This is a genomic window from Pseudomonas sp. CFBP 5748, from assembly GCF_053850495.1.
Map to the genome: position 1 here is coordinate 172019 of NZ_JBSPTN010000009.1, position 55925 is coordinate 227943.

Genomic DNA, 55925 nt, shown 5'->3' on the forward strand with positions numbered 1-55925 from the left:
CGAGGTCGAATTGGCGCTGCTGGTGATCGATGACAAGGACCGCCCGCAGCAACTGCTCGCCAGTTCCAGCCTGATCGGCACCAACCAGGTCCTGCCCTTCCGCCTGCGTTTCAACCCCGATGCCTTCCCGGTCGGCGCCCGGGTAGAGCTGCGCGGTCGTGCCAGCCAGTCCGGCCAGTTGATCCTGCACCTGCCGGAACAACGTATCAGCCAACCGACCACCCAGGCGTTGGGCGCCCTGCAATTCGTCAAAGCGCCATGAATGCACCGCAAGACCTGCAACACGCGTTGGCCGAGTTGCTGGGCGACGCGCGCCTGGCGGCCTGTCCGCTGCCCGACACTGAGCTGAAACTGTGGTTGATCGACGGCGACAACATGGACCGCGCCTTCAGCCCGGAAGAAACCCGGCGCATCCTCCACGAACCGCCTTACTGGAGCTTTTGCTGGGCCAGCGGCCTGGCGATGGCTCGCTATCTGGCCGAACGGCCGCAGTGGGTCGAGGGTAAGCGGGTGCTGGATTTCGGTGCCGGCTCTGGTGTCGCTGGCATCGCGGCGGTCAAGGCCGGCGCGCTGGAAGTGGTGGCTTGCGACCTCGATCCGCTGGCGATTGCCGCATGCCGGGCCAATGCCTTGCTCAATGACGTGGCGTTGAGCTATTCGACGGATTTTTTCGCCGAGGCCGATCGCTTCGACCTGATCCTGGTCGCCGATGTGCTCTACGACCGCGCCAACCTGCCGCTGCTCGACCACTTCCTCAGCCGCGGCCGCGAAGCCCTGGTGGCCGATTCCCGAGTGCGGGATTTCCAGCATCCGCTGTACCGGCGCATCGAAATGCTGGAAGCCATGACGTTGCCGGACTTGGCTGAGCCTGAAGAGTTTCGGCATGTGAGTCTGTACCACGCGCGGCGCGACTAGATAAAAGCTTCGCGAGCAAGCCCGCTCCCACAGTCGATCTCCAGTGGATACAAAATGCATGTTCACCGCAGACCCCATGTGGGAGCGGGCTTGCTCGCGAAGGCGTCCCATCAGACACCACAAGACGAAAGCCCCCCCGCTTTCAGCCACCCCCACCAAGCCGTATAGTTGCCCCATTCAAGCGCTCTACGAGATCCCCCATGACCCAGGACACGCCCTACATTTTCGACGCCACCACCGCCGATTTCGACCAATCGGTGATCGCCAACTCTTTCCACAAACCGGTGCTGGTGGATTTCTGGGCCGAGTGGTGCGCGCCATGCAAGGCGCTGATGCCGATGCTGCAAACCATTGCCGAGAGTTATCAGGGCGAACTGCTGCTGGCCAAGGTCAACTGCGACATTGAGCAGGACATCGTCGCCCGCTTCGGCATCCGCAGCCTGCCCACCGTGGTGCTGTTCAAGGACGGCCAGCCGGTTGACGGTTTCGCCGGGGCCCAGCCGGAATCGGCGGTGCGCACGATGCTCGAGCCCCATGTGCAAATGCCGCCACCGGCCGCGGCCGACCCGTTCGAACAGGCCCAGGCGCTGTTCGATGACGGTCGTTTCGCCGACGCCGAAGCCGTGCTCACGGTGTTGCTGGGCGAAGACAATACCAACGCCAAGGCCCTGATCCTGTACGCCCGCTGCCTGACCGAACGCGGCGAACTGGGCGAAGCGCAAACCGTGCTCGACGCGGTGAAAAGCGACGAGCACAAGGCCGCGCTCGCTGGAGCCAAGGCGCAGATCCAGTTCCTCGGTCTGGCCAAAAACCTGCCGGATGCCGCCGATCTCAAGGCCCGCCTGGCGAAAGACCCGCAGGACGATGAAGCGGTGTATCAACTGGCGATCCAGCAACTGGCCCGCCAGCAGTACGAAGCGGCCCTCGACGCACTGCTCAAGCTGTTCGTGCGTAACCGCAGCTACAGCGAAGGCCTGCCCCACAAGACCTTGCTGCAGGTGTTCGAACTGCTGGGCAACGATCATCCGCTGGTGACGACCTATCGCCGCAAGCTGTTCGCGGCGCTGTATTAAGCCTCGGGCCCGACCCAGCTATAGAGCGGCGTATCGCCGCCGCTCAACACCTTGACCTCGGCGCTATGGCGCAAGCGCACCAACAACCGCTTGCCCGCCGAGGCGCTGCCGGTGAGGCCTTCGAGCTGCTCCAGCAAATCCGGGCCGCTCAACTGCCCGGCCTTGCGCAGCAGTTCCTTGGCGATCTGCCACGGGGCATCGTCCTGATTCGCCGGTTTGGCCACCGGTGCCGCCACGCCCTCGGACTTGGCCACTTGTAACTGCGCGCCGAGCTGCGCCCAGTCGCCTTCATCCATTTCGATCGACAAGTCCACCGGCCAATCGCCGACGGTTCCGCGTATCCGCAACATTACTGTGCTCCTGAAGATTTCATGTCCCCATGCTCCCATGGGCCTTGCGCGACGCCAAGCAGACGGTCAAACTCTGCGCACTTTCGTTATAAGATTACATAACACAACTCGTACTTTCTGGAGACTCGTCATGCGTCGTCTGCTTCTTGCCCTGCCGTTCGCCCTGCTGCCATTGGCTGTCGCTCATGCGGCGGTCGAACACGATCATGACCACGAGCACGGCAGCCTCGGCGCCCACGAACACGGGGTTGGCCGATTGAACGCTGCGTTGGACGGCCAGACCCTGGAGCTGGAACTGGAAAGCCCGGCGATGAACCTGGTGGGCTTCGAACACGCCGCCACCAGCGATGCCGACAAAGCCAAGGTCGCCGCCGTACGGGCACAGTTGGACAAGCCGCTGGCACTGTTCAACTTGCCGGCCGCGGCCCAATGCACCGTGGCCCAGCAGGAACTGGAAAGCCCGTTGTTCGGCGACGAACCGGACCACGAAGACCATGATGAAGATGCCGACGGTGACGAACACCACGAGCACAGTGAGATCCACGCCCACTACCAGTTCACTTGCGCCGCCCCAGGTGCGCTGAAGAACCTGGACCTGGCAACACTGTTCAAAACCTTCCCGGCCACCCAGAAAATTCAGGTACAACTGATCAGCCCGAGCGGCCAGCAGGGCGTGGAAGTGACGGCCAAGGTGCCTACCCTGAAGTTCTGACTCACCGCAAAACCCATGTAGAGGCGAGCCTGGTGGGAGCAAAGCTTGCTCGCGATAGCGGTCCGACTGTCGACATCCAAGCTGAATGTTACGGCCTCATCGCCAGCAAGCTGTGCTCCCACAGATATCCCACAGGTGCTCCATTACCTTGAAGCGGCAAACATGACCCAAGCACTCATCGAACTCTCCGACCTGGGCTTCAGCTGGCCCGGGCATCCGCCGTTGCTGGATATCCCGGCGTTTCGCCTGGAAGCCGGCGAGACGTTGTTCCTCAAAGGTCCGAGCGGCAGTGGCAAAACCACGCTGCTGGGGCTGCTGGGCGGTGTGCAGACGCCGGACCGGGGCAGCATTCGCCTGCTCGGCCAGGAACTCACCGAACTGGGCGCCGGCAGCCGCGACCGCTTTCGCGTGGACCACACTGGCTACATCTTCCAGCAATTCAACCTGCTGCCGTTTCTCTCGGTGCGCGAAAACGTCGAACTGCCCTGCCACTTTTCCAAGCTGCGTGCGCAACGGGCCATCCAGCGCCACGGCAGCGTCGACCAAGCTGCCGCCACGCTGCTGGCTCATCTGGGGCTGACCGATCCAAACCTGCTGGAACGCCGCGCCGACTCGTTGTCCATCGGCCAGCAGCAACGGGTCGCCGCCGCCCGGGCGTTGATCGGTCAACCGGAACTGGTGATCGCCGACGAACCAACCTCGGCCCTGGACTACGACGCGCGGGAAAACTTCCTGCGGCTGTTGTTCGCTGAATGCCGCGAGGCCGGGTCGAGCCTGTTGTTTGTCAGCCATGACCAGAGCCTGGCGCCGCTGTTTGACCGTAACCTCTCGCTGGCCGATCTCAATCGCGCCGCCACGCCACTCGAGGTCTGAGATGTATTTGTTCCGTCTAGCCATGGCCAGCCTGGCGAACCGCCGCTTCACCGCGATCCTCACCGCTTTCGCCATCGCCCTTTCGGTGTGCCTGCTACTGGCGGTGGAGCGGGTGCGCACCGAGGCCCGGGCGAGTTTCGCCAGCACCATCAGCGGCACCGATTTGATCGTCGGCGCCCGCTCCGGTTCGGTAAACCTGCTGCTGTATTCAGTGTTTCGCATCGGCAATGCCACCAACAACATCCGTTGGGACAGCTTCGAACACTTCGCCAGCAACCCGAAAGTGAAGTGGGCGATCCCGATGTCCCTCGGCGACTCCCATCGCGGCTACCGGGTGATGGGCACCACCGAAGCCTACTTCGAGCATTACCAGTACGGCCGCCAACAACACCTGGAGCTGGCCGATGGCCGGGCCTTCGCCACCGACCCTTTCGAAGTGGTGCTCGGTGCCGAAGTGGCCGAGGCGTTGCACTACAAGCTCGGCGACAAACTGGTGCTGGCCCACGGCGTGGCAGTGGTCAGCCTGGTCAAGCATGACGACAAGCCCTTTACCGTGGTCGGTATTCTCAAGCGCACCGGCACGCCGGTAGATCGCACGCTGCACATCAGCCTCGGTGGCATGGAAGCGATCCACATCGACTGGAAAAACGGCGTGCCGGCCCAGGGCAATGGTCGCATCAGTGCCGACCAGGCGCGCAACATGGACCTCACGCCCCAGGCGATCACCGCGTTCATGCTCGGCCTCAACAGCAAGATTTCTACGTTTGCCTTGCAGCGCGAGATCAATGAGTTCCGCGGCGAACCGTTGCTGGCGATCCTGCCCGGCGTGGCGCTGCAGGAGTTGTGGAGCCTGATGGGCACGGCGGAAAAAGCCTTGTTCGTGATTTCATTGTTCGTGGTACTCACGGGGTTGATCGGCATGCTCACGGCGATCCTCACCAGCCTCAACGAACGCCGCCGGGAAATGGCGATCCTGCGTTCGGTGGGCGCGCGGCCGTGGCACATCGCGACGCTGCTGGTGCTCGAAGCCTTCGCCCTGGCGCTGGCCGGGGTCGTCTCCGGGCTGGCCTTGCTGTACATCGGCATCGCCGCCGCCCAGGGTTACGTGCAGTCGGCCTATGGCTTGTACCTGCCGCTGGGCTGGCCAAGCGAATATGAATGGACGCTGATGGCTGGCATCCTGGTCGCCGCCCTGTTGATGGGCAGCGTGCCGGCCTGGCGCGCCTATCGCCAATCGTTGGCCGATGGCCTGTCGATCCGTTTATGAGGACCTTGAAGATGCCCCGCGCCCTGCTTGCGCTGTTGATGTTGGTCGCCCTGCCGCTGTGGGCGGCCGAACCAAGGGACCTGGCCTGGTCGGAGATGATCCCGCCGGACGCGCCGCCGGAAGTGCCAAACATGACCCCACTGCACGACCTGTCGAAGATGAGCGATGCCCTGGCCGCCGAATCCGCCCCGGCGGCCAAGCAGGATTTGCCCAACGCCCCGGTGGTCAAGGCCCTCGACGGCCAGCAGATCCGGCTGCCGGGCTACATCGTGCCGCTGGAAGTCAGCGAGGAAGGCCGTACCACGGACTTTCTACTGGTGCCGTACTTCGGCGCCTGCATCCACGTGCCGCCACCGCCGTCGAATCAGATCGTGCATGTGAAAAGCGAGGTTGGGGTCAAGCTCGACGAGTTGTACCAGCCGTACTGGGTCGAAGGCCCGATGCAGGTCAAGCCGTCCACCAGTGAACTGGCCGATGCCGGGTATCAGATGGAGGCGCAGAAGATTTATGTGTATGAGCTGCCGGAGTGAATCCCGGGGTTATGTATCGCCTTTGAAATAGCTTTCGCGAGCAAGCCCGCTCCCACAGTTGACCAAGTTCAGTCAGAAGGAATGCGGTCGAATGTGGGAGCGGGCTTGCTCGCGAAGGGGGCCTCAAGGTTGCTCATCGCATTTTCATTGAGCTGAGTCAAAAGCCGCCTACATACGCCTTCGTACCATAGGACATCAATTTTGAAATGTCCTCTGGAGCCCCCATGCACAAGTCCTTGCTCAGCGCTTCCCTCGTTGCCCTCGCGCTCGCTACTCCGCTCGCCCAGGCCCATACGGCCGGCGACATCATCGTTCGCGCCGGCGCCATCACCGTCAATCCAGAAGCCGACAGTTCCAGCGTCAAGGTCGACCGTGGTCCGCTGGCCGGCACTGATCTGGGCGGCAAGGCGACCATGAGCAGCGACACGCAATTGGGCCTGAACTTCGCCTACATGATCACCAATAACCTGGGTATCGAATTGTTGGCGGCCTCGCCGTTCGAGCATGACGTGAAAATCAAAGGCACCGCCCTGGGCGCGGCCAATAACAAGCTCGGCACCCTCAAGCACCTGCCGCCGACCTTGAGCCTGGTCTACTACCCGCTCGATGCCAAATCCACCTTCCAGCCTTATGTCGGCGCCGGCATCAACTACACCTGGATCTACGACGAGCACGTCGGCAGCGAAGCCAGTGCCAACGGTTTCAGCAACTTCCGGGCGAGCAACAGCTGGGGCATGGCGTGGCAAGTGGGCGCCGACTACATGCTGACCGACAACGTCATGATCAACGGCCAGGTTCGCTACATCGACATCGACACCACCGCTTATGTGGACAACAACGCCGTGGCCGGCGGGACTCGCGCCAAAGTGAATGTCGATGTGGATCCGTGGATCTACATGGTGGGGTTGGGTTACAAGTTTTAAGTGAAGACGCTGTAGGACTCACGAAAAAGGCGCCCCGAAAGGCGCCTTTTTTGTGGCTGGTGGAAACTCAGCGCCCCAACAACCGCGCCAGCCCCACACTCATCGGCGTTTGCGCTGGAAAGCTGAAACGCTCCAACAGCCGACTGTTATTGGCCCGCGAATGGCGGATGTCGCCGGAACGCGCCGGGCCGTAGCTGATCGGCGGCAGGTCACCCACCACCGCAGCCAAGGCCTGGAGCATCTGCTTGAGGGTCGTGGCCTGGTTCCAACCGATGTTCACCGCGCCTACTTCCACCTCGGGCTTCTCGATGGCCTGCACCAGCAGGTCAACCAGGTCTTCGACGTAGACAAAATCCCGAGTCTGCTCGCCGTCGCCGAACACAGTGATCGGCAGGCCTTTCTGCACCCGTTCGCTGAAGATGCTGATGACCCCGGAATACGGCGAGGACGGATCCTGACGTGGGCCGTAGATGTTGAAGAAGCGGAACACCACCGGCTCCAACGCGTGCTGGCGGCGATAGAAGTCCAGGTAGAACTCGCTGGCCAGTTTGTCCGAGGCATACGGCGTGAGCGGGGCCTTGGGCGTTTCTTCGTCGATGGACTCGCCTTCGCCGTTGTTGCCGTAGACCGCTGCGCTGGAAGCGAACAACACCCGTTTTACCCCGGACTGTCGCATGGCTTCGCAGACATTCAGGGTGCCGATGAAATTGCTCTGGTGCGTGCGCACCGGGTCGTCCACCGACGCTTGCACCGAGGCCACCGCCGCCAAGTGCGCCACGGCGCTGCAACCGGCCATGGCCCGGGCCACCAGCGCGGCATCGGCGACATTGCCTTCGATCAGTTCGACAGCGGGGTTGTCCAGCGGCAGGTTGCTGCGCTTGCCGGTGGACAGGTCATCGAGGATGCGCACCGTGTGTCCCTTGGCGAGCAAAGCGTCGGTCAGGTGCGAGCCAATGAAACCGGCGCCGCCGGTGATTAAAACAGGGCCTTCAGCCATGACGATAAAACCTATCCAGTAAGCCCGGGAGTGCCGCGCGCCAGGCGCGGGGCTTGATCCCGAAAGTGTGCAGAATTTTCTTGCAGGCCAGTACCGCGTGTTGCGGTTCTTCGGCGGCGTCCGGCCGTGCGGCGTGAGCCTGGGCCGTGGGCGCTTCAATCGCCAGCGGATGCAGGGCGCGGGCTTCGGTAAGGATCGCCTGGCCCAGCGCCAGTGGCGTGGTCGCCTCATGCCCGGCGTAATGATAGGTGCCCCACAGCGGCGCCGCGCAATCGAGTTGCTTGAGCACCGAGATGATCACCCGTGCGGCGTCGTCCACCGGCGTCGGATTACCGCGTCGGTCGTCGGCCAGCAGCAACTCTTCAGGCTGCTCGGCCCGGGCCAGGAAACGGCCGAGGATACCGTCGGCGCTGTCGTCCAGCAGCCAGCCGAAACGCAGCAACACATGCTGCGGACAGGTGGCACGCACGCTTTGCTCGATCCGCCACAACGCCTGGCCACGCAGGCCCAGGGGCACGGGTTCGTCCTTTTCGCTGTAGGCGGTGGCGCGGGAGCCGTCGAACACCCGATAGCTGGACGGTTGCAGCAAGACGATGTTGTGGTGCTGGCACAACTCGGCCAGACGCTCGACAGCGCGCTCCTGGTTGGCCAGGCGCTGCTCGCTGACGGCCTCGGCCTGGAACCAGTCGAAGTAGTACGCCAGGTTGATCAAGGCGTCCGGCCGGGTGTCGTCGAGCAACTGAGTCAGGCTCGCGGCATCCCAACCGTCTTCGGGGGGGCGGGGGGCAAGAAAACCGATGTCTTCTTCTGCACCGAGGCGAATCAGCGCCTGCCCGAGGGCATTCCCGCCGCCCAGTAACATAAGGCGCATTCGCATAAAGTCAGCAGGCCCAGTCTGTTGGCACAAGAATTTGGTCGACAACGCCCGCAGGCGTTGTCGGAATCGTTGCATTTTGCGGGTTTAGTGCGCAACCGTCATCCGTAAAGTGCAGATCCGGCATTTGTACTGTTCTTTAGGGCCCTTTCGCGAGCAAGCCCGCTCCCACATGAGAATGCCTTCCAAATGTGGGAGCGGGCTTGCTCGCGAAGGGGCCCTGCCAGGCGATGCATAGCTCAGAGGTACTTGCATCTTCCCCCTCCCACCCGCATAACTGCCCCCATGAATCTGCCCCTTGCAGCCGACCACGCCATGGCAGGCTTTCACCCCGCCGTTCGCGCCTGGTTCAGCCAGACATTCCCGGCGGTCACGGCCGCCCAGGCCCAGGCGTGGCCGTTGATCGGCCAACGCCGCTCGACCCTGGTAGCGGCACCCACCGGTTCGGGCAAGACCCTGACTGCGTTTCTCGCCGTGCTCGATGACCTGGTGCATCGCGGCCTGGAACAGGGCGGCCTGCCGGACCAGACCCTGGTGGTCTACGTCTCGCCGCTCAAGGCCTTGAGCAACGACATCCAGATCAACCTGCAAAACCCGCTGGCCGGCATCACCGAACAGCTGCGACAAATGGACCTGCCGCCCCTGCACATCACCACCGCCGTGCGCACCGGCGACACGCCACAGAAAGAACGCACGGCGATGCGCAAGAGCGCGCCGCACATCCTGGTGACCACGCCTGAGTCGCTCTACGTGCTGCTCGGTTCCGATTCCGGGCGGCAGATGCTCGCCAGCACCCGCACGGTGATCGTCGACGAAATCCACGCCATCGCCGCCAGCAAGCGCGGCAGTCACTTGGCCTTGAGCCTGGAACGCCTGCAAGCCCTGTGCGCCGAACCGCTGATGCGCATCGGCCTGTCCGCCACGCAAAAACCCATCGAAGCCGTGTCGCGCTTCCTCGTGGGCCAGGGACGCACCTGTGCAATCGTCGACATCGGCCACGCTCGCCCGCGCGACCTGGACATCGAGGTGCCGCCGGTGCCGCTTTCGGCGGTGATGGCCAACGACGTGTGGGAATTGGTCTACAACCGCCTCGCCGAGCTGGCCCGGGAACACCGCACCACGCTGGTGTTCGTCAACACCCGGCGCCTGGCCGAGCGCCTGAGCCGGCACCTGAGCGAGCGTTTGGGCAAGGACGCGGTGGCGGCCCATCATGGCAGCCTGGCGAAAGAGTTTCGCCTCGACGCCGAACAACGCCTCAAGCGCGGCGAATTGCAGGTATTGATCGCCACCGCGTCCCTGGAGCTGGGCATCGACATTGGCGACGTCGACCTGGTGTGCCAGATCGCCTCGCCCCGTTCGATCTCGGCGTTCCTGCAAAGAGTGGGTCGCTCCGGGCACCAGGTCGGCGGCACGCCCAAGGGCCGTTTGTTCGCCACTACCCGCGATGATTTGCTCGAGTGCGCCGCCCTGCTCGATTGCGTGCGTCGTGGCGAACTCGACACCTTGCACATCCCCATCGCCCCACTGGATGTGCTGGCCCAGCAGATCGTCGCCGAGGTCAGTTGCCAGGAATGGCAGGAACAGGCGCTGCTGGACACCTTCCGCCGAGCCTCCCCCTACGCCGAACTGGACGACGGCCACTATCAGGCGTTACTGCGAATGCTCGCTGAAGGCTTCAATGGCCGCCAAGGCGTGCGCAGTGCCTACCTGCACCGGGACGCCGTCACCCGTACCCTGCGCGGGCGCCGGGGCAGCAAGCTGACCGCCGTGACCAGCGGCGGCACCATCCCGGACAACGCCGACTACAGCGTGCTGCTCGAACCCCAAGGGCTGAACATCGGCAGCGTCAACGAAGACTTCGCGGTGGAGAGCATTGCCGGCGACGTGTTCCAACTGGGCAATACCTCCTACCGCATCATTCGCGTCGAGACCGGCCGCGTGCGGGTCGAGGACGCCCAGGGCCAGCCGCCGACCATCCCGTTCTGGCTCGGCGAAGCCCCCGGGCGCAGCGCCGAATTGTCCCTGGCCGTGGCCCGCCTGCAAGCCCAGCTGGACGATTTGCTCGGCGCCACGCCGGGCAATCTGCAACCAGCCCTCGACTGGCTCACCGGCACCTTGCAACTGAACCTGGCCAGCGCCGAACAGCTGGTGGATTACCTGGCCCCGGCCCGCCTGACCTTCGGCGCCCTGCCGTCCCAGGACACCTTGCTGATGGAGCGGTTTTTCGACGAGTCCGGCGGCATGCAACTGATCATCCACACGCCGTTTGGCAGCCGTATCAACCGCGCCTGGGGCCTGGCCTTGCGCAAGCGCTTCTGCCGCACGTTCAATTTCGAATTGCAGGCCGCCGCCAGCGAAGACGCCATCGTGCTGTCGCTGTCCACCAGCCACAGCTTCGAGTTGGACGAGGTCTGGCGTTACCTCAACAGCCACAGCGCCGAGCAGATCCTCGTCCAGGCAGTGCTGGATGCGCCGTTGTTCGGCGTGCGCTGGCGCTGGAATGCCGGCGTGGCCCTGGCCTTGCCGCGTTACAGCGGCGGGCGCAAAGTCGCCCCGCAAATCCAGCGGATGAAAAGCGAAGACCTGATCGCCAGTGTGTTCCCGGACCAGATCGCCTGCCTGGAGAACCTCGCCGGCGAGCGCGAGATCCCCGATCACCCGCTGGTGGAACAGACCCTCGACGATTGCCTGCACGAAGCCATGGACAGCGAAGGCTGGCTGACGCTGTTGCGGCGCATGGAAGCCGGCGAGGTTCGCCTGATCAGCCGCGACCTGCCGGCGCCCTCGCCCCTGGCTGCGGAAATTCTCAGCGCCCGCCCCTACACCTTTCTCGACGATGCACCGCTGGAAGAACGGCGGACCCAGGCGGTGATCAACCGGCGCTGGAGCGACCCACAAGCCACCAACGACCTGGGCGCGCTGGACGCCGAGGCCATCCAGTCGGTGCGAGACGAAGCCTGGCCGACGCCCGCCAACCTCGATGAAATGCACGAAGCACTGATGAGCCTGGCCTGCATCGCCGACAGCGAAGCCGACACCCATCCGTCATGGCGGGGCTGGTTGCAGAGCTTGGCCGATGGCGGTCGCGCCAGTCATGTGCAGATCAGCAGCGAACGTGGCCTGTGGGTGGCGCTGGAGCGATTGACCTGCCTGCAAGCGATTTATCCACAGGCCCGATGGCAGCCGCCACTGACGCCCTTGGCCGGTTTTGATGAGGCCTGGGCCAGCGACGAGGCCGTGGTGGAAGTGCTTCGCGCCCGGCTCAGCGCCTTCGGCCCGCTGCCGTTGCCGGCCATCGCCTACCCGCTGGGGTTGTCGACCCCGCAAGTCACCCAGGCCCTGGCGCACCTGGAGCAGCAAGGCTACGTGTTGCGCGGCCGATTCACGCCGGGCACCGCGCAAGAGGAATGGTGCGAGCGGCATTTACTGGCGCGCATCCATCGCTACACGGTCAAGCGCCTGCGCCGGGAAATCGAGCCGGTGATGCTGCAGGACTTCATGCGATTTCTGTTCGACTGGCAGCATCTGTCGCCGTCCACCCAAGGCCGCGGTAGCGCCGTACTGCCATCGATCATCAACCAGTTCGAGGGCTACCCGGCTGCTGCCTCGGCTTGGGACAGTGACCTGCTGCCGGCGCGGATAAAAGACTACACGCCGAGCTGGCTTGATGAGTTGTGCCGCAGCGGCAAGCTGGTGTGGACGCGCCTGAGCGCCCGCCAGAAAGCCTCTGCAAGTGCACTGCGCAGCACGCCGATTGTGTTGCTGCCGCGCAGCCAGGTGGCGCTGTGGAGCAGCCTGGCCGAGCAAACGCCCCCCGGCGAGCTGTCGCTCAAGACGCAAAAAGTCCATCAGGCCCTCAGCGAACACGGCGCGCTGTTTTTTGACGAGTTGCTGCACGAAGCCCACCTGTTGCGCAGCGAACTGGAAATCGCCTTGCAGGAACTGGTGGGCGCCGGGTTGGTGAACGCCGACAGTTTTGCCGGCCTGCGCGCGCTGATCACCCCGGCCAGCAAACGCCAGGCCCGCAGCAGTCGGCGCGGACGCGGTGCGTTTGTCGGAGGCATGGACGACGCCGGGCGCTGGGCCTTGTTGCGCCGCAGTTCTCCCGCGCCCGTGGAGAGCAACCGCCCCACGCCCACAGCACCCGAGACCCTGGAACACATCGCCATGACCCTGCTGCGTCGTTACGGCGTGGTGTTCTGGCGCTTGCTGGAGCGGGAGGCCGATTGGTTGCCGAGTTGGCGCGAGTTGCTGCGCACCTTTCATCGGTTGGAGGCGCGGGGCGACATTCGCGGTGGGCGTTTCGTCAGCGGCCTGGCGGGCGAACAGTTCGCCCTGCCCGAAGCCATCCCGCTGTTGCGCGAAGTGCGCCGCCGCCCCAGCGACGGCAGCCTGGTCGCGGTCTGCGGCGTCGACCCGCTGAACCTGGCCGGTACTTTGCTGCCAGGGGCGAAAGTGCCGGCGCTGGCGAGTAATCGGCTGGTGTATCGCGATGGATTGCCGGTTGCGGCGCAGATTGCCGGCAAGCAGCATTTGTGGGTGGAGTTGGATGGACAGGGGATGGCAGAGGTGAGGAACAAGCTCATCCAGAAAGGTTGAAGGTGTCTGGGCTTGCTCGCGAAGGGGCCATAAGCCTCTCGACTAAACTCAGCAGCTACTGAGATTGACCAGGCGCCTCCTCCCCCTCTTCTTTCGCCTCCTCCACCAACCGCCGCGGCATCACCACCTGCTGTGGATAAGTCTGCGCAAAATGCACCGTCGGGTCGTTATCCACAAGCTTCTTCAGGTGCTGGTTGAACGCCCGGCTCACCGCATATTGCCCACCGGACACCGTACGAAACTGCGCCGTGAGCACCACGCCGTTGAGGTCCATCTTGTCCACGCCGAACACATCCAGCGGCCCTTGCAGGTTGAACTTGAGGAACGGGTCTTCGGCGATCGCGCGCCCGGCCTCGCGAATCAACTCGATGGCCTGGTCGACATCGGTGTCGTAAGTGAATTGCACAGAGAAAAACGCAAAGGCGAATTGCCGGGATTGGTTGGTCACGGCCTTGATCTGGCCGAACGGCACCGAATGCACGAAACCCTTGCCATCGCGCAGGCGCAGGGTACGGATGGTCAGGCCTTCGACGGTGCCGGCGTGGCCGGAACTGAGCACCACCCAGTCGCCGATCGACAGCGTGTCCTCGATGATGATGAACAGCCCGGTGATCACGTCCTGCACCAGTTGCTGCGAACCAAAACCGATCGCCAGCCCCACCACCCCGGCACCGGCCAGCAACGGTGCGACGTTGATGCCCAGGTTGGCCATGGTGGTGATTGCGCAAATCACCACCAGAATGATTTTCGCCGCGTTGCGCAGCAGCGGCAGGATGGTCTTGATCCGGGTGCTCGGCTGGCGAGCCCCGCGCTTGTTCAAAGGGGGTTTCAAGGCTTCCTGGATCGCCGTGTCGAGCACCACCCACATCAGCCAGGTCACCAGGAAAATCAGGCCGATGCGGCTCAAGGAATCGCTGATCGCCCGGCCCACGGCATTGCGCGAGGCGAATTCGAACAGCGAAATCCCCCAGATGCGCCCGAGGATCTCAATGAACGCCACCGCCATGACGATCCGCAACAACGCATGCAATAGGCTCAGCAAACGGCCCTTGTACGCGCTGTTGCGCTGGATAACCTCGACCTTGGGCGACTTGAAGACGTGCTGGAACACCGTGCTGAGAAACACCATCGCGATCAACAGGATGGTCGTAAATATCGCGCAACGCAGGGCCTTCTGGTTGTCCTCGCCAACGCCGATCAGGCTCACCGCCGAGACCAACACCATCAACAGGATCGGCCAATACCAGAGCCCGGAAAAAATCCGCAGGGACTCTTGCAGGGCCGGTTGTTTCAAACGTTGGGCCAACGGTCGGTTGCGGATCAGGTGCGCCACCGGCCGGCGCATGCGAATCACCAGCCAGGCAAAGATCATCGAGGCGAACAAACCGGTGAACACCGCGATGCTGCTGGTGATGTTGCCGCCCAGTTGCCGAGCGATCTGCGGGCTGGTCAGGGCATCGCTGAGGGCCGCGAGAAAGCCGATCATGAACAGCGGCCGGGGGCTGAACCGCCGGATCATCGCCACCGCCCGGCGTTTGTGGCCGGCGTTGAACATCACGATGACGCACAGCAACACCGAGGTGGAGAAAATACCGCTGCTGGTGGCGTAGGCGAAACACAGCGCCAGGGCACGCCCGACCGAGACTTGCAGAAAGTGGCTGACGTACAGGGTCAGCGGCAGACAGACCAGCGCCGGCACGGTGTAGGGCAGCAGATAGCCGAGCAAGCCCCGCAGGCGCTGGCGGGTGCGCAGCCAGCGGCCCTTGCCCAGGCGTCGCACCAGCATGCGCGCGCCTGCCCAGATCAACGCAAAAGTCCCCAGCCAGACGCCGGAAAGCAACAGGAAATCTCCCGCCACCCGCCAGGACGAGCGGGACGTCTGGTCCACCAGCCGGTCCACCTCATCCGCAGCCCGATCCGCCCGCAGGCGCCAGGCGTCCACCAGGCTCTGGTTGAGGTCGAGTTTTTCCTGGACGTCATCGATGCTCGAACTGATCGCCCCCAGCAAGCCGCCCTGGACCAGCGGTGCGGGTTCGGCGGGCGGTTCGTCGGGCTTGGAGGTGCCGGGGACAGCGGCGGTCCCATAGGCGCTGGTGCCGGTCATCGCCAGCAAAAACAGCAGCAATACAGTGCTCAATCGAGACAAAACGCGAGGCTCCTTCACACGTGATCGGTAAAGAACTGATCAATTACGGGCGGGCAAGTTCGCTCCAAAGGTCAATACAACACCTGTGGCGAGGGGATTTATCCCCTCGCCACAGTCACCTCACACATTTCCACCGCTGGTAAGCCCATCGAAACTTTCCGGGCCGCGCAACAGTCATCACAAGACACAGGCGGTACGAGGTCATTGGCACGGGAGGGACACATGACGGCGATCCACATTGGCATTTCCGGTTGGCGTTACACGCCTTGGCGGGGGGATTTCTACCCCAAGGGGCTGACCCAGAAGCGGGAATTGCAATTCGCCTCGCGCGCGGTCAACAGCATCGAAATCAATGGATCGTTCTACGCCCTGCAACGCCCCGAACGGTATGCCCAGTGGTACGCCGAGACGCCGCCTGGCTTTGTATTCAGCGTCAAGGCCCCGCGCTTCATCACCCACATCAAGCGCCTGCGGGATGTCCACAAGCCGTTGGCCAACTTCTTCGCCTCCGGGGTGCTGGAACTCAAGGAGAAACTCGGCGCGATCCTCTGGCAGTTTCCCCCCAGTTTCAAATTCGACCCCGAGCTGTTCGAAGACTTCCTCAAGCAACTGCCCCACGACACCGAAGGCGCCGCCGCCCTGGCCCGGGAGCACGAACCGCGCCTGGACGGCCACGCCAGCACCAGGACCGATAAAAAGCGCCCGCTGCGTCACGCCGTGGAGATTCGTCACGAGAGCTTCATCGACCCGCGGTTCATCACCTTGCTCAAGCGCTACGATGTCGCCCTGGTGATCGCCGACACCGCCGGCAAATGGCCCTATCGCGAAGACGTCACCAGCGATTTCGTCTACTTGCGCCTGCACGGCGCCGAGGAGTTGTACGCCAGCGGTTACACCGACGCGGCGCTGCAACGCTGGGGCGAGCGGATCGAGGCCTGGAGCCACGGCAAGCAGCCCGGCGACGCCCACCTGATCGCCCCGAAAAAGAAGCCTCAGGCGCGCAAGAGCCGGGAAGTGTTCTGCTATTTCGACAACGACATCAAAGTCCGCGCGCCCTATGACGCACGGCACTTGCTGGAGCACTTCGACCTGGACAAAGACCTCGCTACCGCACCCGGTGTGCGCCCGGCCGAGGGAGTATTGCCATGAGCACTCCACAATCCCCCGACGCGACCCGCGACCCGACCCAGCACCTGGCCCAAGACCTTGACCGGGTCAGCCGCTTCACCGTCCTGACGGTCAACACCCACAAAGGGTTCACGGCGCTGAACCGCCGCTTCATCCTGCCGGAACTGCGCGAAGCGGTGCGTAGCGTGTCCGCCGATGTGGTGTTTTTGCAGGAAGTGCATGGCACTCACGAACACCACCCTCAGCGCTACAGCAACTGGCCAAGCATGCCGCAATACGAATTCCTCGCCGACAGCCTCTGGCCGCAGTTCGCCTACGGGCGTAACGCGGTCTATCCGGCGGGCGACCATGGCAATGCGCTGTTGTCGAAACTCCAGATCATCCGCCACGACAACATCGACATGTCCATCAGCGGCCACGAAAGCCGCGGCATGCTCCACAGCGTGCTGCGCTTGCCGGGCGCCGACAGCCCGCAAATCCACGCCATTTGCGTCCACCTGGGGCTACGCGAGGGACATCGGATCGAGCAATTGCAGCTGCTTTGCCAGCGCTTGAAGGAACTGCCGCCCGAGGCGCCAGTGATCGTCGCCGGGGACTTCAACGACTGGCGCGGCAAGGCCAGTGAGCTGCTCGAGCCCTGCGGCTTGCGGGAAGTGTTCGCCGAGCGGTTGGGCAAACCGGCCCGCAGTTTTCCGGCGCGCCTGCCCATCCTGCGCCTGGACCGCATCTACGTACGCAACCTCAAGGCCCATCACCCCAAGGTGTTGAGCGTACGTCCCTGGTCGCACCTTTCCGACCATGCACCACTGTCGGTGGAGATCGAATTATGAGCACGACGGTGAACAAGGAGACGGTGCAGCAAATTGAAGTTCCACCCACCGAGCGCAACCCGGCACCGGCCGATATCGAATACAGCTGGCACGGCAACAACCGCGTCACGCTCCTGGAAAACGGCGAGGAGTATTTCCCCCGGGTGTTCGAGGCCATTCGCCGGGCCGAGAGCGAAATCCTCCTGGAGACCTTCATTCTGTTCGAGGACAAGGTCGGTATCGAACTGCGGGACCTGCTGGTGGACGCCGCCCACCGTGGCGTGCGCATCAGCGTCAGCCTCGACGGCTTCGGCTGCGGTGAGCTGACCACTGAATTCCTCGCATCGTTGAGTGATGCCGGGGTGCGGCTGCAGATGTTCGATCCCGCCCCCCGGCTCCTGGGGATCCGCACCAACTGGTTCCGCCGCCTGCACCGCAAGATCGTGGTGGTGGACGGGGTCATCGCGTTTATCGGCGGGATCAACTTTTCCGCTGACCACCTGGGGGATTTCGGCCCCGAGGCCAAGCAGGATTACTCGGTGGAGGTCAAAGGCCCGGCGGTGGTGGATATCCATCACTTCGCGCTGGTGCAGAGCGGCCGCCCTTCGCGGGCCAAATACTGGTGGCAACGGCGGCGCAGTCGGCGCAATGAGCTGGCCTTCAACGACCATGACGGCCAGGTGCGCCTGGTCTATCGCGATAACCACGAACATCAGACCGACATCGAAGAGGTCTACCTGCAAGTGCTGCGCAGCGCCCAGCGCCGTGTAGTGATCGCCAACGCCTATTTCTTCCCCGGCTACCGGTTGCTGCGCGAAATTCGTAATGCGGCGCGCCGTGGCGTGGAGGTGCGACTGATCCTGCAGGGTCAGCCGGACATGATGATCGCCAAGCTCGCCGCGCGAATGCTCTACAACTACCTGCTCAAGGACGGCGTGGTGATCTACGAATATTGCGAACGGCCGCTGCACGGCAAAGTCGCGCTGGTGGATGAGGACTGGAGCACCGTCGGTTCGAGCAATCTCGACCCGCTGAGCCTGTCCCTGAACCTGGAAGCCAACGTGCTGATCCGCGATCGGGCGTTCAACCGCGAACTGTTCCAGCGCCTCGATCATTTGAGCCGCAATCATTGCACGGTCATGCCCGAAAACCACGCCCCTCGGGGCCGGCTGTGGCGCATGACCGTCGGTTTCATGGTGTTCCACTTCCTGCGCCACTTCCCGGCCTGGGCCGGCTGGCTGCCGGCCCATAAACCGCGCCTGAAACCTTTTTCGCCGCCGACGGCGGTTCGGAGCGAACCCCATGAACCACTCTGACGCGCAGACCGCACCCCATGACGCCCACGCCCACGCCCACGAGCAGGGTAAACCCAAGTCACGCTGGAGCCGCTGGAAAAGACCGCTGACCCTGGCTTTCTTCCTGCTGCTGATCGTGCTGTTCACGACCCTGGCCCGGCGCATCGATTGGTCGGAAGTATTCGCGACCCTGGCGGACTTCAAGGTACGCACGTTGATCATCGCAGTCGCATTGACCATCACCAGTTTCATCACTTACGCCTGCTTCGACCTGATTGGCCGCACCTACATCCGTCAGAAACTCGGCTGGCGGCAAATCCTGCCGGTGGGGGTGATCAGTTACGCCTTCAACCTCAACCTCAGTGCCTGGGTCGGCGGCATCGCCATGCGCTACCGGCTGTATTCGCGGCTGGGGGTCAGCACCGGCAACATCGCCAAGATCCTCGGCTTGAGCCTGGCCACCAACTGGTTCGGCTACATGACCCTGGCCGGCGTGGTGTTCAGCAGCGGTCTGGTGACGATGCCGCCGGGCTGGAAACTCAGCAGTAATGCGCTGCAAGGCGTGGGTGTGCTGTTGCTGTTCGTCAGTGCGGGTTATCTGCTGGCCTGTCAGTTTTCCAAGCGCCGGGCCTGGACCATTCGGGGTATGGAAATCAACCTGCCGTCGCTGCGCATGGCCGTGTTGCAACTGGCGCTGGGGGCATTGAACTGGTCGCTGATGGCGGCGGTGATTTTCACTTTGCTGCCCAGCAAACTGGATTACCCGATGGTGCTCGGGGTGTTGCTGATCAGCAGCATTGCCGGGGTCATCACCCACATTCCGGCGGGCCTTGGGGTGTTGGAGGCGGTGTTCATTGCGCTGCTGCAGCACGAGGTGTCGCGGGGCAGCCTGCTGGCGGGGTTGATCGCCTACCGGGCGATCTACTTCATTTTGCCGTTGCTGATCACGGTGATGATGTACCTGGTGATCGAGGCGAAGGCCAAGGCGTTGCGGGTCAAACCTGGGCTTAAATAACGGGGAGGTAGTGGCCCATCGCGAGCTTGCTCGCGATGAGGCCCTCACCCACACCACACAATCACCGCTCCTGAATAATGCTCAACCGCTCACCCACCACCATCTCCGTGATCCAGCCCACCAGGATCGAGGTGTAGGCCTGTTGTGACACGGGGTCGCTCAGGGCATGGTCCGCGCCGTCGATGATCCGGTGGGTCAGCGAGTGGGTCTGCTGGCACGCCGCTCGGTAGCTCATGATGGTGGCATGGGGCACGTGGTCGTCGGTCTCCGATTCCACCAGCAACACATCACCGGTGAACTGAGAGCAGGCATGCAAGGCGCGATTGGTGTCGGCATGCACCAGGGTGCTGCGGTAATCGAGCAAGTCGCTTTTGTCCAGGTCGCGCTTGGGCGTGTGCCATTGCTCATCGCGGTACAGCGCCGGCACCCGCAAGGCCAGCCAACGCACCGGTCGCAGCGATGTCAGGATCGAGGCCAGGTAACCGCCATAGCTGGTGCCCACCACGGCAATCGCCGACGTGTCCAGGGCCGGGTGGGCCAGCAGCCGATCGTAAGCCGTCAGCAGATCCCGCAGATTGTCTTCCCGACTCACCCGCGATAGCGGAATGCCCGTCCCGCCGGTATGCCCGCGCAAGTCGAAGGTCAGGCACACGCAGCCCAGGCCGGCAATGCCTTTGGCCCGCTCCAGGTCACGCTCCTGACTGCCGCCCCAACCGTGCACGAACAATACGCCGGGCACCTTCGACTTGGGGCTCAGGAAGGTCCCGTTCATGTGTTCATCGTCGATCTCGATCTGTATGGTTTCGCTTCTAGCCGTCATAGGAATGAACCGTTACGTATTTAAGAAGGAAGTCCCCATTGTGCGCCGCGCCGCGATAGACCTCTTTGGCGCCGGGGGGCAGCGGTTGGTCGGTGTAGGTTTCCACCGAGGACACGCGCACCGCGCTGGTCGACGGGGCCTCGACGAACACCTGCAACGCCGCAAGCTCGGCACTGCTGGCCCCACCCATGCGCCACGACTGCTCCAGCACACCGCCACGGGGCTGGCCGGCGGCATCCAGGCCCTGGGCAACGTCATAATTGCGCCGCGAGGCGAAGAAGCCGGGGTAAGCCTGGTGGGCGGCGTCATCAAACACTTGGGCCAGGCGTACCGCTTCACGGACATCGTCGGCCAGCTCAAGCCTGAGCAATTCGATATAGCCGCCCTGCACCACCAACAGATCCGAGCCGCCGTAGACCTCCAAGCCCTCGCTGTCCTGGGTCAGGTGTTGCACGCCGCAATAGCTGAGGACTTTGCCGCTGATGAAGCTCTGGCCGACGCTTTGGGTCTGGACCTCACTGAGGTTTTGCTCCAGCACCACCCCATCACGAAAAAGTGTCTGGGCGTCAGGCGCGGCGGCAACTTCATCGAACTGCGCAAGGCTCTTGATCACTCGTTGATCGCGTCCAGCGCAAGCATGGATCGGCTTGAGGCGGATCGGCCCGGTGTAAAGCAAATGCTCCGCGGCCGGGCGCGCGTCCTTGAGCGCAAAGACACTCACGCCATCGAGCACCGCGCCTCGGGTGAGCTTGGCGAACAGCGGCGACCAACCCTCGGGGGCCACGGCATCCTTATTCAGCAGACCGTGGGCGATCGCCTTGGTGCAAATAAAGTCGTGCTCGACGTAACCGCCCCACAGGTCCTCGGGCCCCTTGACGCCCAGGCGCAACGCGGCCTCGGCGCCGATCAGGGTTTGCGTAGGCACCCAATACAGATCAAGCCCGGCATGTTGCTGTTCATCATAACTGCCGCCGTACGCCAGCCCGAGGATCTGCGCCAGCCAGCGGGCCAGCGCACGATTGGTTTCCACTTCATGGAGCGGCGCGTGGGGGTTGACCGAGTGGGCCACTACGGTTTTGTTGCGATTGACTGGCGTCATGCGTTGCCCTTTACCTGTGCTCGATGGCTGTGGGTTAAGGGGTGCAGAGATCAGGCCAACGATGGAAGCCGCCAGGACGGTCAAGCAAACGGGGGAATCGCGAGGAGTTGATAGCACCGGGCCTGTTTCATTCTGCACGACCTGCGGTTGATATCCGGCAAATTGCACGATACTCGCACCGTCTCCTGTGGCGAGGAGGTTTATCCCCTCGCCACAAAAGCACTCACTGCGGCCTTGAAACACCCGGCGGACTCACCCCAAACCTCGCCCGATAATCACTCGGCGCCAGCCCGGTAATCTTCTTGAACGTCGCCCGAAACGCACTCGGATCCTGATAACCCACGGTCCAGGCGATGTGGTCGATGGTGCCATTGGTGAACTCGAGCATTTCCCGGGCCTTGCCGACTCGCAAGTGCTGGCAGTATTCGGTGGGTTTTAGCCCGGTGGCGGCGCGGAAGCGGCGCAGGAAGGTGCGCTCTTCCAACCCGGCCCGTTCGGCCATCGCGCCAAGGGAAACGTCCACCGCACCGCTGCTTTGAAGCCAATGCTGGACCTTGAGAATCGCCGCGTCGCCATGCCCGAGAATCGGCGCGAAGTTACTGCCGCATTGGCTGGCGCTGTCGCTGTGCTCGATCACCAAAAATTGCGCCGTGCGCGTGGCAATGCTCGGCCCGAGAAGGCGGTCCACCAGACGCAGCCCCAGCTCCGACCAGGCCATCAACCCGGCCGTGGTGATCAGGTCGCCGTCGTCGACGATGGGTTTGTCGGCGTTGAGTTTGATCTTCGGGTAACGCGCCGCGAAGGACTTGGCCGAGGTCCAGTGGGTGGTGGCGCTGCGCCCATCGAGCAGGCCACTTTCGGCCAGCAGAATCGAGCCTACGCAAACCCCACCCAACACCGTGCCACCGGCATGCTGCGCACGCAGCCAATCCATCAATCCTTGGGAGGCCTGCTCCTCATCGAAACCGGCGAGGGATGGCGGAATCAGCAACGCAACCAGTTTGCCCGCCGGGCCGGCTTCGCTGTCGAACACCCGCAACGGCGCTTCGTCATTTTCCGTTTGCCAGTGACTGACCCGCAGCCGTGGCAACTGCGCACTGCCATGCTCGGCCGCAATTCGCTGCGCCACGGCAAACAGATCGGTCAACCCATGCACCGCCGCCAATTGCGCGCCGGGATAGATAAGCACCCCGAGCTCGGCGACTGCCCTTTGCTGCGTCATTGTCAGTTTTCCCTCGCCTATTGTCGTTGTGGCCAATCCTCGAACCTGCGGCAAAAGCCAATACTGGCGCCATACCCAACCTGATCAAGGAAGCCCTCATGCCCAAGCAAGCGCTCATCGTAGTCGATATCCAGAACGACTACTTCCCCCAAGGGAAATGGCCACTGGTCGGTGCCGACGCCGCCGCCGACAATGCCGCAAAGTTGATCGAAGCCTTTCGCCAGGCCGGGGATCAAGTGGTGTTCATCCGCCATGAGTTCACCTCCGACGACGCGCCGTTCTTCACCCCAGGTTCCGAAGGCGCGCAACTGCACCCCAAAGTGCTCAACCGCACCGACGAGCCGGTGGTGCTCAAGCACTTCGTCAATTCGTTTCGAGAGACCGAACTGCAAGCCCTCCTCGACCACCACGGCATCGAGCAACTGGTGGTGGTCGGCAGCATGAGCCACATGTGCGTCGATGGCGTCACCCGGGCTGCGGCGGATTTGGGCTATGACGTCACAGTGATCCACGATGCCTGTGCCACCCTCGACCTGGAATTCAACGGCGTCGTGGTCCCGGCCGCCCAAGTACATGCGGCCTTCATGGCGGCGCTGGGGTTTGCTTATGCGAGTGTGGTGAGCACTGAGCAATTCCTGGCTACTGATCACTGAGTTGCACAGAACACTGCGAAACTGCGCTTCAGCCTGAGCAGACCATTGAGCAATGCTCTGCTCAGGCAGTCAGAACCTGCAGCAACCTCGGCATTGTCGCCACAAACCCCATCTGCCGGGCTTCGTGTTGAAGCCCTCGCAATGGCTCCCCACGCCCTTGATCGGCGCCACGCAACCACTGCCCGGCCACATCGATCACCCGCACATGATGACTGACCCAGGCGCACGACGCGGACTCGGGCAATGCCGCCATCTGTTGCCCGTGCCAGATCGCCTGTTCGACATTCCCCGCCAGCAGACAGGTTTCAGCGGCGGCCACTCGAAAGCGCAACGCGTTGTGGGCCAGGCAGGCCTGGGTAAGCTGAGTCTCCCCTTTCAACAAGGCCTGCTGGCTGAGCGCTGGATCGTCGACCATCAACGCCAGGCTGCCATAGACCCAAGGCCCGATGTAACGCTGTAGCTCGAAGCGCTCAACCAGACTTGCCGCGTCCATGATCAACGTCTGCGCCAACTCGCGCTGGCCCTGGCGCAAGGCCACCCGCGCCAGCCCTTCCAGCAGGATCGCCTCGAAACGGCTGGCCCCCAGGTTACGCGCAAGCTCCAGCGCGAGGGCCAGCTCCTGTTCCGCCGACACGTCCTGACCGCTCGCCACCAAGACCCAGGCAGCGGTCAGCCGCGAGAAGACTTCCGCTCGATGATTGCCGATCCTGGCGCTGCATTCGATGGCATCCATCGCGTCGCGCAACGCCTGCTCCGGCTGGCCCAGATAAACCCGCGCCGATCCACGCGCGCTGCGATTACCCGCCTCCACGTGCACCAGCCCGTTGCGCTCGCACAGGCGCACGCATTGATCGAAAACCTCGTAGGCGGTCTGCATACGGCCTTGTGCGTAGTACGAATCACCGATCCCACTCAAGGCCCTGGCCTCGGTTTCCCGATGCCCACCGATACGCGCAAAGGACAAGGCCTCCTCATGCAGTCGGCGACACTCGGCATAGTCGCCGCGCGGGAAATAGATGTTGCCGCGCAGTTGATGCAATCGGGCCAGTGCCGTGTGCGCCTGCATGGCCCGGGCGATGGGCAGCATGTCTTCGATCAGGCGCTCTTCCTCGTCCAGGCAATCGAGTGTATTGAGCACCGCCGCCAGTCCCAGCGCGGACTCGATCCGATCTTGCGGTTGCTCGGCCAATACCAGCGCCCGCTGAAAATGCTCCCGTGCGTCAACGGTCTGGCCCAGGCCTGAACACGCCTGGCCGCACAACAGGGCAAGGGGGAAATGGGTCCGCGCTCGTTCGACAAACACTGCGCATTGACGCGCCAACGCCAGGACACTGTCGTACTGACACGCCAGGCGCTTTTCGCCCATGGCGGCCAGCAGCGCGTCGAACGCCGCCGGATCGTTGGCCCGAAGCAGATGCTGGGCATGGAGCGACCGGTCACGCTCGCGATACAGGTTCGCCACCTCGCGGTGCAACTGTTCACGAACCATCGTGGGTATCGCGTCGTAGAGACAGTGCATGACCAGATCGTGGACAAACAGATAGCTCCCTGGCTCCACTTCCCGCACCAGCCCCTGGCGCATGTCTGCCGTCGGAAGATAGTCGGGTTGCCCCAGCGCCTCGCGCCAGAGCGTGAGTTCGAAGCGATTGCCCAGGACAGCGGCGTAACGCAGGGCGCGACGCTGATCGGGGGCCAACTTGTCAAAACGGGTCTGGACCAGATGCCGCAGGCTGTCGGGGAAAACACCCTCCTGGCTCGACAGCAACTGCGTCAGGTACAGCGGATTGCCCTGGGCGCGTGTAACGCACTCGGCCCGGTAGCGCGGATCGACATCAGTGAATTGATCCGCCAGGACGGTGGCCTCACGTGCCCGGATCGGCGCAATGTCGAGCAGGCTCATGGGGGTGGAAGAGTGTGCGCGGATTTCACTTTCCAGCGAGTCGCCTTCGGGACGTGACGTCAGCAACCAGACAACTGGCGCTTCGTCCGTGGCGTTGAGCAGCTTGCCCAGCAGCGCAAACAGCGCAGAGTCGCCCCAATGCAAGTCTTCTAGACAGATCACCAAGGGTTGTTGCACCGCCATTCTCAGCAACACTTCAAGCAAGGCCTGGAACAACCCTTGGCTGCGGGCCTGGTTGCTCATCGCGGCGTACAGGGTGGGCGGCTCGGTAGACGACACGCCCGTCAGCACGTGGAGAAACATGCGATGCTCGGCAGCCACTTTCAGGCGCGACAGCGCAGTCTCCAGCAGCGTGGCGCTGATCGGGAGCGACCCGCCCAGGCTGAGCAGGCTGCTCACCAACTGCCCCAAGGGCCAGAGGCTGTTGTCCATGCCAAAATCCAGCACTTCGCCGCGATGACAGACAAACCCACGCTGCCGGGCCATTTCGATAAATTCGCTGACCAGGCGGGTCTTGCCAATGCCCGCCATGCCGCGCACGTAGACCACATGCCCGTCCTGGCATTCCTGGGTGGCCTCGATCACGCCCTTGAACTGCAACAACTCAATAGCCCGCCCCACCAATGGACGAGGCGCGTTTTCGTCGAGGTTGCGCAGGCGCAGGCATTTTCGATAGGCGCTGAACTCATCGTTGGAGGGCGAAAACTCAAACCGTTCAGCGAGTTGTTCGAGCAGGTTCTGCGCAACGTAGACCGGCGCGTGGCCATGACGCTCCGACAGTGGCTGTTGCGCGAGCAAGACGGCGTCGGCGTGCGGCTCCGGCGTCTCGGTACTCAGGCGCACGAGCCGCAGCAGCAAGGCGTGTCCTGGCTTCACGAATTGCTCCCGGCTCAGCGCCAGCGCGCATAGCAGGCCCCGCTCGCTGTCGCTGCGATATGCCTGGGGAGAACCGAACTGGGCGATCACCACATCCTGGGTCATACCCAGTGAAACACCGCCGAACTGGCGGACCAGGCGCTCAATTTCATCCACGAGTGCCGCGGCAGTCGCCTCTGGCTGCACATCGACGCCAAAGGACAGTTCCAGTACATAGCGGATAACGGCGTCATCGGCCCGTTTCAGCACCTGTTGTGCCAAGGCCGTCTCGTGCAACTCAGTCATCGTCTGTTCGATTTGCACCAGGGCCCGCGAGACTGGGTCTCCCAACAGCCCACTCACATCGACCCCAAAGGCCGCCGCCAGGTGACGGGCTGTGCGGTAAAGCACCGGCTTGCCGGTTTCGGCGCGCTTGATGGAAGCGATCGACACACACAGGCGCCGGTTCAGGCAAGCCTCGGCCAGGGTTTCCTGGCTCAGGCCATGCTGTTTGCGCAACCCTTTCAACAATACCGCGTCGAGCAGGACACGGCCGTCGGACACCGAGGCATCGCGCTTGGATAGGGCAGGAGACGAGTTGTGTCTGGAGTCCATGTCGATAGCCCTTCCACCCTGGCCAGGCACGCCGATGAATGCACAATCCGATATTGATGACAGCGCTCCCCCGAGATCGAGGCAACGGCAGCGCGTTCGAGTGTACTCCTGTGCATCTGCGGGGTTAACGGAAAGATGGCATTTTGCCTGATACCAAACTGATACCGGACTGACACCGCTCTGGACTGTCGGGTTATCACCGGCCTTCAGATACTGAGCCCATCAATTGGAACCGATTGATACAACCTGAACGATGGGAGAAGGGCAATGAACGATGGACTGAAGGACAATGCCAGCAACGACCTGCGGGATATCGGCGGCTCGCAGCTGCTGGGGCGCGGCCTGAACCGGCTCGATTGGGCCGGCGACAGCAAGGAATGCCAGAAGGTCGGCGATACCGAGTCGGGCAAACGTGCCGTGCCGTACCGGAAAACGGCTTATAACGTGGGGAAAAACGTCACCATGTCCACTGTCGTGGCCAATGACAACTCCTCAACCGAGACATTTTCCTCCCGCGACGAGTACGAAAGACATACCCAGTCGAGTGTCGAAGCCGCCGGTAAATACGGTGCCTTTTCCGCCGGTTTCAAAGCCACCTTCGGCAGCGACCTCAAGACGCTCGAAGAGCGCGAAGCCGCGCTCTACAGTCACACGGTGCGGTTATGGAAACTGACATTCGAAGTCAACCCAGCCAATGCGACTGACAACTTCAAGGCGCGCATCGATGAGTTGCCCAAGGCCTTCGATCCACGCAACCCGACGCCGTTTTTCAACTTCCTCGTCGACTTTGGCACCGATATCGTCAGCGAAGTGACCGTCGGCGGCTCGCTTAACTATGCGATGACCGCACTCAAGAGCTTCCTCAGCCAGACCAACACCCTCGATGCGATGGTCAAGGCTGAATACGGCGCATTTGTCAGCGGCAGCGCGACGACGTCGATCTCGGAAACGGTCAAGAAAAACATCGCCCATCGCAACGCCAACCTGACCACCCAGGGCGGTACGCACGCCATCGGTTTCAATGCAGTGGACCCCAGCAACTGCAACGCGGAGTTCGGCAAGTGGCGTGAATCGCTGCCTGACGATCCCACGGTCGTGGAGTTGAAAATCGCGCCGGTCTATCGCTTCGTCAAGGAAGGCGAGACCCGTACGGCACTGGAGCAGGCCTATCAGTGGTACACCAGCTACAAGACGGAAATTGAAGGGACTTGGCAAGAGTCGGTGGTTGTCCTCGGCCGCTCCGGACGGCAAACCACCCCCAAGGGCACGGCAACCGGCCCGGCCTTGCGAATGGTGTTCGTCGACAACAAAAGCAAGGAAACCACCGAGAGCTTTCACTACCCGCCCGCAGCGACTGCGTCTACCGCGGAATTTGACCAGTTCTGGGATGCACTGGCCCTGCTGCTGAGACAAAAAAGCGGGCATAAATTGCTCCTGGCCACCGAGCGCTGGCCTCGCGACTCACGCTACTACCCGGGGTACGCCATGCGTGAAGCCCTGCTGTCCAATGGCGCCAGTGACGTTTCGCTCAAGCGCTGGGAAACGCTGACCAAGCACATGCAACCCAACCCGTTGTCCGGCCTGACTTATGTGCTGGCGGGCAATGACTTCGAGGCGCCCGGTGTCGACGGGCTCATTGCCGGTTTTGGCCAGGCAGGCAAGGATCTCAACCCAACGGTGAAGATCAAGGCGCGCCTTGCCCACGACTCGTTCGGCAAGGTCAAGCTGGTAAAAACGGAAAAGACCGAGCAAGACCCTCGCACCGCGCTGTACATCGTGCGTAACAATACTGGCGATAAACCGGCACTGGCGGTCGATTCGCAAAACAAAACCCGTATTGCCATGCAAACGCCGGACAGGCACAACCCCGGGCAATTCTGGTACATGCCCGAGCTGGAAAAACCCTATCCGGAAATCAACCACCCGGTCCTGTTGATCAATTACGAGACGGGAGCCTGCTTGCAGGGCATGCACGACCAGGGCGACTGCCGGCTCAAGCCCATCGAGCCGGGTCGCCAGCAGGACGATGTCATTTGGGACCGGCGCGGCGATGAGGTGTTTCACCTGTTGATGGTCTACTACTGGATGGACGCCTTGTGCCTGACCCAGGTGGAAAAGCGCGCCGCCGTCCGGCCGTGGCGCCAGCCTCACGGCATGGATTGGTTGCGCGAGCCGCATCGTCCGTATAGTTGATACCAGGCAGTTATCCCCCTGTGGGAGCTCGCTCCCACAGGTTTGGATTGCCATTCCCTGTAGCCCTGTTGCGTGCGTGGTACCTACCCGATGCAAGTCTTCAACTGTGTTCCCTTTATCGGCGACGGCGTGGAAACAGCGCTCGATCCCCGTCGCTTCCCCTATCTGTTCAACGACCACGGGCTGGCACAGCCGAGTGCCCAGGTGCGTGGCAACCTGATCCCCCTCAGCCCCGAGGACCCGGCCCTATCCCTGGGCACTCGCTACTCCGGCATCAGTTGGAGGGAGCGTGAGGTTCCAACGAACAGCGGTTCCTACTGGATCAAGACGTTCGATTTCCACGCCAGCGAAGTGCACTACGAGCCGATCTGGGCAACCCGGGAAACGGCGCAGGCCTTCGGCATGACTCTGCTCGGCAACGGCGAATGCCTGCGTTTCGAGTACGACCAACTGATTCTGGGCCAATACACCTACGGTAAATGGGCGGGTCACCAGTCGCCCTACCTGGGCCCGACACGTCAGCGCGAGCTGCTGACGTACAACCCGACCGACCTCGAATACCACAACTTTCCCCACGCGTTTTTTTCCCGCTATGGACGTTTGCCGCTGGTGATCAGCGTCGCCCGCTGGCGGCCTGGGTCCAGGGAGATTTATCTGGCTGACCTGTGGCTGCGGCCCGGTGATGCGCTGGTTCTGCCACCCAAGCATTATCCCGACATTGCCCCCAGTGACGCCCACGGCGTCGAAAACTGGCCGGCCGTCGTGGACATGCATGGCAATCGAAATTCGGCGTTGGCTTGCTGGTTCGGGGAAGGTGAGGACTGTTTGCTGACCGAGACGATCCTGGCCAACTCGACATTGATGAGCTCCCCTCATGGCAAACCGCACTATCACGAAGAAAAAACGCCGACGCGCCATGAATTACCGGCGAATTATCGGCCGTGAAGATGGCGGCACGGCAGGTCAGGCAGAAAAACCTGGATTGGCGGGGCCAGGAAGAACCCAACCTCGGGCGAACTGTTTTTTACCTAGGCGTGCCTGAGGAATAACGATAAGAATGGCCTGGTATTTTACCAAGAGCCTGCCGCATGAAACGCAAACGCCCGCCGCGCCTGGTCGACTCCCCCTTCCCGACCGACACCGCCGCATCAGCGCCACGGCATCCGCCTACTTGGGATTGCTCAAGCGACGTACCCAGGCCGGGATACCTGGGCACCATGCTGTACGCCGTGGCGGTATTGCTGGCCTTGCCGGTCTACGGACTGGCAGTCCTATCGATGAAGCTGTTTCATGTCGGACAAAGCCTGTCGCCCATTCATACAAGAGTGATCGAAGATCCCCTGTTTTTAACGCTCATGTTCATCAGCACATTCGTGGCCGTCTGCATCCTCAAATGGCTCGCCTGTGCGCCTGAAGTGCTCGGTTTCTGCTTTGACGAGCGCCAGCAACGCCTCACCTTCACCCAGCGCCGCCGTGCCCGACAAAGCACCGAAGAATGCGTGCCGTACAGCGACATCCATTCCATCCGGCCTTACATAACGACCGCTTCCGCCAATGTTTGTCACTTTGAGGTGTGCTTCGCCGGGGCCAATGGCAAGCCGATCGCACTGCGGTTTGGGGATGTAACCGTGCGGGACATGGCGTTCCATGCCGCGTGGTTGAGACAGTCGATTGGCGAGAGGATGCAGGAGGTATTGGATCTGGATTTGTGAGCCGAGGCAGGGAAACTCGTATGCACGGTTCTTAGGAGAGATGAAAGCCTCCGATGCCCCTTGAACCTGCCCTCCCGGACTGGGAGGGCAAGACTTCTCAGGGGATCAATGAAGTTCATGCTCCGCAATGTCGGCCAACGTTAAAGCGCAGTCGCTATGGCCGTTGATTCTCAGGGTTCTCGCATCCGTTCCCTTCAAGGACACCTCGAGCTGCTCCCACGCCGGACAAAAATCCCCTGTTTTAGAGATCTTCAAATCAATGAAGTCCAGGCCATATTCAATGGTCCATCTGATCACCAGGCTATTGCCGTTTTTCCAGCCATGACTGATGCCGTCATCTTCAAATAACACGCCGCTGGAGGTGCCTGAAGGTGCAGGAAAAATCACCAGCTCGCGACGCCGATCAAGCGAGGGATCATTAAGCTTGTGGCACTCACCGGTCGCTATCGCAGCGCCCCCTCGCACCAACAATGGCAAACGTTCCAAAGGCGCATCCAGAGAAACGTATTGGCCGCCTTCGTACCAGCCACCGGTATGCCAGTCGCACCATCCTGTCGCGTTCAGGGGCAGCCACACCTCGCGCTCGCGTGCGCCCTCCTCTACCACGCTGGCGACGAGAACGTCTCGGCCCAGAAGGAACTCGTCGTTTTCCTCGAACGTTTGAAAGTCGTGCTCGTGGTCAAGAAACGTGGGGCGCAAAATGGGCTCATCTTCGTGACTGGCTTGCCACAGCAAGGTATAGAAATAAGGCATCAACCTGTATCTGAGCGCAATAGCGTCACGGACCGCATCGGTGACCGTTGGATGCATCCATGGCTCATTGACGGTGCCATCGTCGTTCCAGGAGTGAATGGTGAAGCGCGGGTGCATCACACCATTCTGGACCCAACGGACAAACAGTTCGGGGTCCGGTTTATTACCGGAGAACCCACCCACGTCATGCCCCACGTTGTACAACCCCGACAGGCTCATGCCCAGGCCCATGCGGGTGTTGTAGCGGAGTGTTTTCCAGTTGGTTCGGTTATCACCGCTCCAGGTCTGAACATAGCGCTGCATGCCGGCGCAACCTGAGCGTGAGATGAGGTAGGGCCGCTCTGACGGTGAGAAGCGCTGTTGTGCCTCTAAAGACGCTCTCATCATCAGCAATGCCATGACGGGCCGGATATGTTTGATGGCTATCTCGCGCCCGAAGCCTTGGCAGCGCGCCTCGCCATCCCACACTTCGAATTCATTGTTATCGTTCCACGTAGATTCAATGCCCAGTTCCAAAAGCTGTGACCTGACATTTGATTGCCACCAACTGACAGTGTCCGGGTTGGTGAAGTCCAGATGAGAGCCCTCATCGTCCCAGAAGACCGACCGCTCTGGCCTGTCGTGTTCAGAGTCGGTAATGAACATCTTTTGATTGGCCACCTCGGCGTAGCGCGGGTGGTCCTGCAGGAGACAAGGCTTTATGTTGGCAATCAGTCTGACGCCGGCATCACGGTAGGCCTGGGCAAGCGCCTTGGGGTCCGGGACTTTTTCATGGTTCCAGTTGAACACATAGCGTTTTTCGCCAATGGAGGTGTACCCGGATGACAGTTGAAAAGAGTCACAGGGAATATCGTGCCGACGGCACAGATCAAGAAACTCCAGCAACTGTTCCTGGGCATTTTCGGCATCGGTGTAACGCATGGTTGAGCCGCTGTAGCCCAGGCTCCATTTAGGTAGAAACAAGGTGCGTCCGGTCAGGCGAACGAAAGCCTTTGTCACATCCAGTATGCGCGGGCCTGCCAGTACCCAGTAGTCGAGGTCGCCGGCCTCCGCTTTGTACCGACGATAGGGCCGGTGATAATTATCCAGCTCGTTACCCAGATCAAACAGGCTGGTGTTCAGGTTGTCATAAAACATCCCGAAGCTGGCGTGTTCCTGGTGCGTGATGACAAAAGGAATGTGCTTGTACAGCGGGTCGGTGCTCGCAGCGTCATATCCCATTGCATCCAGGTTACGCATTTCAAAACGCCGGCCGGTGCGGTTCAAGTCGCCGGTTTTTTCGCCGAGCCCGTAGTAGCGATGTTCGGGCGCGCGAAGCTGGTAGTGCTCCAGGCCTTCACCATGAGCGTCAAGCGAATAGGCACCGGTGGGCCGATCCGAGACCAACGGCTTCCAGCGCTGGCCATCATGGTATTCCCACTGTAACCACAGCGGCTGATTCACAGTGATGCGGAGTTTTTTGGTGGTGAGCACCAACCGGTCCTGAAACGCTTCGACCCGGTACGCGGGCAAAGAGAAATCCGCTACCGACTCGCGGGACCGGCCCTCCCAGGCGACGTCCTCCCGGGGTGCAATGCTCCAGGTCCGATCCAGTGCCAACGCCCCTGCACGCAGAAGCAGAACACGCGCCAAACCGTCTTCAAGAATATAGATTCGGAATAGATGTCGGCCCTCAACCAGCAGCTCGATATAACCTTTTTCCTGGGCCTGTAACGTCCAGACTTTAAGTGATTTCATTGTGCACGCACCGCTTTAGGTTTGGACGCTCTGTCTGCGATAAACAAGATCATGAAAAACGCACCTATAAAATCAAAGAGCCCCATTGCAATGAACAATGGGTTGAATCCTATTTTGTCCACGCTGACACCGATGATCAGCGAGAAAATAAAGCTGGCAATCCAGGCACAGGAGCCTCGCATTCCGTTAACCGTCGCCAACTCATCCCGATCAAACGTTTCGACGACCAGCGCACTTAACATGCAAGAAATAATCTGGTGGCCAAAACCGCCGACTGAAATAAGCGCAATCGCAACATAGGGGTCTTGCACCTGAGTCATCACGGCCAACGAAAACATCAGGAACGCGCCGGTGATTGAACTGGCGACTATCGAGTTCACCCGGGTGCATTTGAAAAAACGATGGTAAGCGCGTGACAGATAACCGCTGGCGATACTGCCCAAGTCCGCGGCCAGAAACGGAACCCAGGCAAACAGTACGATTTGCTTAAGGTCCATTCCTCTTTCGTTGGCCAGATACAGCGGCACCCAAAAACTCATGACCGCCCATGCCGGTTCTGCCATGAAGGCGGGAAGCGCGATACCGTAAAACCGCTTGTCCCGGCCAATCTTTTTCAACGCTTTAAAAAAGGGCATTTGCTGGCCGATTTTTTCGCCGTCTTGTTGGATATGCTTCAACTCATTGGGCGATAAGCGCGGGTGGATATTGGGGGCGTGGTAGAGCCATGCCCAGACGGCGGCCCAGACCAGGCCGATCCCCCCGGAGATTAGAAATGCGCCCTGCCAGCCCAGAGACACATGAGCCAGATAGATAATGGGAGGGGCGAGCATGGCCCCCAAGGAAAAGCCAACCCCTGCCCAACCTGCGGCGATAGGTCGTTCTTTTTTTGGAAACCAATCCCCTATCGCCTTGGCATTGGCTGGTGTAGCCGCAGCCTCCGAAGCGCCCATAAAAAAACGCAAAATCGCCAGATGCACCCAACTCGCGGCCCCGGCATGCAGAAGGCACATCACCGACCATATGACAGCGCATACCACAAAGCCGAGCTTGAGCCCGATCGCATCGATCAGCCATCCGCAGATGGGTTGGAAAACGGTATAGGCAAGTTGGAAAGAAGCGACCACCCACGAGTATTGTTCAGTGGACATGTTGAACGTGGTTTTTAGTTCCGGCGCCAATATGCCTAATGAATTGCGGGTTATGTAGTTTACGGTGACGCCGAGCAAAAACAGGGAAAGCATCCACCAACGCAGATGTGGGATGAATGTTCGCTTGGCCGAAAGTCGAGCATTGCGTTCGATATCGATAGTCATCAATTCTTCGCCTGTCGCCGGATTTTCCGGCGTTTTGTTTTTATTTGAGGCTTGACGCTATGGCAACGGCTCATGACTCGTACAGAAGTAAGCGTGTATAAACTTACATTCTCTTTCACCCTGGCTCGGCAAAGACCCAAGGACGCTAGGCTTGCTGGCCCTTTTCTGCTATGAAAGCTTTTACATAAATTGTCTCAATGGATAAGCCGCGGTGGGGAAATTACACATTGCTGAAATCGCGGCACAGACTGGCCTGTCCATAGCGACGGTGTCCCGGGTGCTTGCAGGCAAATCAAATACCCGCCCGGCGACGAGAGAAAAAGTGCTGGCGGCGGCTCGTCAGAGGGGCGTGATGGAAGACCTCGCCCATGGTCGTTTCCTGCTCAACGGGCTGACCCTCTTCGCGCCCTCGCGGGCCTTCAACGTACGCTCTGATATCTTCTACTACAAAGTTATCCAGGGCATCACGCAGGCGGTCGCGCAGCATGATGTTCGAGTCCGCTACTGTGAGCTCGAAGAGGTCGATAGCGACGCATTATTGTTTTTGGAAAAGATGAATCAGAAGGACACCGATGCGGCGATCCTGATTGGTATTGATGATCCGCACATACACCAACTTGCGGCCGACCTCAGCAAGCCGACGGTGTTGATCAACTGCATCGATCGCAGCATGCGCCTGCCCTCGATATCACCCGACCACTTTTTAATCGGTCATTATTCGATGAATTATCTATTTCAGATGGGCCATCGAAATGTACTGACCCTCCAGTGTCTCAGGCGGTACACGATGGACCTTCGAATACGTGGAATTCGTGACGCATGGAAGGAGCAAAATCTCGAGTTTGTCGAAGCGAAACACCTAATAATTTCCGAAGGTTTCGGCAGTGCTGAATCTGAAGCGCAGGTGGCGGCCTTCATGGAAAACTGCGCACCCGAAGACCGACCGACTGCCATCCTGGCCGGGGGCGACTTTATGGCAGCCGGGGCAGTTAAAGCGCTCCAGAATGCTGGCCTGAGGGTTCCTCACGATGTTTCAGTGATGAGCATGGACGGGTTCAACCTGGCGGACATCAACGATATACCGCTCACGACGCTTCACGTGCCCCGCGATGAATTGGGTGCAGAAGCGATAAGGGTATTAAGACAGCAGCTTTTCGAACCGCGATCTCCTCGTGGCAATCTTCTGCTCGGTGGGCGACTCATCACCGGCAGCTCAGTGCGACGCATCAAGCACAGCGCCAAGCAAACGCCGGTCTATCAGAAGATTATTTATGACTGATTACACTGCCAAAAACGCGAAACCCCCGCATGGCGGGGGTCTCAGGCCTAAACTTTACAAAATAGTCTTAGGTAGGAATTAGAACGGAATATCGTCATCAAAGCTGTCGAAATCCGGAGCCGGTTGCGGCGCGGCTTGTTGCGGGGCCGGGCGCTCGCGTTGTGGCTGTGGCGCCGACTGTGGACGAGGCGCCTGCTGACGCGGGGCCGGAGCCGACTGCTGGTAGTTGTTGCCACCTTGCTGTTGGTCGCCCTGTGGACGGCCGCCCAGCAGTTGCATGGTGCCTTGCATGTCGACCACGATTTCAGTGGTGTAACGCTTGATACCGTCTTTTTCCCACTCGCGGGTCTGCAGCTTGCCTTCGATGTACACCTGCGAACCTTTGCGCAGGTATTCGCCGGCGATCTCCGCCACTTTGCCGAACATCGACACGCGGTGCCATTCGGTCTTCTCGACCTTCTGGCCGGTCTGCTTGTCGGTCCACTGCTCGCTGGTCGCCAGACTCAGGTTGGTCACGGCGTTGCCGTTGGGCAGGTAGCGAACCTCAGGATCCTGGCCGCAAGTACCGACCAATATGACTTTGTTAACCCCACGGGCCATAACGTTCTCCTAGGCTTCGCACGTAGTCGGGGCCGGGTTATTCACCAGGCGCTCGAGCGTCGCGCGATCCAATAATTCGGTGTCGAGTTTGATATACACGGCCGCCTCGTCGGCGACCACCACTGCATCGGTTACTCCAACGACGGCCTTCAGACGCTCGGTCAGGCCAGCCTCACGAATCGCCTCGGGCGATAAGGGCAAGCGCAGGCTCGTCACATAGGGAGGTTCGCGCATGGTAACAGCAAAAAGCAGCCAAAGTGCAGCCAGCGCGGCGCAACCCAGGAACACAACCGACAAACCGCCATGCTGGAACAGCCAGCCGCCGAGGATCCCGCCCAACGCCGAACCCAGGAACTGGCTGGTGGAGTAAACCCCCATCGCCGTACCTTTGCCGCCCGCCGGTGAAACCTTGCTGATCAGCGACGGCAGCGATGCCTCCAGCAGATTGAACGCGGTGAAGAACACCACCGTGCCGATCACCAGGGCCCGCAAGCTATCGCCGAACTGCCAGAAGAATAGCTCAGTGAGCATCAGCGTCATGACGGCGCCGAGCAAAACTCGTTTCATTTTGCGTCGCTTCTCGCCATAGATGATGAACGGGATCATGGCGAAGAACGAAATCAGCAACGCGGTCAGGTACACCCACCAGTGCTGCTCCTTGGGCAGGCCGGCTTTCTCCACCAGCGCCAGGGGCAAGGCCACGAAACTGGACATGAGCATGGCGTGGAGCACGAAAATGCCCAGGTCCAGGCGCAGCAGATCCGGGTGCTTGAGCGTTGGGATCAGCGCCTGGCGGGCCACCCCGGATTCGCGGTGCTGCAACGGCCCGGTGGAGTGCGGCACCATGAACGCCACGATCAGGATGCCCACCAGCGCCATGGCCCCGGTGGCCAGGAACAGCCCCGACAAGCCAAAGGCACGGGTCAGCAAGGGGCCTACCACCATGGCGACAGCGAACGACAGACCGATTGTCATGCCGATCATGGCCATGGCCTTGGTCCGGTGCTGTTCGCGGGTCAAGTCCGACAGCAGCGCCATGACAGCGGCGGAAATAGCCCCGGCACCTTGCAGGATTCGTCCGGCGATCACCCCCCAGATCGAATCGGCATTGGCCGCCAGCACACTGCCCAGGGCGAAGACGATCAACCCCAGGTAGATCACCGGACGCCGGCCGATGCGGTCGGAAATGACCCCGAACGGGATCTGGAAAATCGCCTGGGTCAGGCCGTAAGCGCCAATCGCCAACCCGATGAGGGCCGGGGTCGCGCCCGCCAGGTCCATGCCATAGGTCGCCAACACCGGCAACACCATGAACATGCCCAGCATACGGAAGGCGAACACCAGGGCAAGGCCGCTTGCCGCGCGGGTCTCACCGCTACTCATGTGTTCGCTGTGGGGATCTTGCATGGAAAAACCTCATGTGAACCGGCGGCGATTCTACCAGTCCCATCGATTGAGAGGGTATATGGCGACCGTTTGCCGCGCAGTCTTCATGTATGGCTGCAAACTCACTTTCAATAGTGTGCATCCATCCAGTATTTGCCCGTATACTCCTACGTTTTCGACGCCCGCCGAGCGAGGCCACTTTGGACAAGATCCTGATTCGTGGGGCCCGTACCCACAACCTGAAGAACATCGACCTGACCCTGCCACGGGACAAACTGATCGTCATCACCGGCCTGTCCGGATCCGGCAAATCATCCCTGGCCTTCGACACCCTGTACGCCGAAGGCCAGCGACGCTATGTCGAATCGCTGTCGGCCTATGCCCGGCAGTTCCTGTCGATGATGGAAAAACCCGACGTCGACACCATCGAAGGCCTGTCGCCGGCGATCTCCATCGAACAGAAGTCGACCTCCCATAACCCACGGTCGACAGTCGGCACCATCACCGAGATCTACGACTACCTGCGCCTGCTGTATGCGCGAGTGGGCATCCCCCGCTGCCCCGACCACGACATTCCCCTGGAAGCCCAGACCGTCAGCCAGATGGTCGACCTGGTGCTGGCGCAACCGGAAGGCAGCAAGCTGATGCTGCTGGCGCCGGTGATTCGCGAGCGCAAGGGCGAGCACCTGATGGTCTTCGAGGAACTGCGCGCCCAGGGCTTCGTGCGGGCCCGGGTCAACGGCAAGCTGTGCGAGCTGGACGAACTGCCGAAGCTGGATAAACAGAAGAAGCATTCGATCGACGTGGTGGTCGACCGCTTCAAGGTTCGCGCCGACCTGCAACAGCGCCTGGCCGAATCCTTCGAGACGGCGCTGAAGCTGGCCGATGGCATCGCCCTGGTGGCGCCGATGGACGACGAACCCGGCGAAGAGATCATCTTCTCCGCGCGCTTCGCCTGCCCGATCTGCGGTCATGCCATCAGCGAACTGGAACCCAAGCTGTTTTCCTTCAACAACCCAGCCGGCGCCTGCCCGACCTGCGATGGCCTGGGGGTCAAGCAGTTCTTCGACACCAAACGCCTGGTCAACGGCGAACTGACCTTGGCCGAAGGCGCGATCCGCGGCTGGGACAGGCGCAACGTCTATTACTTCCAGATGCTTGGGTCGCTGGCGGCCCACTACAAGTTCAGCCTGGACGAGCCGTTCAACGAACTGCCCGCCGACCAGCAGAAATTCATCCTGCATGGCAGCGGCTCGCAGAATGTCGACTTCAAATACCTGAACGACCGCGGCGATATCGTCAAACGCTCCCACCCGTTCGAAGGCATCGTGCCGAACCTGGAGCGGCGCTACCGCGAGACCGAGTCGGCGAGCGTGCGCGAAGAGCTGGCCAAGTTCCTCAGCACCCAGCCCTGCCCCGATTGCCGTGGCACCCGCTTGCGTCGCGAAGCGCGGCATGTGTGGGTTGGCGAAAAGACCTTGCCGGCGGTGACCAACCTGCCGATCGGCGATGCCACCGATTACTTCGGCGGCTTGAAACTCACTGGTCGTCGTGGAGAAATCGCCGACAAGATCCTCAAGGAAATCCGCGAGCGCCTGCAGTTTCTGGTAAACGTCGGCCTGGATTACCTGACCCTCGATCGCAGCGCAGACACCTTGTCCGGCGGTGAAGCCCAGCGTATCCGCCTGGCCAGCCAGATCGGTGCTGGCCTGGTCGGGGTGATGTACATCCTCGACGAGCCGTCGATTGGCCTGCACCAGCGGGACAATGATCGACTGCTCGGCACCCTGAAGCACCTGCGGGACATCGGCAATACGGTGATCGTGGTCGAGCACGATGAAGACGCCATTCGCCTGGCCGATTACGTGGTGGACATCGGCCCGGGCGCGGGGGTGCATGGCGGGCATATCGTTGCCCAAGGCACTGCTGCCGAGGTCATGGCGCATCCCGATTCCCTGACCGGTAAATACCTGTCGGGCCGGGTGAAGATCAAGGTGCCGGCCAAGCGCACACCGCGCAACAAGAAGCTGTCGCTGACCCTCAAGGGCGCCCGTGGCAACAACTTGCGCAACGTTGACCTGGAAATCCCGATTGGCCTGCTGACCTGCGTCACCGGCGTGTCCGGCTCCGGCAAATCGACGCTGATCAACAACACCCTGTTCCCCCTCAGCGCCACGGCCCTCAACGGCGCCACCACCCTGGAAGCTGCCGCCCACGACAGCATCAAGGGCCTGGAGCACCTGGATAAGGTCGTCGATATCGACCAGAGCCCGATCGGTCGTACACCGCGCTCCAACCCGGCGACCTACACCGGGCTGTTCACACCGATCCGCGAACTGTTCGCCGGCGTGCCGGAATCGCGCTCCCGGGGCTACGGCCCTGGTCGCTTCTCGTTCAACGTCAAGGGCGGGCGCTGCGAAGCCTGCCAGGGCGATGGCCTGATCAAGGTGGAGATGCACTTCCTGCCGGACATCTACGTGCCGTGCGACGTGTGCAAGAGCAAGCGCTACAACCGCGAAACCCTGGAGATCAAGTACAAGGGCAAGAACATCCACGAAACCCTCGAGATGACCATCGAGGAAGCCCGGGTGTTCTTCGACGCGGTGCCGGCACTGGCGCGCAAGCTCCAGACGCTGATGGATGTCGGCCTGTCGTACATCAAGCTGGGGCAGTCGGCAACGACCTTATCCGGCGGCGAGGCCCAGCGGGTCAAGTTGTCCCGTGAACTGTCCAAGCGCGACACCGGCAAGACCCTGTACATCCTCGACGAGCCGACCACTGGCCTGCACTTCGCCGATATCCAGCAATTGCTCGACGTGCTGCATCGCCTGCGCGACCACGGCAACACCGTGGTGGTGATCGAACACAACCTGGATGTGATCAAGACCGCTGACTGGCTGGTGGACCTGGGGCCGGAAGGCGGCTCCAAGGGCGGTCAGATCATCGCGGTAGGCACACCGGAGCAAGTGGCCGAGATGAAGCAGTCATACACCGGCTACTACCTCAAGCCGTTGCTGGAGCGTGATCGGGACTGATTCCTCCCCGAACACGAAAAAGCCCCTGTCATCTCATCAATGACAGGGGCTTTTTGTTTTTCTGTGGGAGCGTCAGAACTGCGACTGCAGGTAGTTCTCCAACCCGATCAACTTGATCAAGCCCAACTGCTTCTCCAGCCAGTAGGTATGGTCTTCTTCGGTATCGTTGAGCTGAATGCGCAGGATCTCGCGAGTCACGTAGTCGTTGTGCTGCTCGCAGAGTTCAATGCCTTTGCACAGCGCCGCGCGGACTTTGTATTCCAGGCGCAGGTCGGCGGCGAGCATGTCAGGCACGGTGGCGCCGATGTCCAGGTCATCCGGACGCATGCGCGGTGTGCCTTCAAGCATCAGGATCCGGCGCATCAGCGCATCGGCGTGCTGCGTCTCTTCTTCCATCTCATGGTTGATACGTTCGTAGAGCTCGGTAAAACCCCAATCCTCGTACATCCGCGAGTGGATGAAATATTGATCACGGGCTGCCAGTTCGCCTGTCAGCAGCGTGTTGAGGTAATCGATTACGTCTGGGTGACCTTGCATCGCCCTACATCTCCACAAGCTTTGAAAGGCTCTAGTTTGAACCAAGCTGACTGCAAGGTCACGGGGACATCGCAATAAAAGCGAAGAAAATCCGAGAAAACCAGGCTAAATAACGCAAAAACCGCCCTAATGAGGGCGGTTCTGCTTCTCGTTTAGACTTAGTTAAGCTGTACGCCCAACGCCTTTGCGATACCTTCTCCATAAGCGACGTCCGCCTTGAAGAAATGCTGCAGTTGACGGTCAACGACATCCGCCGATACACCGCCCATCGCACCGGCGATGTTGCTGATCAGCAGGGCTTTCTGCTCATCGCTCATCAAGCGGAACAGCGCACCGGCGTGGCTGTAGTAGTCGGTGTCTTCACGATGATCGTAACGATCCGCTGCACCACTGAGGGCCAATGCCGGTTCCGCATAACGTGGAGCCTGCTTCGGCGCTTCCACGAAGCTATTGGGCTCGTAGTTCGGTGCTGCGCCACCATTGCTGCCGAATGCCATGGCGCCGTCGCGCTGGTAGCTGTTAACCGGGCTGCGCGGGGCATTCACCGGCAATTGCTGGTGGTTGGTGCCAACACGGTAGCGGTGCGCATCGGCGTAGGCGAATACACGACCTTGCAGCATACGGTCGGGAGAGAGACCAACACCCGGTACCATGTTGCTCGGCCCGAACGCCGCCTGCTCGACTTCGGCAAAGTAGTTCAGCGGATTACGGTTGAGTTCGAGTTCACCCACTTCGATCAACGGAAACTCTTTCTGCGACCAGGTCTTGGTCACGTCGAACGGATTCTCGTAATGGGCCGCGGCCTGAGCCTCGGTCATGATCTGGATGCAGACGCTCCATTTCGGGAACTCACCGCGCTCGATCGCATTGAACAGGTCACGCTGGGCGTAGTCCGGATCGGTACCCGCCAGGCGTGCGGCTTCGGCCGGCGCAAGGTTCTTGATCCCTTGCTTGGTTTTGTAGTGCCACTTCACCCAGTGACGCTCACCCTGCGCACTGAGCAGGCTATAGGTATGGCTGCCGAAGCCGTGCATGTGACGGTAGCCGTCAGGAATGCCACGATCAGAGAACAGAATAGTGATCTGGTGCAGCGCCTCAGGCGAGTGCGACCAGAAATCCCACATCATCTGGGCGCTTTTCAGGTTGCTTTGCGGCAGACGTTTCTGAGTGTGGATGAAATCCGGGAATTTCAACGGATCGCGAATGAAGAACACCGGCGTGTTGTTGCCAACGATGTCCCAGTTTCCTTCCTCGGTGTAGAACTTCAGGGCAAAACCACGTGGATCGCGTTCGGTGTCGGCCGAACCACGCTCACCACCCACGGTGGAAAACCGCAGGAAGGTTGGGGTTTGTTTGCCAACAGACTCGAACAGCTTGGCGCTGGTGTATTGAGTGATGTCCCGGGTGACGGTGAATGTGCCATAGGCGCCCGAACCCTTGGCGTGCACGCGACGCTCGGGGATGTTCTCGCGATTGAAGTGAGCAAGCTTCTCGATCAGGTGGAAATCATCGAGCAGCAACGGGCCACGCGGGCCGGCGGAGCGAGAATTCTGGTTATCGGCGACAGGAGCGCCGCTGGCGGTCGTAAGCGTTTTGGTCTGGCTCATGCTCAATCTTCCTAGGTCGGTCTTCAAACTGCCGGCTAATCGGCTGGAAAGGAGTATTGATCAACAATCATGACGTCTACAAATTCATTAAATTGCGGACATCCATAGAAAATAACTACCAATACCTCCAACACCCATAGTGCCGCCCCTCTCCCGTGGAAGCTTGTACGAATAGACTTTTCTTACGCCCACAAAAAACCGGGCACTAGGCCCGGTTCTTCGTTACAGACTGTCGTCTTACTCGGCGCTTACAGCTTCGCCGGCAGTAGCACGATCAACCAACTCGACGTACGCCATAGGCGCGTTGTCGCCAGCGCGGAAACCGCACTTGAGGATGCGCAGGTAGCCACCCTCACGGGTAGCGTAACGCTTGCCCAGGTCGTTGAAGAGCTTACCAACGATAGCTTTCGAGCGAGTACGGTCGAAAGCCAGACGGCGGTTAGCCAGGCTGTCTGTCTTGGCCAAAGTGATCAGCGGCTCAGCAACGCGGCGCAGTTCTTTGGCTTTCGGCAGTGTAGTTTTGATCAGCTCGTGCTCGAACAGCGACACCGCCATGTTTTGGAACATGGCCTTGCGGTGCGAGCTGGTGCGGCTCAGGTGACGACCACTTTTACGATGACGCATGGTTCATTCCTTACCAAACACAACGTTCGGTGATTACGACGATCAGGCAGTCGCCTTGTCGTCCTTCTTAAGACTTGCAGGCGGCCAGTTGTCGAGGCGCATGCCGAGGGACAGACCGCGGGAGGCCAGAACGTCCTTGATTTCAGTCAAGGATTTCTTGCCAAGGTTCGGAGTCTTCAACAGCTCTACTTCGGTACGCTGAATCAGGTCGCCGATGTAGTAGATGTTTTCCGCCTTAAGGCAGTTAGCCGAACGTACAGTCAGTTCCAGATCGTCAACCGGGCGAAGCAGGATCGGATCGATCTCGTCTTCCTGCTCGACAACCACTGGCTCACTGTCACCTTTGAGGTCGACGAACGCAGCCAACTGCTGTTGCAGGATGGTTGCAGCGCGGCGAATAGCCTCTTCAGGATCCAGGGTACCGTTGGTTTCCAGATCAATAACCAGCTTGTCCAGGTTGGTACGCTGTTCGACACGGGCGTTTTCCACCACGTATGCGATACGGCGAACCGGGCTGAACGAAGAGTCAAGCTGCAAGCGACCGATGCTGCGGCTTTCGTCTTCATCGCTCTGACGCGAGTCTGCCGGTTCATAACCACGACCACGAGCTACGGTGAGCTTCATGTTCAGGGCGCCGTTAGACGCCAGGTTAGCGATTACGTGATCGGGGTTAACGATCTCGACATCATGATCCAGCTGAATATCGGCAGCGGTAACCACCCCCGAACCCTTCTTCGACAAGGTCAGCGTAACTTCGTCACGACCGTGCAGCTTGATAGCCAGACCTTTAAGGTTCAACAGGATTTCAATTACGTCTTCCTGTACGCCTTCGATGGCGCTGTACTCATGGAGCACACCGTCAATCTCGGCCTCGACTACTGCACAGCCGGGCATTGAGGACAACAGGATGCGGCGCAGCGCGTTGCCCAGGGTGTGGCCGAAACCACGCTCGAGAGGCTCGAGTGTGATCTTGGCGCGGGTTGGACTGACAACCTGCACATCAATATGGCGGGGTGTCAGGAACTCATTTACCGAAATCTGCATGGATGCACCTATTTTCTAGCCCTTACTTGGAGTAGAGCTCGACAATCAGGCTTTCGTTGATGTCGGCGGACAGATCACTGCGAGCAGGAACGTTCTTGAAAACGCCCGACTTCTTCTCAGTGTCTACTTCTACCCATTCTACGCGGCCACGTTGGGCACACAGATCGAGAGCTTGGACAATGCGAAGTTGGTTCTTTGCTTTCTCGCGAACAGCAACCACGTCACCAGCACGAACCTGGTAGGACGGAACGTTTACGGTCTGACCGTTAACGCTGATCGACTTGTGCGATACCAGCTGACGGGATTCGGCACGAGTAGAACCGAAACCCATACGGTATACAACGTTGTCCAGACGGCATTCGAGCAGTTGCAACAGGTTTTCGCCGGTTGCACCTTTCTTGCCAGCAGCTTCTTTGTAGTAGCCGCTGAATTGACGCTCGAGAACGCCGTAGATACGACGGACCTTCTGCTTTTCACGCAGTTGGGTGCCGTAATCGGACTGGCGACCGCGGCGTTGGCCGTGGATACCAGGTGCTGCTTCAATGTTGCACTTCGATTCGATCGCGCGCACGCCGCTCTTCAGAAAGAGATCGGTGCCTTCGCGACGAGCGAGTTTGCATTTTGGACCAATGTAACGAGCCATTCTTTACAATCTCCTGGATTACACGCGGCGCTTCTTCGGCGGACGGCACCCGTTGTGCGGGATTGGCGTCACGTCGGTGATGCTGGCGATCTTGTAGCCACAGCCGTTCAAAGCGCGGACTGCGGATTCACGACCTGGACCTGGACCTTTGACATTGACGTCGAGGTTTTTCAGGCCGTATTCCAGCGCAGCTTGACCAGCACGCTCAGCAGCTACTTGAGCAGCGAACGGGGTGGACTTGCGGGAACCGCGGAAACCCGAACCACCGGAGGTAGCCCAGGAAAGAGCGTTACCTTGACGGTCGGTAATGGTCACGATGGTGTTGTTAAAAGAAGCATGGATGTGGGCGATGCCATCAACCACTGTCTTTTTAACTTTTTTACGAGGACGAGCAGCAGGTTTTGCCATGATTAAATTCCTGTCGATTCGCTGGGGCGATTACTTGCGGATCGGCTTACGCGGACCTTTACGGGTACGCGCGTTGGTCTTGGTACGCTGACCGCGTACTGGCAGACCACGACGATGACGCAGACCGCGATAGCAACCGAGGTCCATCAAGCGCTTGATTTTCATGTTGATTTCGCGACGCAGGTCACCTTCAGTGGTGAACTTCGCCACTTCGCCACGCAGCTGTTCAATCTGCTCGTCGCTCAGATCTTTGATCTTTGCCGCTGGGTTGACCCCAGTCACTGCACAAATTTTCTGTGCAGTAGTGCGACCAACACCATAGATGTAGGTCAGCGAGATAACAGTATGCTTGTTATCTGGAATGTTAACGCCTGCAATACGGGCCATTCAGTGGGACTCCAATTGACAGCTACCTACGCCCCGGAAGCCAAGAAATAGGGCGCGAGATAATATCGCTGTAATAACAAATAATCAACCCGGCAGCGCACTAGCTGCCGGGCTTAAAGCACAATCACACTCAGCCTTGGCGCTGTTTGTGACGCGGTTCCGCGCTGCAAATTACCCGAACAACACCTTCGCGGCGAATAATCTTGCAGTTACGGCACAGCTTTTTCACCGATGCACGAACTTTCATCACCAACTCCTCGAACCTTATGGACGCTACTCAGCGCAACATGCCGCTGCCGTAGCCCTTCAGGTTGGCTTTCTTCATCAGGGATTCGTACTGGTGCGAAACGAGGTGCGATTGTACTTGGGACATGAAGTCCATCACAACCACGACCACGATCAGCAACGAGGTCCCGCCAAGGTAGAACGGTACGTTTGCCGCAACCACCAGAAACTGGGGCAACAGACAGACGGCCGTCATGTAAAGAGCACCGAACATGGTCAAGCGAGTCAGAACGCCATCAATGTAGCGCGCAGACTGCTCACCTGGACGGATGCCCGGAATAAAGGCACCGGACTTCTTCAGGTTTTCCGCTACGTCTTTCGGATTGAACATCAACGCCGTATAGAAGAAGCAGAAGAAAATAATCCCTGCACTAAACAGCAGAATATTCAACGGCTGACCAGGAGCGATCGACTGCGAGATGTCCTGCAACCAGCCCATACCTTCAGACTGGCCGAACCAGGCACCCAACGAAGCCGGGAACAGCAGGATGCTGCTCGCGAAAATAGCCGGAATTACGCCGGCCATGTTCACCTTCAACGGCAAGTGGCTGGTCTGCGCAGCAAACACCTTGCGGCCCTGCTGACGCTTGGCGTAGTGAACAGCAATACGACGCTGACCACGCTCAATGAACACCACGAAACCGATAATCGCTACTGCCAGCAAACCGATGGCAACCAGGGCGAAAATGTTGATATCACCCTGACGCGCAGACTCGAAAGACTGCCCGATCGCTCTCGGAAGACCGGCGACGATACCTGCGAAGATCAACATCGAGATACCGTTGCCAACACCACGCTCAGTGATCTGCTCACCCAGCCACATCATAAACATCGCACCCGCCACAAACGTGGTTACCGCGACGAAATGGAAGCTGAAGTCAGCAGTGAACGATACGCCCTGCCCCGCCAGGCCAATGGACATGCCAATGGCCTGAACGAGAGCGAGGACGACAGTGCCGTAGCGGGTGTACTGGCTGATCTTGCGACGGCCAGCTTCACCTTCCTTCTTCAACTGCTCCAGCTGCGGGCTGACGGCGGTCATCAGTTGCATGATGATCGATGCCGAAATGTACGGCATGATCCCCAGTGCAAAGATGCTCATCCGTTCCAGCGCGCCGCCGGAAAACATGTTGAACAAGCTAAGAATGGTCCCCTCATTCTGTCGAAACAGGTCCGCGAGTCGGTCCGGGTTGATACCTGGAACCGGGATGTGTGCGCCTATTCGGTAGACGATAATCGCCAGGAACAGAAAACGCAGACGAGCCCAGAGTTCAGACATACCGCCTTTGCCGAGCGCAGAGAGAGCACCTTGCTTAGCCATTTATTCCTCGAACTTGCCGCCAGCTGCTTCGATAGCCGCACGCGCACCTTTGGTGGCGCCGATTCCCTTTCCGATGGTGACAGCACGAGCAACTTCGCCCGACAGCATGATTTTCACACGCTGTACGTTCTGGTTGATCACGTTGGCATCCTTCAGGGACTGCACGGTGACGATGTCGCCATCCACTTTAGCCAGCTCGGACAGACGCACTTCTGCGCGATCCATGGCCTTCAGGGAAACGAAACCGAACTTCGGCAGGCGACGATGCAGCGGCTGTTGACCGCCTTCAAAGCCTGGAGCAATGGTGCCACCGGAGCGGGAGGTCTGACCTTTGTGGCCACGGCCACCGGTCTTGCCCAAACCACTACCGATACCACGGCCCGGACGATGCTTTTCGCGACGGGAACCCGGCGCTGGACTCAGATCATTGAGTTTCATCGATTAACCCTCGACACGCAGCATGTAGTAAGCCTTGTTGATCATCCCGCGATTCTCGGGAGTATCCAGGACTTCTACAGTGTGACCGATGCGACGCAGACCCAGACCCTTAACGCACAATTTGTGGTTAGGGATGCGGCCGGTCATGCTTTTGATCAGCGTAACTTTTACGGTAGCCATGATCAGAAGATCTCCTTGACGCTTTTGCCACGCTTGGCGGCAATGGATTCAGGAGACTGCATTGCTTTCAAACCCTTGAAAGTGGCGTGAACCACGTTTACCGGGTTAGTCGAGCCGTAGCACTTGGCCAGAACGTTCTGAACGCCAGCAACTTCGAGGACAGCACGCATAGCGCCGCCAGCGATGATACCGGTACCTTCAGAAGCAGGCTGCATGTACACCTTCGAAGCGCCATGGGCAGACTTCATTGCGTACTGCAGAGTGGTGCCGTTCAGATCAACCTGGATCATGTTGCGGCGAGCAGCTTCCATTGCCTTCTGGATCGCAGCAGGCACTTCACGCGACTTGCCACGGCCGAAGCCAACACGGCCCTTACCATCACCTACCACGGTCAACGCGGTGAAAGTGAAGATACGGCCGCCTTTAACGGTTTTGGCTACGCGGTTAACTTGAACCAGCTTCTCGATGTAGCCTTCGTCGCGCTTTTGGTCGTTATTTGACATAACTTAGAACTCCAGCCCAGCTTCACGAGCAGCATCAGCCAGCGCCTTGACGCGACCGTGGTACTTGAAGCCAGAGCGGTCGAAAGCCACCTGCGAGACGCCAGCGGCTTTTGCACGCGTAGCGACCAGCTGGCCAACCTTAGTGGCCGCGTCGATGTTGCCAGTGGCGCCATCACGCAGTTCTTTATCCAAAGTCGAGGCACTTGCCAGGACTTTGTTGCCGTCGGCCGAAATGACCTGGGCGTAGATGTGCTGCGACGAGCGGAACACGCAGAGACGCACGACTTCGAGTTCGTGCATTTTCAGGCGTGCTTTGCGAGCGCGACGCAGTCGAGTAACTTTTTTGTCGGTCATTTGCTATGCCCTACTTCTTCTTGGCTTCTTTACGACGGACGACTTCGTCCGCGTAGCGCACACCTTTGCCTTTGTACGGCTCTGGTGGACGGAAGTCGCGGATCTCGGCGGCCACTTGACCTACCAGCTGCTTGTCGATGCCCTTGATCAGGATATCGGTCTGGCTAGGAGTCTCAGCGGTGATGCCTTCCGGCAGTTCATAATCCACTGGGTGCGAGAAGCCAAGAGCCAGGTTCAGCACTGTGCCTTTTGCTTGCGCTTTGTAACCAACACCGACCAGCTGGAGCTTGCGCTCGAAGCCTTGGCTTACGCCTTGGACCATGTTGTTTACCAACGCACGAGTGGTACCAGCCATTGCGCGAGTCTGTTGATCGCCATTGCGAGCAGCGAAACGCAGCTCACCAGCTTCTTCAACGATCTCAACGGACGAATGGATGTTCAGTTGCAGAGTGCCCTTGGCACCCTTCACCGAAAGCTGTTGGCCTGCGAATTTGACTTCGACACCGGCTGGCAGCTTAACGGGGTTCTTAGCGACGCGTGACATGCTTATCCCCCCTTAGAACACAGTGCAAAGAACTTCGCCGCCGACACCGGCAGCGCGCGCAGCACGATCCGTCATCACACCTTTGTTGGTGGAGACGATAGACACACCGAGACCGCCACGAACTTTTGGCAGATCATCGACGGACTTGTACTGACGCAGGCCTGGACGGCTAACGCGCTTCACTTCCTCGATGACCGGACGGCCTTCGAAGTACTTCAGCTCGATGGACAGCAGTGGCTTGATTTCGCTGCTGATCTGATAACCCGCAATGTAACCTTCGTCCTTCAGGACTTTGGCAACAGCTACCTTCAAAGTAGAAGATGGCATGCTTACGACGGACTTTTCAGCCATCTGGGCATTACGGATACGAGTTAGCATGTCCGCTAACGGGTCCTGCATACTCATGGGCTAGACGCTCCTAATACACAAAAAATTAGCCTTTCGGCTACTACGTGTCGCCGAGTACATCCGCGCAATAAAAGCACGGGCTCAGGCGAGCCGGGTATTCTAGACACACCCCACAAATGAATCAAGCCCCAAAAGGGGCTTGATTCAAGTTCAAGGTCACCGGTGGTCAGGATCTTGCGACCCTGGACACCGAGACTTTGACAGTGCTTACCAGCTGGCTTTAACCAGACCTGGAACGTCACCACGCATTGCAGCTTGACGCAGCATGTTACGGCCGAGGCCGAACTTGCGGTACACGCCGTGCGGACGACCAGTCAGGCGGCAGCGGTTACGCATGCGCGAAGCGCTTGCGTCACGTGGCTGCTTCTGCAGTGCTACGGTAGCTTCCCAACGCGCTTCTGGACTTGCGTTCAGATCAACGATGATAGCTTTCAGCGCTGCACGCTTGGTGGCGTACTTGGCAACGGTGAGCTGACGCTTCAGCTCACGGTTTTTCATGCTCTTCTTGGCCATTTTCCTACTCCAATCAGTTGCGGAACGGGAATTTGAAAGCGCGCAGCAGTGCGCGACCTTCGTCATCCGTCCGAGCAGTGGTGGTCAGGGTAATGTCCAGACCGCGGAGAGCATCGATCTTGTCGTAATCGATTTCCGGGAAAATGATCTGCTCTTTAACGCCCATGCTGTAGTTACCACGACCATCGAAGGACTTGGCATTCAGGCCGCGGAAGTCGCGAACCCGAGGCAGGGAGATCGACAGCAGACGATCCAGGAACTCGTACATACGCTCACGGCGCAGGGTCACTTTGACGCCGATCGGCCAACCTTCACGGACTTTAAAGCCAGCGATGGATTTCCGAGCGTAAGTCACAACGACTTTCTGACCGGTGATCTTTTCCAGGTCGGCAACAGCGTGCTCGATGACTTTTTTGTCGCCGATCGCTTCGCCCAGACCCATGTTCAGGGTGATTTTGGTAACGCGCGGAACTTCCATCACGTTCGAAAGCTTAAGTTCTTCCTTAAGTTTCGGTGCGATTTCCTTCCGGTAAATCTCTTTTAGTCGTGCCATGGTCTTCTACCTAGCAGTGTTCAAGCATCAACCGCTTTTTGGGTCGACTTGAAGACACGAATTTTCTTACCGTCTTCTACTTTGAAACCAACGCGGTCAGCCTTGTTGGTTTCGCCGTTGAAAATGGCGACGTTGGAAGCGTGCAGTGGCGCTTCTTTCTCGACGATACCGCCCTGTACGCCCGACATCGGGTTAGGCTTGGTATGACGCTTGACCAGGTTCAGACCACCAACAACCAGACGGTTGTCAGCAAGAACCTTCAGCACCTTACCGCGCTTACCTTTGTCTTTGCCGGCGATCACGATGATCTCGTCGTCACGACGAATCTTTTGCATGTCGGATCTCCTTACAGCACTTCTGGGGCGAGCGAGACGATCTTCATGAACTTCTCAGTACGAAGTTCACGGGTCACTGGCCCAAAGATACGGGTGCCGATCGGCTCTTGCTTGTTGTTCAGAAGAACAGCAGCGTTGCCATCAAAGCGGATAATGGAGCCATCTGCACGGCGAACACCGTGACGAGTGCGGACTACAACAGCAGTCATCACTTGGCCTTTTTTCACCTTACCGCGAGGAATTGCTTCCTTGACGGTAACTTTGATGATGTCACCAATACCAGCGTAACGACGATGGGAGCCACCCAGCACCTTGATGCACATAACGCGGCGAGCGCCGCTGTTATCGGCCACATCGAGCATGGATTGAGTCTGAATCATATAATTTCTCCGACCCCTAGTCCTTAGACTTCCACAGCGCGTTCGAGAACATCAACCAGCGCCCAAGACTTGGTCTTGGCCAAAGGACGAGTTTCACGAATAGTGACTTTGTCGCCGATGTGGCACTGATTGGTTTCGTCGTGCGCGTGCAGCTTAGTCGAACGCTTAACGTATTTACCGTAGATCGGGTGCTTAACGCGACGCTCGATCAGAACGGTGATGGTTTTGTCCATCTTGTCGCTGACAACACGGCCAGTCAGCGTACGGACAGTTTTTTCGGCTTCAGCCATGATTACTTACCTGCCTGCTGGTTGAGCACAGTTTTCACGCGAGCGATGTCACGCTTAACTTGCGAGAGCAGATGAGACTGCCCCAACTGGCCAGTTGCTTTCTGCATACGCAGATTGAACTGGTCGCGCAGCAGGCCGAGCAGTTGCTCGTTCAGCTGCTGTGCTGATTTTTCACGAAGTTCATTCGCTTTCATCACATCACCGTCCGTTTAACAAAGGAGGTGGCGAGCGGCAGCTTTGCAGCAGCCAGGGCGAAAGCCTCACGCGCCAGCTCTTCAGAAACACCCTCGATTTCATACAGGACTTTGCCTGGCTGAATCTGGGCAACCCAGTACTCCACGTTACCCTTACCTTTACCCATCCGAACTTCGAGTGGCTTCTTGGTGACAGGCTTGTCCGGGAATACACGGATCCAGATCTTGCCGCCACGTTTTACGTGACGGGTCAGAGCACGACGCGCTGACTCGATCTGACGAGCGGTGAGACGACCACGAGCAACAGACTTCAGCGCGAACTCGCCGAAGCTGACTTTGCTACCGCGCAATGCCAGGCCACGGTTGTGACCGGTCATCTGCTTGCGGAACTTCGTACGCTTTGGTTGCAACATTTGGCGTACCCCTTACTTAGCAGCTTTTTTACGAGGCGCTGGTGCTTGTGGCTTCAGCTCTTCTTGGCGACCACCAATTACTTCGCCTTTGAAGATCCAAACCTTTACACCGATCACACCATAAGTGGTGTGAGCTTCGTAGTTGGCATAGTCGATGTCGGCACGCAGGGTGTGCAGTGGCACACGACCTTCGCGATACCATTCAGTACGTGCGATTTCAGCACCGCCGAGACGACCGCTCACTTGGATTTTGATGCCTTTGGCACCAATGCGCATTGCGTTCTGTACAGCGCGCTTCATAGCGCGACGGAACATTACGCGACGCTCCAGCTGCTGAGCTACGCTCTGCGCAACCAACATACCGTCGAGCTCCGGCTTGCGGATCTCTTCGATATTGATGTGCACAGGCACACCCATTTGCTTGGTCAGGTCCTGACGCAGTTTCTCAACATCTTCACCTTTCTTCCCGATAACGATACCTGGACGAGCAGTGTGGATGGTGATACGTGCAGTCTGCGCCGGACGATGGATATCGATACGGCTTACGGACGCGCTTTTTAGTTTGTCTTGGAGATACTCACGCACCTTCAGATCAGCGAACAAGTAGTCCGCATAAGTCCGACCGTCTGCGTACCAGACGGAGGTGTGCTCCTTGACGATTCCCAGGCGAATGCCAATGGGATGTACTTTCTGACCCATCTCTTCGACTCCGTTACTTGTCAGCAACCTTGACAGTGATATGGCAAGACCGCTTGACGATGCGATCAGCACGGCCTTTGGCACGTGGCATGATGCGCTTCAGCGAACGCCCTTCGTTGACGAAAACGGTGCTGACCTTCAGGTCATCAACGTCTGCGCCTTCGTTATGCTCGGCGTTGGCTACGGCCGACTCCAGCACTTTCTTCATGATCTCGGCGGCTTTCTTACTGCTGAAAGCCAACAGGTTGAGCGCTTCGCCCACCTTCTTCCCGCGGATCTGGTCGGCGACCAAGCGGGCTTTCTGGGCGGAGATTCGAGCGCCCGACAACTTAGCGGCTACTTCCATTTCCTAACCCCTTAACGCTTGGCTTTCTTGTCAGCCACGTGCCCACGGTATGTGCGGGTACCGGCAAACTCGCCCAGTTTGTGGCCGACCATGTCTTCGTTCACGAGAACTGGGACGTGTTGACGACCGTTGTGTACTGCGATGGTCAGACCGACCATTTGTGGCAGGATCATCGAACGACGCGACCAGGTCTTAACTGGTTTGCGATCGTTCTTTTCCGCCGCCACTTCGATCTTCTTCAGTAGGTGAAGATCAATAAAAGGACCTTTTTTCAGAGAACGTGGCACTGTCGTATCCCTCTATTTACTTGCGACGACGGACGATCATTTTGTCGGTACGCTTATTACCACGAGTCTTCGCGCCCTTAGTCGGGAAGCCCCATGGCGATACCGGATGACGACCACCAGAGGTACGACCTTCACCACCACCATGTGGGTGGTCAACCGGGTTCATGGCAACACCACGAACGGTTGGGCGAACGCCACGCCAGCGCTTGGCACCAGCTTTACCCAACGAACGCAGGCTGTGCTCGGAGTTCGAGACTTCGCCCAGGGTCGCACGGCATTCAGCCAGTACTTTACGCATCTCACCAGAACGCAGACGCAGGGTCACGTAGACACCTTCACGAGCGATCAGCTGAGCCGAAGCACCAGCGGAACGAGCGATTTGCGCGCCTTTACCTGGCTTCAATTCGATGCCGTGTACGGTGCTACCAACTGGAATGTTACGCAGTTGCAGAGCGTTGCCCGGCTTGATCGGTGCCAGGGCACCTGCGATCAGCTGGTCGCCAGCGCTCACGCCTTTAGGGGCGATGATGTAGCGACGCTCGCCATCTGCGTACAGCAGCAGAGCGATGTGAGCAGTACGGTTTGGATCGTATTCGATACGCTCGACGGTGGCAGCGATGCCATCCTTGTCGTTGCGACGGAAGTCGACCAGACGATAATGCTGCTTATGACCACCACCGATGTGACGAGTGGTAATACGGCCATTGTTGTTACGACCACCAGACTTCGATTTTTTCTCGAGCAGCGGTGCGTGAGGAGCGCCTTTATGCAGCTCCTGGTTGACCACCTTGACCACAAAACGGCGGCCAGGGGAAGTCGGTTTGCATTTAACGATTGCCATGATGCACCCCTTCCTTACTCAGCACTGCTGCTGAAATCGAGATCTTGGCCTGGCTGAAGGGAGATAACTGCCTTCTTCCAGTCATTACGCTTGCCCAGACCGCGAGCAGTGCGCTTGCTTTTACCCAGAACATTCAGGGTAGTCACGCGCTCTACTTTCACGCTGAACAGGCTTTCGACGGCCTTCTTGATTTCCAGCTTGGTTGCGTCGGTCGCAACCTTGAAAACGAACTGGCCTTTCTTGTCTGCCAGAACCGTAGCCTTCTCGGAAACGTGCGGGCCAAGCAGAACTTTAAATACGCGTTCCTGGTTCATCCCAGCAGCTCCTCGAATTTCTTCACGGCCGACACGGTGATCAACACCTTGTCGTATGCGATCAGACTGACCGGATCGGAACCTTGCACGTCACGAACATCAACGTGTGGCAGGTTACGAGCAGCCAGGTACAGGTTCTGATCAACAGCGTCAGACACGATCAGGACGTCAGTCAGGCCCATGCCGTTCAGCTTGTTCAGCAGATCTTTGGTTTTCGGTGCTTCAACAGCGAAGTCCTGAACCACGACCAGACGATCAGTACGCACCAGCTCAGCAAGGATGGAACGCATTGCTGCGCGGTACATCTTCTTGTTCAGCTTCTGGGAGTGATCCTGAGGACGAGCTGCGAAAGTGGTACCGCCGCCACGCCAGATTGGGCTACGGATAGTACCGGCACGAGCACGGCCAGTACCTTTCTGACGCCATGGGCGCTTACCGCCACCAGAAACGTCGGAACGGGTCTTTTGCTGCTTGCTACCTTGACGGCCGCCGGCCATGTAGGCCACGACTGCTTGGTGAACCAGCGTCTCGTTGAATTCGCCGCCAAATGTCAGTTCGGAAACTTCGATCGCTTGAGCGTCATTTACATTTAATTGCATGTCAGCTTCCCCTTAACCGCGAGCCTTGGCTGCTGGACGTACAACCAAGTTGCCGCCAGTAGCGCCAGGAACAGCGCCCTTGACCAACAACAGATTGCGTTCAGCGTCCACGCGCACTACTTCGAGGGACTGCACGGTCACGCGCTCAGCGCCCATATGACCGGACATTTTTTTGCCCTTGAATACACGACCAGGAGTCT

60 protein-coding genes (2 of these 60 running past the window's edge) are annotated in these 55925 nt (G+C 59.9%); 19 read left to right on the forward strand and 41 right to left on the reverse strand.

The window, feature by feature from the left end; genetic code table 11:
- The 3 genes from ACWNZ1_RS21175 to trxA form a co-directional block, all read left to right on the forward strand.
- Positions 1–262: the 3' portion of a YbaY family lipoprotein gene (locus tag ACWNZ1_RS21175; RefSeq protein ID WP_256453826.1), read on the forward strand. Its footprint begins 203 nt before the window's first position; the window shows 262 of its 465 coding nt (coding positions 204–465); its start codon lies beyond the left edge, outside the window; the stop codon is at positions 260–262.
- Positions 259–915: a class I SAM-dependent methyltransferase gene (locus tag ACWNZ1_RS21180; protein WP_265072458.1), complete on the forward strand. Its 657-nt coding sequence runs from the start codon at positions 259–261 to the stop codon at positions 913–915. The genes ACWNZ1_RS21175 and ACWNZ1_RS21180 overlap by 4 nt, the downstream gene beginning before the upstream one ends.
- A gap of 200 nt (positions 916–1115) precedes the next feature.
- Positions 1116–1988, forward strand: coding sequence for a thioredoxin (trxA, locus tag ACWNZ1_RS21185; RefSeq protein ID WP_135847405.1), 873 nt, complete (start codon positions 1116–1118; stop codon positions 1986–1988).
- Here the strand turns inward: trxA and ACWNZ1_RS21190 are convergent.
- Positions 1985–2338 carry a hypothetical protein gene (locus tag ACWNZ1_RS21190; RefSeq protein ID WP_135847406.1) on the reverse strand — a complete coding sequence of 118 codons (354 nt, stop codon included), beginning with the start codon at positions 2336–2338 and terminating at the stop codon, positions 1985–1987. The genes trxA and ACWNZ1_RS21190 overlap by 4 nt on opposite strands.
- Positions 2339–2468: 130 nt before the next feature.
- Here ACWNZ1_RS21190 and ACWNZ1_RS21195 point away from each other — a divergent pair, with 130 nt between their 5' ends.
- The 5 genes from ACWNZ1_RS21195 to ACWNZ1_RS21215 all read left to right on the forward strand — a co-directional run bounded on the left by ACWNZ1_RS21195 (position 2469) and on the right by ACWNZ1_RS21215 (position 6643).
- Complete coding sequence (locus tag ACWNZ1_RS21195; protein WP_135847407.1) at positions 2469–3050, forward strand: DUF2796 domain-containing protein; 582 nt, start codon at positions 2469–2471, stop codon at positions 3048–3050.
- 162 nt (positions 3051–3212) lie between these two features.
- Positions 3213–3923 carry an ABC transporter ATP-binding protein gene (locus tag ACWNZ1_RS21200; RefSeq protein ID WP_053187667.1) on the forward strand — a complete coding sequence of 237 codons (711 nt, stop codon included), beginning with the start codon at positions 3213–3215 and terminating at the stop codon, positions 3921–3923.
- A gap of 1 nt (position 3924) precedes the next feature.
- Complete coding sequence (locus ACWNZ1_RS21205) at positions 3925–5190, forward strand: ABC transporter permease (RefSeq protein WP_256453830.1); 1266 nt, start codon at positions 3925–3927, stop codon at positions 5188–5190.
- Positions 5191–5201: 11 nt separating this feature from the next.
- Positions 5202–5720 (forward strand): DUF3299 domain-containing protein, encoded by a 519-nt coding sequence (locus ACWNZ1_RS21210; protein WP_135847409.1) that lies wholly within the window; start codon positions 5202–5204, stop codon positions 5718–5720.
- Positions 5721–5944: 224 nt separating this feature from the next.
- Positions 5945–6643 (forward strand): OmpW/AlkL family protein, encoded by a 699-nt coding sequence (locus ACWNZ1_RS21215; protein ID WP_256453831.1) that lies wholly within the window; start codon positions 5945–5947, stop codon positions 6641–6643.
- 67 nt (positions 6644–6710) lie between these two features.
- Here ACWNZ1_RS21215 and ACWNZ1_RS21220 read toward each other — a convergent pair whose 3' ends face one another.
- A complete protein-coding gene (locus ACWNZ1_RS21220; protein WP_456027875.1) occupies positions 6711–7640 on the reverse strand; it encodes an NAD-dependent epimerase/dehydratase family protein in 930 nt (309 codons plus the stop codon).
- Entirely contained in the window at positions 7633–8517 is an 885-nt protein-coding gene (locus ACWNZ1_RS21225) for a sugar nucleotide-binding protein (RefSeq protein WP_256453833.1), read from the reverse strand. Before ACWNZ1_RS21225 ends, ACWNZ1_RS21220 begins: the two co-directional genes overlap by 8 nt.
- Before the next feature lie 282 nt (positions 8518–8799).
- On the opposite strand from ACWNZ1_RS21225, the gene ACWNZ1_RS21230 reads away from it, so the two are divergent.
- Positions 8800–13113, forward strand: a complete 4314-nt coding sequence (locus tag ACWNZ1_RS21230; RefSeq protein ID WP_456027876.1) for a DEAD/DEAH box helicase — start codon at positions 8800–8802, stop codon at positions 13111–13113.
- A gap of 55 nt (positions 13114–13168) precedes the next feature.
- Here the strand turns inward: ACWNZ1_RS21230 and ACWNZ1_RS21235 are convergent, their stop codons facing one another.
- On the reverse strand, positions 13169–15259 hold the full coding sequence (locus ACWNZ1_RS21235) for a mechanosensitive ion channel family protein (protein ID WP_256453835.1): 2091 nt from the start codon (positions 15257–15259) through the stop codon (positions 13169–13171).
- A 222-nt stretch (positions 15260–15481) separates the two neighbouring features.
- On the opposite strand from ACWNZ1_RS21235, the gene ACWNZ1_RS21240 reads away from it, so the two are divergent.
- The 4 genes from ACWNZ1_RS21240 to ACWNZ1_RS21255 are packed head-to-tail and all read left to right on the forward strand — an operon-like array spanning position 15482 to position 19506.
- On the forward strand, positions 15482–16408 hold the full coding sequence (locus tag ACWNZ1_RS21240) for a DUF72 domain-containing protein (RefSeq protein ID WP_265072460.1): 927 nt from the start codon (positions 15482–15484) through the stop codon (positions 16406–16408).
- Complete coding sequence (locus ACWNZ1_RS21245; protein WP_265072461.1) at positions 16405–17217, forward strand: endonuclease/exonuclease/phosphatase family protein; 813 nt, start codon at positions 16405–16407, stop codon at positions 17215–17217. The genes ACWNZ1_RS21240 and ACWNZ1_RS21245 overlap by 4 nt, the downstream gene beginning before the upstream one ends.
- Positions 17214–18512, forward strand: a complete 1299-nt coding sequence (gene clsB, locus ACWNZ1_RS21250; RefSeq protein WP_256453837.1) for a cardiolipin synthase ClsB — start codon at positions 17214–17216, stop codon at positions 18510–18512. The genes ACWNZ1_RS21245 and clsB overlap by 4 nt, the downstream gene beginning before the upstream one ends.
- A complete protein-coding gene (locus ACWNZ1_RS21255; protein ID WP_456027877.1) occupies positions 18499–19506 on the forward strand; it encodes a lysylphosphatidylglycerol synthase domain-containing protein in 1008 nt (335 codons plus the stop codon). The genes clsB and ACWNZ1_RS21255 overlap by 14 nt, the downstream gene beginning before the upstream one ends.
- Positions 19507–19567: 61 nt before the next feature.
- On the opposite strand, the gene ACWNZ1_RS21260 is transcribed toward ACWNZ1_RS21255, so the two are convergent.
- The 3 genes from ACWNZ1_RS21260 to ACWNZ1_RS21270 all read right to left on the reverse strand — a co-directional run bounded on the left by ACWNZ1_RS21260 (position 19568) and on the right by ACWNZ1_RS21270 (position 22647).
- A complete protein-coding gene (locus tag ACWNZ1_RS21260; protein ID WP_135847419.1) occupies positions 19568–20326 on the reverse strand; it encodes an alpha/beta hydrolase family protein in 759 nt (252 codons plus the stop codon).
- Complete coding sequence (locus tag ACWNZ1_RS21265; RefSeq protein WP_456027878.1) at positions 20316–21425, reverse strand: DUF3182 family protein; 1110 nt, start codon at positions 21423–21425, stop codon at positions 20316–20318. Before ACWNZ1_RS21265 ends, ACWNZ1_RS21260 begins: the two co-directional genes overlap by 11 nt.
- Before the next feature lie 223 nt (positions 21426–21648).
- A complete protein-coding gene (locus ACWNZ1_RS21270) occupies positions 21649–22647 on the reverse strand; it encodes a GlxA family transcriptional regulator (RefSeq protein ID WP_135847421.1) in 999 nt (332 codons plus the stop codon).
- Positions 22648–22745: 98 nt separating this feature from the next.
- Here ACWNZ1_RS21270 and ACWNZ1_RS21275 point away from each other — a divergent pair, with 98 nt between their 5' ends.
- The gene (locus tag ACWNZ1_RS21275) at positions 22746–23300 is read left to right on the forward strand and encodes a cysteine hydrolase family protein (RefSeq protein ID WP_456027879.1); all 555 of its coding nucleotides are present in this window, start codon (positions 22746–22748) and stop codon (positions 23298–23300) included.
- Between the two features lie 61 nt (positions 23301–23361).
- Here ACWNZ1_RS21275 and ACWNZ1_RS21280 read toward each other — a convergent pair whose 3' ends face one another.
- Positions 23362–26670 (reverse strand): ATP-binding protein, encoded by a 3309-nt coding sequence (locus tag ACWNZ1_RS21280; RefSeq protein ID WP_456027880.1) that lies wholly within the window; start codon positions 26668–26670, stop codon positions 23362–23364.
- Between the two features lie 267 nt (positions 26671–26937).
- Here ACWNZ1_RS21280 and ACWNZ1_RS21285 point away from each other — a divergent pair, with 267 nt between their 5' ends.
- The 3 genes from ACWNZ1_RS21285 (at position 26938) to ACWNZ1_RS21295 (ending at position 30575) form a co-directional block, all read left to right on the forward strand.
- On the forward strand, positions 26938–28863 hold the full coding sequence (locus tag ACWNZ1_RS21285; RefSeq protein WP_456027881.1) for an MAC/perforin domain-containing protein: 1926 nt from the start codon (positions 26938–26940) through the stop codon (positions 28861–28863).
- A gap of 90 nt (positions 28864–28953) precedes the next feature.
- Entirely contained in the window at positions 28954–29808 is an 855-nt protein-coding gene (locus ACWNZ1_RS21290; RefSeq protein ID WP_456027882.1) for a hypothetical protein, read from the forward strand.
- A gap of 143 nt (positions 29809–29951) precedes the next feature.
- Positions 29952–30575: a hypothetical protein gene (locus tag ACWNZ1_RS21295; protein ID WP_280944437.1), complete on the forward strand. Its 624-nt coding sequence runs from the start codon at positions 29952–29954 to the stop codon at positions 30573–30575.
- Between the two features lie 105 nt (positions 30576–30680).
- Here ACWNZ1_RS21295 and ACWNZ1_RS21300 read toward each other — a convergent pair whose 3' ends face one another.
- The gene (locus ACWNZ1_RS21300; RefSeq protein WP_256453841.1) at positions 30681–33065 is read right to left on the reverse strand and encodes a glycoside hydrolase family 31 protein; all 2385 of its coding nucleotides are present in this window, start codon (positions 33063–33065) and stop codon (positions 30681–30683) included.
- Entirely contained in the window at positions 33062–34378 is a 1317-nt protein-coding gene (locus ACWNZ1_RS21305) for an MFS transporter (RefSeq protein ID WP_135847424.1), read from the reverse strand. Before ACWNZ1_RS21305 ends, ACWNZ1_RS21300 begins: the two co-directional genes overlap by 4 nt.
- 211 nt (positions 34379–34589) lie before the next feature.
- Here ACWNZ1_RS21305 and ACWNZ1_RS21310 point away from each other — a divergent pair, with 211 nt between their 5' ends.
- Positions 34590–35657 (forward strand): LacI family DNA-binding transcriptional regulator, encoded by a 1068-nt coding sequence (locus ACWNZ1_RS21310; RefSeq protein ID WP_256453842.1) that lies wholly within the window; start codon positions 34590–34592, stop codon positions 35655–35657.
- A gap of 78 nt (positions 35658–35735) precedes the next feature.
- On the opposite strand, the gene ACWNZ1_RS21315 is transcribed toward ACWNZ1_RS21310, so the two are convergent.
- On the reverse strand, positions 35736–36257 hold the full coding sequence (locus ACWNZ1_RS21315; protein ID WP_003206078.1) for a single-stranded DNA-binding protein: 522 nt from the start codon (positions 36255–36257) through the stop codon (positions 35736–35738).
- A gap of 9 nt (positions 36258–36266) precedes the next feature.
- A complete protein-coding gene (locus ACWNZ1_RS21320) occupies positions 36267–37664 on the reverse strand; it encodes an MFS transporter (RefSeq protein WP_135847426.1) in 1398 nt (465 codons plus the stop codon).
- 179 nt (positions 37665–37843) lie between these two features.
- Here ACWNZ1_RS21320 and uvrA point away from each other — a divergent pair, with 179 nt between their 5' ends.
- A complete protein-coding gene (gene uvrA, locus ACWNZ1_RS21325; protein WP_135847427.1) occupies positions 37844–40678 on the forward strand; it encodes an excinuclease ABC subunit UvrA in 2835 nt (944 codons plus the stop codon).
- A 72-nt stretch (positions 40679–40750) separates the two neighbouring features.
- On the opposite strand, the gene bfr is transcribed toward uvrA, so the two are convergent.
- The 29 genes from bfr to rplC all read right to left on the reverse strand — a co-directional run.
- Positions 40751–41215: a bacterioferritin gene (bfr, locus tag ACWNZ1_RS21330; protein WP_135847428.1), complete on the reverse strand. Its 465-nt coding sequence runs from the start codon at positions 41213–41215 to the stop codon at positions 40751–40753.
- A 158-nt stretch (positions 41216–41373) separates the two neighbouring features.
- On the reverse strand, positions 41374–42822 hold the full coding sequence (locus ACWNZ1_RS21335) for a catalase (RefSeq protein ID WP_135847429.1): 1449 nt from the start codon (positions 42820–42822) through the stop codon (positions 41374–41376).
- Positions 42823–43059: 237 nt separating this feature from the next.
- Complete coding sequence (rplQ, locus tag ACWNZ1_RS21340) at positions 43060–43446, reverse strand: 50S ribosomal protein L17 (protein ID WP_003176402.1); 387 nt, start codon at positions 43444–43446, stop codon at positions 43060–43062.
- A gap of 42 nt (positions 43447–43488) precedes the next feature.
- Positions 43489–44490: a DNA-directed RNA polymerase subunit alpha gene (locus ACWNZ1_RS21345; protein WP_003186012.1), complete on the reverse strand. Its 1002-nt coding sequence runs from the start codon at positions 44488–44490 to the stop codon at positions 43489–43491.
- A 22-nt stretch (positions 44491–44512) separates the two neighbouring features.
- Positions 44513–45133 carry a 30S ribosomal protein S4 gene (gene rpsD, locus ACWNZ1_RS21350; RefSeq protein WP_003176404.1) on the reverse strand — a complete coding sequence of 207 codons (621 nt, stop codon included), beginning with the start codon at positions 45131–45133 and terminating at the stop codon, positions 44513–44515.
- A gap of 18 nt (positions 45134–45151) precedes the next feature.
- Positions 45152–45541, reverse strand: a complete 390-nt coding sequence (gene rpsK, locus ACWNZ1_RS21355; protein WP_002555466.1) for a 30S ribosomal protein S11 — start codon at positions 45539–45541, stop codon at positions 45152–45154.
- A gap of 30 nt (positions 45542–45571) precedes the next feature.
- On the reverse strand, positions 45572–45928 hold the full coding sequence (gene rpsM, locus ACWNZ1_RS21360; RefSeq protein WP_003186020.1) for a 30S ribosomal protein S13: 357 nt from the start codon (positions 45926–45928) through the stop codon (positions 45572–45574).
- A 130-nt stretch (positions 45929–46058) separates the two neighbouring features.
- On the reverse strand, positions 46059–46175 hold the full coding sequence (gene rpmJ, locus ACWNZ1_RS21365) for a 50S ribosomal protein L36 (RefSeq protein ID WP_002555468.1): 117 nt from the start codon (positions 46173–46175) through the stop codon (positions 46059–46061).
- Between the two features lie 30 nt (positions 46176–46205).
- Positions 46206–47534, reverse strand: a complete 1329-nt coding sequence (gene secY / locus ACWNZ1_RS21370; protein WP_015097035.1) for a preprotein translocase subunit SecY — start codon at positions 47532–47534, stop codon at positions 46206–46208.
- Positions 47535–47972 (reverse strand): 50S ribosomal protein L15, encoded by a 438-nt coding sequence (gene rplO, locus ACWNZ1_RS21375; RefSeq protein WP_003186032.1) that lies wholly within the window; start codon positions 47970–47972, stop codon positions 47535–47537.
- 3 nt (positions 47973–47975) lie between these two features.
- Positions 47976–48152 (reverse strand): 50S ribosomal protein L30, encoded by a 177-nt coding sequence (rpmD, locus tag ACWNZ1_RS21380; RefSeq protein WP_003186033.1) that lies wholly within the window; start codon positions 48150–48152, stop codon positions 47976–47978.
- A gap of 2 nt (positions 48153–48154) precedes the next feature.
- Positions 48155–48655, reverse strand: a complete 501-nt coding sequence (rpsE, locus tag ACWNZ1_RS21385; RefSeq protein ID WP_003186035.1) for a 30S ribosomal protein S5 — start codon at positions 48653–48655, stop codon at positions 48155–48157.
- A 3-nt stretch (positions 48656–48658) separates the two neighbouring features.
- On the reverse strand, positions 48659–49009 hold the full coding sequence (gene rplR / locus ACWNZ1_RS21390; protein ID WP_003186037.1) for a 50S ribosomal protein L18: 351 nt from the start codon (positions 49007–49009) through the stop codon (positions 48659–48661).
- A 10-nt stretch (positions 49010–49019) separates the two neighbouring features.
- On the reverse strand, positions 49020–49553 hold the full coding sequence (gene rplF / locus ACWNZ1_RS21395; RefSeq protein WP_003186039.1) for a 50S ribosomal protein L6: 534 nt from the start codon (positions 49551–49553) through the stop codon (positions 49020–49022).
- A gap of 12 nt (positions 49554–49565) precedes the next feature.
- Positions 49566–49958, reverse strand: a complete 393-nt coding sequence (gene rpsH / locus ACWNZ1_RS21400) for a 30S ribosomal protein S8 (protein WP_003186040.1) — start codon at positions 49956–49958, stop codon at positions 49566–49568.
- A 210-nt stretch (positions 49959–50168) separates the two neighbouring features.
- A complete protein-coding gene (rpsN, locus tag ACWNZ1_RS21405; RefSeq protein WP_003186042.1) occupies positions 50169–50474 on the reverse strand; it encodes a 30S ribosomal protein S14 in 306 nt (101 codons plus the stop codon).
- Positions 50475–50487: 13 nt separating this feature from the next.
- The gene (gene rplE / locus ACWNZ1_RS21410; RefSeq protein WP_003186044.1) at positions 50488–51027 is read right to left on the reverse strand and encodes a 50S ribosomal protein L5; all 540 of its coding nucleotides are present in this window, start codon (positions 51025–51027) and stop codon (positions 50488–50490) included.
- Between the two features lie 20 nt (positions 51028–51047).
- On the reverse strand, positions 51048–51362 hold the full coding sequence (gene rplX, locus ACWNZ1_RS21415) for a 50S ribosomal protein L24 (protein ID WP_003186046.1): 315 nt from the start codon (positions 51360–51362) through the stop codon (positions 51048–51050).
- 11 nt (positions 51363–51373) lie between these two features.
- Positions 51374–51742, reverse strand: coding sequence for a 50S ribosomal protein L14 (rplN, locus tag ACWNZ1_RS21420; protein ID WP_002555479.1), 369 nt, complete (start codon positions 51740–51742; stop codon positions 51374–51376).
- Between the two features lie 23 nt (positions 51743–51765).
- Complete coding sequence (rpsQ, locus tag ACWNZ1_RS21425) at positions 51766–52032, reverse strand: 30S ribosomal protein S17 (RefSeq protein ID WP_003176419.1); 267 nt, start codon at positions 52030–52032, stop codon at positions 51766–51768.
- Positions 52033–52034: 2 nt separating this feature from the next.
- Positions 52035–52226 (reverse strand): 50S ribosomal protein L29, encoded by a 192-nt coding sequence (gene rpmC / locus ACWNZ1_RS21430; protein ID WP_002555481.1) that lies wholly within the window; start codon positions 52224–52226, stop codon positions 52035–52037.
- Positions 52226–52639: a 50S ribosomal protein L16 gene (gene rplP, locus ACWNZ1_RS21435; RefSeq protein ID WP_003186052.1), complete on the reverse strand. Its 414-nt coding sequence runs from the start codon at positions 52637–52639 to the stop codon at positions 52226–52228. Before rplP ends, rpmC begins: the two co-directional genes overlap by 1 nt.
- Positions 52640–52651: 12 nt before the next feature.
- Positions 52652–53338 carry a 30S ribosomal protein S3 gene (rpsC, locus tag ACWNZ1_RS21440; RefSeq protein WP_003176422.1) on the reverse strand — a complete coding sequence of 229 codons (687 nt, stop codon included), beginning with the start codon at positions 53336–53338 and terminating at the stop codon, positions 52652–52654.
- A gap of 13 nt (positions 53339–53351) precedes the next feature.
- Positions 53352–53684 carry a 50S ribosomal protein L22 gene (gene rplV / locus ACWNZ1_RS21445; RefSeq protein WP_003103908.1) on the reverse strand — a complete coding sequence of 111 codons (333 nt, stop codon included), beginning with the start codon at positions 53682–53684 and terminating at the stop codon, positions 53352–53354.
- A gap of 11 nt (positions 53685–53695) precedes the next feature.
- Complete coding sequence (rpsS, locus tag ACWNZ1_RS21450) at positions 53696–53971, reverse strand: 30S ribosomal protein S19 (protein WP_002555486.1); 276 nt, start codon at positions 53969–53971, stop codon at positions 53696–53698.
- Between the two features lie 16 nt (positions 53972–53987).
- Positions 53988–54812, reverse strand: a complete 825-nt coding sequence (rplB, locus tag ACWNZ1_RS21455) for a 50S ribosomal protein L2 (RefSeq protein ID WP_003186055.1) — start codon at positions 54810–54812, stop codon at positions 53988–53990.
- Between the two features lie 14 nt (positions 54813–54826).
- Entirely contained in the window at positions 54827–55126 is a 300-nt protein-coding gene (gene rplW, locus ACWNZ1_RS21460) for a 50S ribosomal protein L23 (RefSeq protein ID WP_002555488.1), read from the reverse strand.
- Positions 55123–55725: a 50S ribosomal protein L4 gene (rplD, locus tag ACWNZ1_RS21465; RefSeq protein ID WP_003186057.1), complete on the reverse strand. Its 603-nt coding sequence runs from the start codon at positions 55723–55725 to the stop codon at positions 55123–55125. The genes rplW and rplD overlap by 4 nt, the downstream gene beginning before the upstream one ends.
- A gap of 12 nt (positions 55726–55737) precedes the next feature.
- Positions 55738–55925, reverse strand: partial view of a 50S ribosomal protein L3 gene (gene rplC, locus ACWNZ1_RS21470; RefSeq protein ID WP_003186059.1) — the 3' portion only. Its footprint extends 448 nt past the window's final position; 188 of the gene's 636 nt are visible here — the last part of the coding sequence; its start codon lies off the right edge, out of view — the gene reads right to left on this strand; it ends in the stop codon at positions 55738–55740.

Excerpts from the sequence above, each read along its gene's own strand:
- ACWNZ1_RS21190 (WP_135847406.1), bottom strand. The coding sequence starts at position 2,338 with ATGTTGCGGATACGCGGAACCGTCGGCGATTGGCCGGTGGACTTGTCG.
- rpsH (WP_003186040.1), bottom strand. The coding sequence starts at position 49,958 with ATGAGTATGCAGGACCCGTTAGCGGACATGCTAACTCGTATCCGTAAT.
- ACWNZ1_RS21300 (WP_256453841.1), bottom strand. The coding sequence starts at position 33,065 with ATGAAATCACTTAAAGTCTGGACGTTACAGGCCCAGGAAAAAGGTTAT.
- rpsC (WP_003176422.1), bottom strand. The coding sequence starts at position 53,338 with ATGGGTCAGAAAGTACATCCCATTGGCATTCGCCTGGGAATCGTCAAG.
- rplR (WP_003186037.1), bottom strand. The coding sequence starts at position 49,009 with ATGACCGACAAAAAAGTTACTCGACTGCGTCGCGCTCGCAAAGCACGC.
- ACWNZ1_RS21260 (WP_135847419.1), bottom strand. The coding sequence starts at position 20,326 with ATGACGGCTAGAAGCGAAACCATACAGATCGAGATCGACGATGAACAC.
- ACWNZ1_RS21320 (WP_135847426.1), bottom strand. The coding sequence starts at position 37,664 with ATGCAAGATCCCCACAGCGAACACATGAGTAGCGGTGAGACCCGCGCG.
- trxA (WP_135847405.1), top strand. The coding sequence starts at position 1,116 with ATGACCCAGGACACGCCCTACATTTTCGACGCCACCACCGCCGATTTC.
- rplE (WP_003186044.1), bottom strand. The coding sequence starts at position 51,027 with ATGGCACGACTAAAAGAGATTTACCGGAAGGAAATCGCACCGAAACTT.
- rpmJ (WP_002555468.1), bottom strand. The coding sequence starts at position 46,175 with ATGAAAGTTCGTGCATCGGTGAAAAAGCTGTGCCGTAACTGCAAGATT.
- ACWNZ1_RS21220 (WP_456027875.1), bottom strand. The coding sequence starts at position 7,640 with ATGGCTGAAGGCCCTGTTTTAATCACCGGCGGCGCCGGTTTCATTGGC.
- rpsN (WP_003186042.1), bottom strand. The coding sequence starts at position 50,474 with ATGGCCAAGAAGAGCATGAAAAACCGTGAGCTGAAGCGTCAGCTCACC.
- rplO (WP_003186032.1), bottom strand. The coding sequence starts at position 47,972 with ATGAAACTCAATGATCTGAGTCCAGCGCCGGGTTCCCGTCGCGAAAAG.
- rpsM (WP_003186020.1), bottom strand. The coding sequence starts at position 45,928 with ATGGCCCGTATTGCAGGCGTTAACATTCCAGATAACAAGCATACTGTT.
- ACWNZ1_RS21180 (WP_265072458.1), top strand. The coding sequence starts at position 259 with ATGAATGCACCGCAAGACCTGCAACACGCGTTGGCCGAGTTGCTGGGC.
- rpsK (WP_002555466.1), bottom strand. The coding sequence starts at position 45,541 with ATGGCAAAACCTGCTGCTCGTCCTCGTAAAAAAGTTAAAAAGACAGTG.
- rpmD (WP_003186033.1), bottom strand. The coding sequence starts at position 48,152 with ATGGCTACCGTAAAAGTTACGCTGATCAAAAGCATGACCGGCCGCATC.
- rpmC (WP_002555481.1), bottom strand. The coding sequence starts at position 52,226 with ATGAAAGCGAATGAACTTCGTGAAAAATCAGCACAGCAGCTGAACGAG.
- rplB (WP_003186055.1), bottom strand. The coding sequence starts at position 54,812 with ATGGCAATCGTTAAATGCAAACCGACTTCCCCTGGCCGCCGTTTTGTG.
- ACWNZ1_RS21345 (WP_003186012.1), bottom strand. The coding sequence starts at position 44,490 with ATGCAGATTTCGGTAAATGAGTTCCTGACACCCCGCCATATTGATGTG.
- rplD (WP_003186057.1), bottom strand. The coding sequence starts at position 55,725 with ATGCAATTAAATGTAAATGACGCTCAAGCGATCGAAGTTTCCGAACTG.
- ACWNZ1_RS21205 (WP_256453830.1), top strand. The coding sequence starts at position 3,925 with ATGTATTTGTTCCGTCTAGCCATGGCCAGCCTGGCGAACCGCCGCTTC.
- rplX (WP_003186046.1), bottom strand. The coding sequence starts at position 51,362 with ATGCAAAAGATTCGTCGTGACGACGAGATCATCGTGATCGCCGGCAAA.
- ACWNZ1_RS21245 (WP_265072461.1), top strand. The coding sequence starts at position 16,405 with ATGAGCACTCCACAATCCCCCGACGCGACCCGCGACCCGACCCAGCAC.
- ACWNZ1_RS21210 (WP_135847409.1), top strand. The coding sequence starts at position 5,202 with ATGCCCCGCGCCCTGCTTGCGCTGTTGATGTTGGTCGCCCTGCCGCTG.
- rpsE (WP_003186035.1), bottom strand. The coding sequence starts at position 48,655 with ATGTCAAATAACGACCAAAAGCGCGACGAAGGCTACATCGAGAAGCTG.
- rplW (WP_002555488.1), bottom strand. The coding sequence starts at position 55,126 with ATGAACCAGGAACGCGTATTTAAAGTTCTGCTTGGCCCGCACGTTTCC.
- ACWNZ1_RS21240 (WP_265072460.1), top strand. The coding sequence starts at position 15,482 with ATGACGGCGATCCACATTGGCATTTCCGGTTGGCGTTACACGCCTTGG.
- rplV (WP_003103908.1), bottom strand. The coding sequence starts at position 53,684 with ATGGAAGTAGCCGCTAAGTTGTCGGGCGCTCGAATCTCCGCCCAGAAA.
- ACWNZ1_RS21295 (WP_280944437.1), top strand. The coding sequence starts at position 29,952 with ATGAAACGCAAACGCCCGCCGCGCCTGGTCGACTCCCCCTTCCCGACC.
- ACWNZ1_RS21195 (WP_135847407.1), top strand. The coding sequence starts at position 2,469 with ATGCGTCGTCTGCTTCTTGCCCTGCCGTTCGCCCTGCTGCCATTGGCT.
- ACWNZ1_RS21285 (WP_456027881.1), top strand. The coding sequence starts at position 26,938 with ATGAACGATGGACTGAAGGACAATGCCAGCAACGACCTGCGGGATATC.
- ACWNZ1_RS21215 (WP_256453831.1), top strand. The coding sequence starts at position 5,945 with ATGCACAAGTCCTTGCTCAGCGCTTCCCTCGTTGCCCTCGCGCTCGCT.
- ACWNZ1_RS21275 (WP_456027879.1), top strand. The coding sequence starts at position 22,746 with ATGCCCAAGCAAGCGCTCATCGTAGTCGATATCCAGAACGACTACTTC.
- ACWNZ1_RS21305 (WP_135847424.1), bottom strand. The coding sequence starts at position 34,378 with ATGACTATCGATATCGAACGCAATGCTCGACTTTCGGCCAAGCGAACA.
- ACWNZ1_RS21280 (WP_456027880.1), bottom strand. The coding sequence starts at position 26,670 with ATGGACTCCAGACACAACTCGTCTCCTGCCCTATCCAAGCGCGATGCC.
- rplP (WP_003186052.1), bottom strand. The coding sequence starts at position 52,639 with ATGTTGCAACCAAAGCGTACGAAGTTCCGCAAGCAGATGACCGGTCAC.
- ACWNZ1_RS21265 (WP_456027878.1), bottom strand. The coding sequence starts at position 21,425 with ATGACGCCAGTCAATCGCAACAAAACCGTAGTGGCCCACTCGGTCAAC.
- secY (WP_015097035.1), bottom strand. The coding sequence starts at position 47,534 with ATGGCTAAGCAAGGTGCTCTCTCTGCGCTCGGCAAAGGCGGTATGTCT.
- ACWNZ1_RS21290 (WP_456027882.1), top strand. The coding sequence starts at position 28,954 with ATGCAAGTCTTCAACTGTGTTCCCTTTATCGGCGACGGCGTGGAAACA.
- ACWNZ1_RS21225 (WP_256453833.1), bottom strand. The coding sequence starts at position 8,517 with ATGCGAATGCGCCTTATGTTACTGGGCGGCGGGAATGCCCTCGGGCAG.
- ACWNZ1_RS21255 (WP_456027877.1), top strand. The coding sequence starts at position 18,499 with ATGAACCACTCTGACGCGCAGACCGCACCCCATGACGCCCACGCCCAC.
- ACWNZ1_RS21270 (WP_135847421.1), bottom strand. The coding sequence starts at position 22,647 with ATGACGCAGCAAAGGGCAGTCGCCGAGCTCGGGGTGCTTATCTATCCC.
- rplQ (WP_003176402.1), bottom strand. The coding sequence starts at position 43,446 with ATGCGTCATCGTAAAAGTGGTCGTCACCTGAGCCGCACCAGCTCGCAC.
- ACWNZ1_RS21335 (WP_135847429.1), bottom strand. The coding sequence starts at position 42,822 with ATGAGCCAGACCAAAACGCTTACGACCGCCAGCGGCGCTCCTGTCGCC.
- rpsQ (WP_003176419.1), bottom strand. The coding sequence starts at position 52,032 with ATGGCTGAAGCCGAAAAAACTGTCCGTACGCTGACTGGCCGTGTTGTC.
- rplN (WP_002555479.1), bottom strand. The coding sequence starts at position 51,742 with ATGATTCAGACTCAATCCATGCTCGATGTGGCCGATAACAGCGGCGCT.
- ACWNZ1_RS21230 (WP_456027876.1), top strand. The coding sequence starts at position 8,800 with ATGAATCTGCCCCTTGCAGCCGACCACGCCATGGCAGGCTTTCACCCC.
- ACWNZ1_RS21200 (WP_053187667.1), top strand. The coding sequence starts at position 3,213 with ATGACCCAAGCACTCATCGAACTCTCCGACCTGGGCTTCAGCTGGCCC.
- ACWNZ1_RS21315 (WP_003206078.1), bottom strand. The coding sequence starts at position 36,257 with ATGGCCCGTGGGGTTAACAAAGTCATATTGGTCGGTACTTGCGGCCAG.
- bfr (WP_135847428.1), bottom strand. The coding sequence starts at position 41,215 with ATGCAAGGTCACCCAGACGTAATCGATTACCTCAACACGCTGCTGACA.
- rplF (WP_003186039.1), bottom strand. The coding sequence starts at position 49,553 with ATGTCACGCGTCGCTAAGAACCCCGTTAAGCTGCCAGCCGGTGTCGAA.
- rpsD (WP_003176404.1), bottom strand. The coding sequence starts at position 45,133 with ATGGCTCGTTACATTGGTCCAAAATGCAAACTCGCTCGTCGCGAAGGC.
- clsB (WP_256453837.1), top strand. The coding sequence starts at position 17,214 with ATGAGCACGACGGTGAACAAGGAGACGGTGCAGCAAATTGAAGTTCCA.